At 37.2% G+C, this 57,671-nt stretch carries 44 protein-coding genes and 1 pseudogene; 21 read left to right on the forward strand and 24 right to left on the reverse strand.

Annotation, left to right across the window (positions count from 1 at the left end; all coding sequences use genetic code 11):
• Positions 1-1,093: 1,093 nt before the first annotated feature.
• Positions 1,094-1,249 carry a hypothetical protein gene (locus tag H6G28_RS27530; RefSeq protein WP_190675729.1) on the reverse strand — a complete coding sequence of 52 codons (156 nt, stop codon included), beginning with the start codon at positions 1,247-1,249 and terminating at the stop codon, positions 1,094-1,096.
• Positions 1,250-1,372: 123 nt separating this feature from the next.
• Positions 1,373-1,528, reverse strand: a complete 156-nt coding sequence (locus tag H6G28_RS27535; RefSeq protein WP_190675731.1) for a hypothetical protein — start codon at positions 1,526-1,528, stop codon at positions 1,373-1,375.
• Positions 1,529-2,268: 740 nt separating this feature from the next.
• On the opposite strand from H6G28_RS27535, the gene H6G28_RS27540 reads away from it, so the two are divergent.
• Positions 2,269-9,234, forward strand: a complete 6,966-nt coding sequence (locus H6G28_RS27540; protein ID WP_190675733.1) for a P-loop NTPase family protein — start codon at positions 2,269-2,271, stop codon at positions 9,232-9,234.
• Between the two features lie 227 nt (positions 9,235-9,461).
• Positions 9,462-9,860 carry a hypothetical protein gene (locus tag H6G28_RS27545; protein ID WP_190675736.1) on the forward strand — a complete coding sequence of 133 codons (399 nt, stop codon included), beginning with the start codon at positions 9,462-9,464 and terminating at the stop codon, positions 9,858-9,860.
• Positions 9,861-10,239: 379 nt separating this feature from the next.
• Here H6G28_RS27545 and H6G28_RS27550 read toward each other — a convergent pair whose 3' ends face one another.
• Together H6G28_RS27550 and H6G28_RS27555 are read right to left on the reverse strand one after the other, a co-directional pair.
• Complete coding sequence (locus H6G28_RS27550) at positions 10,240-11,217, reverse strand: hypothetical protein (protein WP_199332956.1); 978 nt, start codon at positions 11,215-11,217, stop codon at positions 10,240-10,242.
• Positions 11,218-11,296: 79 nt separating this feature from the next.
• Entirely contained in the window at positions 11,297-12,334 is a 1,038-nt protein-coding gene (locus H6G28_RS27555; protein ID WP_190675738.1) for a protelomerase family protein, read from the reverse strand.
• 395 nt (positions 12,335-12,729) lie between these two features.
• On the opposite strand from H6G28_RS27555, the gene H6G28_RS27560 reads away from it, so the two are divergent.
• From H6G28_RS27560 to H6G28_RS27570, 3 genes are read left to right on the forward strand one after another with little or no spacing between them, the layout of a single operon-like run.
• Positions 12,730-12,894 (forward strand): hypothetical protein, encoded by a 165-nt coding sequence (locus H6G28_RS27560; protein ID WP_190675740.1) that lies wholly within the window; start codon positions 12,730-12,732, stop codon positions 12,892-12,894.
• Between the two features lie 59 nt (positions 12,895-12,953).
• The gene (locus H6G28_RS27565; RefSeq protein ID WP_190675743.1) at positions 12,954-13,196 is read left to right on the forward strand and encodes a hypothetical protein; all 243 of its coding nucleotides are present in this window, start codon (positions 12,954-12,956) and stop codon (positions 13,194-13,196) included.
• Positions 13,197-13,245: 49 nt separating this feature from the next.
• Positions 13,246-13,467 (forward strand): hypothetical protein, encoded by a 222-nt coding sequence (locus H6G28_RS27570; RefSeq protein WP_190675745.1) that lies wholly within the window; start codon positions 13,246-13,248, stop codon positions 13,465-13,467.
• Positions 13,468-13,672: 205 nt separating this feature from the next.
• Here the strand turns inward: H6G28_RS27570 and H6G28_RS27575 are convergent, their stop codons facing one another.
• The 12 genes from H6G28_RS27575 to H6G28_RS27630 form a co-directional block, all read right to left on the reverse strand.
• A complete protein-coding gene (locus tag H6G28_RS27575) occupies positions 13,673-14,410 on the reverse strand; it encodes a hypothetical protein (protein ID WP_242054665.1) in 738 nt (245 codons plus the stop codon).
• A gap of 115 nt (positions 14,411-14,525) precedes the next feature.
• Positions 14,526-15,785 carry a DUF488 domain-containing protein gene (locus H6G28_RS27580; protein ID WP_190675746.1) on the reverse strand — a complete coding sequence of 420 codons (1,260 nt, stop codon included), beginning with the start codon at positions 15,783-15,785 and terminating at the stop codon, positions 14,526-14,528.
• Positions 15,786-16,031: 246 nt separating this feature from the next.
• Positions 16,032-16,208, reverse strand: a complete 177-nt coding sequence (locus H6G28_RS37035; RefSeq protein WP_242054666.1) for a GIY-YIG nuclease family protein — start codon at positions 16,206-16,208, stop codon at positions 16,032-16,034.
• Positions 16,205-16,438 carry a hypothetical protein gene (locus H6G28_RS27590; protein WP_190675748.1) on the reverse strand — a complete coding sequence of 78 codons (234 nt, stop codon included), beginning with the start codon at positions 16,436-16,438 and terminating at the stop codon, positions 16,205-16,207. Before H6G28_RS27590 ends, H6G28_RS37035 begins: the two co-directional genes overlap by 4 nt.
• Positions 16,439-16,559: 121 nt before the next feature.
• Positions 16,560-17,060 (reverse strand): GIY-YIG nuclease family protein, encoded by a 501-nt coding sequence (locus H6G28_RS27595; protein WP_242054667.1) that lies wholly within the window; start codon positions 17,058-17,060, stop codon positions 16,560-16,562.
• Between the two features lie 2 nt (positions 17,061-17,062).
• Positions 17,063-19,045 (reverse strand): IS1/IS1595 family N-terminal zinc-binding domain-containing protein, encoded by a 1,983-nt coding sequence (locus H6G28_RS27600; RefSeq protein ID WP_190675750.1) that lies wholly within the window; start codon positions 19,043-19,045, stop codon positions 17,063-17,065.
• A gap of 5 nt (positions 19,046-19,050) precedes the next feature.
• Positions 19,051-19,209, reverse strand: a complete 159-nt coding sequence (locus tag H6G28_RS27605) for a hypothetical protein (RefSeq protein WP_190675752.1) — start codon at positions 19,207-19,209, stop codon at positions 19,051-19,053.
• A 65-nt stretch (positions 19,210-19,274) separates the two neighbouring features.
• Entirely contained in the window at positions 19,275-19,934 is a 660-nt protein-coding gene (locus tag H6G28_RS27610) for a hypothetical protein (protein WP_190675753.1), read from the reverse strand.
• Positions 19,927-20,118: a hypothetical protein gene (locus tag H6G28_RS27615; RefSeq protein WP_190675755.1), complete on the reverse strand. Its 192-nt coding sequence runs from the start codon at positions 20,116-20,118 to the stop codon at positions 19,927-19,929. The genes H6G28_RS27610 and H6G28_RS27615 overlap by 8 nt, the downstream gene beginning before the upstream one ends.
• 65 nt (positions 20,119-20,183) lie before the next feature.
• Positions 20,184-20,378, reverse strand: coding sequence for a hypothetical protein (locus tag H6G28_RS27620; protein ID WP_190675757.1), 195 nt, complete (start codon positions 20,376-20,378; stop codon positions 20,184-20,186).
• An 81-nt stretch (positions 20,379-20,459) separates the two neighbouring features.
• Positions 20,460-21,113, reverse strand: a complete 654-nt coding sequence (locus tag H6G28_RS27625) for a hypothetical protein (RefSeq protein WP_190675759.1) — start codon at positions 21,111-21,113, stop codon at positions 20,460-20,462.
• Positions 21,114-21,116: 3 nt separating this feature from the next.
• Positions 21,117-21,482: a hypothetical protein gene (locus H6G28_RS27630; protein WP_190675761.1), complete on the reverse strand. Its 366-nt coding sequence runs from the start codon at positions 21,480-21,482 to the stop codon at positions 21,117-21,119.
• Positions 21,483-21,800: 318 nt separating this feature from the next.
• Between H6G28_RS27630 and H6G28_RS27635 the strand changes: the two genes are divergently transcribed.
• The 9 genes from H6G28_RS27635 to H6G28_RS27675 all read left to right on the forward strand — a co-directional run bounded on the left by H6G28_RS27635 (position 21,801) and on the right by H6G28_RS27675 (position 30,093).
• Positions 21,801-21,983: a ribbon-helix-helix domain-containing protein gene (locus tag H6G28_RS27635; RefSeq protein ID WP_190675763.1), complete on the forward strand. Its 183-nt coding sequence runs from the start codon at positions 21,801-21,803 to the stop codon at positions 21,981-21,983.
• Positions 21,980-22,192 carry a hypothetical protein gene (locus H6G28_RS27640; RefSeq protein ID WP_190675765.1) on the forward strand — a complete coding sequence of 71 codons (213 nt, stop codon included), beginning with the start codon at positions 21,980-21,982 and terminating at the stop codon, positions 22,190-22,192. The genes H6G28_RS27635 and H6G28_RS27640 overlap by 4 nt, the downstream gene beginning before the upstream one ends.
• 192 nt (positions 22,193-22,384) lie before the next feature.
• On the forward strand, positions 22,385-22,735 hold the full coding sequence (locus H6G28_RS27645) for a hypothetical protein (protein ID WP_190675766.1): 351 nt from the start codon (positions 22,385-22,387) through the stop codon (positions 22,733-22,735).
• Between the two features lie 241 nt (positions 22,736-22,976).
• Entirely contained in the window at positions 22,977-23,597 is a 621-nt protein-coding gene (locus H6G28_RS27650; protein WP_190675768.1) for a Uma2 family endonuclease, read from the forward strand.
• A 144-nt stretch (positions 23,598-23,741) separates the two neighbouring features.
• Positions 23,742-23,996 (forward strand): hypothetical protein, encoded by a 255-nt coding sequence (locus tag H6G28_RS27655; protein ID WP_190675770.1) that lies wholly within the window; start codon positions 23,742-23,744, stop codon positions 23,994-23,996.
• A gap of 33 nt (positions 23,997-24,029) precedes the next feature.
• Positions 24,030-24,200: a Vmc-like lipoprotein signal peptide domain-containing protein gene (locus H6G28_RS27660; RefSeq protein WP_190675772.1), complete on the forward strand. Its 171-nt coding sequence runs from the start codon at positions 24,030-24,032 to the stop codon at positions 24,198-24,200.
• Positions 24,201-24,555: 355 nt separating this feature from the next.
• On the forward strand, positions 24,556-24,909 hold the full coding sequence (locus H6G28_RS27665) for a hypothetical protein (protein ID WP_190675774.1): 354 nt from the start codon (positions 24,556-24,558) through the stop codon (positions 24,907-24,909).
• Between the two features lie 425 nt (positions 24,910-25,334).
• Positions 25,335-28,814 (forward strand): plasmid replication protein, CyRepA1 family, encoded by a 3,480-nt coding sequence (locus tag H6G28_RS27670; RefSeq protein WP_190675776.1) that lies wholly within the window; start codon positions 25,335-25,337, stop codon positions 28,812-28,814.
• Between the two features lie 538 nt (positions 28,815-29,352).
• Entirely contained in the window at positions 29,353-30,093 is a 741-nt protein-coding gene (locus H6G28_RS27675) for a hypothetical protein (RefSeq protein ID WP_190675778.1), read from the forward strand.
• 68 nt (positions 30,094-30,161) lie between these two features.
• Here the strand turns inward: H6G28_RS27675 and H6G28_RS27680 are convergent, their stop codons facing one another.
• From H6G28_RS27680 to H6G28_RS27690, 3 genes are all read right to left on the reverse strand, one after another.
• Positions 30,162-31,598, reverse strand: coding sequence for a phospholipase D-like domain-containing protein (locus H6G28_RS27680; protein WP_190675780.1), 1,437 nt, complete (start codon positions 31,596-31,598; stop codon positions 30,162-30,164).
• A gap of 17 nt (positions 31,599-31,615) precedes the next feature.
• A complete protein-coding gene (locus tag H6G28_RS27685; RefSeq protein WP_190675782.1) occupies positions 31,616-35,173 on the reverse strand; it encodes a serine/threonine-protein kinase in 3,558 nt (1,185 codons plus the stop codon).
• A 478-nt stretch (positions 35,174-35,651) separates the two neighbouring features.
• Positions 35,652-36,722, reverse strand: coding sequence for a tyrosine-type recombinase/integrase (locus H6G28_RS27690; RefSeq protein ID WP_190675784.1), 1,071 nt, complete (start codon positions 36,720-36,722; stop codon positions 35,652-35,654).
• Positions 36,723-37,239: 517 nt separating this feature from the next.
• Here H6G28_RS27690 and H6G28_RS27695 point away from each other — a divergent pair.
• A complete protein-coding gene (locus tag H6G28_RS27695; protein ID WP_190675786.1) occupies positions 37,240-37,818 on the forward strand; it encodes a hypothetical protein in 579 nt (192 codons plus the stop codon).
• A gap of 105 nt (positions 37,819-37,923) precedes the next feature.
• Here H6G28_RS27695 and H6G28_RS27700 read toward each other — a convergent pair whose 3' ends face one another.
• The 3 genes from H6G28_RS27700 to H6G28_RS27710 all read right to left on the reverse strand — a co-directional run bounded on the left by H6G28_RS27700 (position 37,924) and on the right by H6G28_RS27710 (position 41,946).
• Positions 37,924-38,757 (reverse strand): DNA/RNA non-specific endonuclease, encoded by an 834-nt coding sequence (locus tag H6G28_RS27700; RefSeq protein WP_190675788.1) that lies wholly within the window; start codon positions 38,755-38,757, stop codon positions 37,924-37,926.
• Between the two features lie 752 nt (positions 38,758-39,509).
• Positions 39,510-41,072: a glycoside hydrolase family protein gene (locus H6G28_RS27705; protein WP_190675790.1), complete on the reverse strand. Its 1,563-nt coding sequence runs from the start codon at positions 41,070-41,072 to the stop codon at positions 39,510-39,512.
• A gap of 328 nt (positions 41,073-41,400) precedes the next feature.
• Complete coding sequence (locus H6G28_RS27710) at positions 41,401-41,946, reverse strand: hypothetical protein (RefSeq protein ID WP_190675792.1); 546 nt, start codon at positions 41,944-41,946, stop codon at positions 41,401-41,403.
• Positions 41,947-42,366: 420 nt separating this feature from the next.
• Between H6G28_RS27710 and H6G28_RS27715 the strand changes: the two genes are divergently transcribed.
• A complete protein-coding gene (locus tag H6G28_RS27715) occupies positions 42,367-43,686 on the forward strand; it encodes an AAA-like domain-containing protein (protein WP_199332958.1) in 1,320 nt (439 codons plus the stop codon).
• Between the two features lie 580 nt (positions 43,687-44,266).
• On the forward strand, positions 44,267-46,573 hold the full coding sequence (locus H6G28_RS27720) for a TOMM precursor leader peptide-binding protein (protein ID WP_190675794.1): 2,307 nt from the start codon (positions 44,267-44,269) through the stop codon (positions 46,571-46,573).
• A gap of 25 nt (positions 46,574-46,598) precedes the next feature.
• Here H6G28_RS27720 and H6G28_RS27725 read toward each other — a convergent pair whose 3' ends face one another.
• A complete protein-coding gene (locus H6G28_RS27725; RefSeq protein ID WP_190675796.1) occupies positions 46,599-47,450 on the reverse strand; it encodes an SAM-dependent methyltransferase in 852 nt (283 codons plus the stop codon).
• A 624-nt stretch (positions 47,451-48,074) separates the two neighbouring features.
• On the opposite strand from H6G28_RS27725, the gene H6G28_RS27730 reads away from it, so the two are divergent.
• The 3 genes from H6G28_RS27730 to H6G28_RS27740 all read left to right on the forward strand — a co-directional run bounded on the left by H6G28_RS27730 (position 48,075) and on the right by H6G28_RS27740 (position 56,731).
• Positions 48,075-48,698 (forward strand): hypothetical protein, encoded by a 624-nt coding sequence (locus H6G28_RS27730; RefSeq protein WP_190675798.1) that lies wholly within the window; start codon positions 48,075-48,077, stop codon positions 48,696-48,698.
• Positions 48,699-48,952: 254 nt separating this feature from the next.
• Positions 48,953-50,383: a radical SAM/SPASM domain-containing protein gene (locus tag H6G28_RS27735; RefSeq protein WP_190675801.1), complete on the forward strand. Its 1,431-nt coding sequence runs from the start codon at positions 48,953-48,955 to the stop codon at positions 50,381-50,383.
• Between the two features lie 96 nt (positions 50,384-50,479).
• Complete coding sequence (locus tag H6G28_RS27740) at positions 50,480-56,731, forward strand: AAA family ATPase (RefSeq protein ID WP_190675803.1); 6,252 nt, start codon at positions 50,480-50,482, stop codon at positions 56,729-56,731.
• 341 nt (positions 56,732-57,072) lie between these two features.
• On the opposite strand, the pseudogene H6G28_RS27745 reads toward H6G28_RS27740, so the two are convergent.
• A pseudogene (locus tag H6G28_RS27745) lies at positions 57,073-57,243 on the reverse strand (IS66 family transposase); the annotation flags it as partial.
• 123 nt (positions 57,244-57,366) lie between these two features.
• Between H6G28_RS27745 and H6G28_RS27750 the strand changes: the two are divergent.
• Positions 57,367-57,594 carry a hypothetical protein gene (locus tag H6G28_RS27750; protein ID WP_190675805.1) on the forward strand — a complete coding sequence of 76 codons (228 nt, stop codon included), beginning with the start codon at positions 57,367-57,369 and terminating at the stop codon, positions 57,592-57,594.
• The last annotated feature ends 77 nt before the right edge of the window (positions 57,595-57,671 follow it).

Genomic DNA, 57,671 nt, shown 5'->3' on the forward strand with positions numbered 1-57,671 from the left:
CATTCCTTGTTCTCTAGAGAACAAGGAATGTTAGTAAGGACTATTTAAATCCTCTTGTATATGGATACCTTTGAGGAAGTTTTCATCTGCTTCATGTTATCTTATAACCTCTTGTATAGGGATAATGAAATTAGATCGGAAGTATGAGCGCACTTTAATGCCATGTATAACTGTCCTGTATAGGGATATAAATGTGCTTTCTGCTTATATGCACTGTTTAAACCATTTGTATAGGGATAATTAGTCTCATTGCCAGAGTATAATTGATCTGTAAATCAGTGTCAATCTTATTTTTTGACAAGAATATATTAATCAATAGTAGATTTATATGTTATAAACCGACTTGTATAGGGATAGTTAGGCTATAATAAAGGAAATCAAGGCTTTATGACTATATTAACCCCCTTGTATACAGACGTGGGACAGGTGGAGATGGGCTATTCTGTGTTCTCTGGGAACAAGGAATGTAAAAAAGGACTATATTAATGCTCTTGTATATGGATGCTGCTGGCTATTCTCTCGTGCCTCCCTACAACCTCTTGTATAGGGACATCTCTGCTTATACCCTGTTGTATACCTATGCTCTATCCCTCTTGTCTAGGTATATCCCCATATTTACCCTAATGTATAGGCATAGCTTCACCGTCTTGTACAGAGATATCTGCATTCCTACTCTCTTGTCTAGAGATTATTTGTATACTTTACCTATTGTATAGGGATATCTCTATTTATATCCTTTTGTATATCCATTCCTTATTCCTCTTGTTTAGGCATATCTGCATACTTACCCTAATGTATAGGCATGGCTTCACCTTTTTGTACAGTGATATCTGCATTCATACCCTCTTGTATTGGCATCTTGACAGGCGATCGCTACGACCGCCGCAGGCATCGCGTCCATTTTTCTTACCCTCTTGTATACCCATGCTGAGGTTAACGTTTAACATCTATGCACATTTCCATTAGTACAGTGATACCAATACAGGCGATCGCTAACGTTAACTTTACCCTCTTATTTACCCATAACAAAGGCTAACACTTATTATCTATATACAAGCTTGTACAGGCATAGAGTGATCACTAGTCTTTTAAGTTATGCCTCATTAGTTTCTGACGGCATAACTTTTTTTAGCGCAATTTCTATTTCTTGTATGTCTGTATTAATTGCTTCTAAACGCTTATGATTATTCCATTCTTGATATGCTTCTGTGACCATTTCATCAGTTGGTAGCCCTGTGCTACTTCCCACTCTACCTATGTGCTGATGGCACGTATACTCCGGGTTTTTGACTCTCTTCACAATCCCTTTCAACGATTCCTTCGGGTTGCGTTTAAAAATCGGTTCATTGGACTGCCACTTCGCATACTGATACTAATAAACATCACCATCTTTTTTATACTGCTTATACACTAGATATTCATGTATCCATGCCCCCGGTGGCGACATTGGTTGTCTGGCTACTTTCCGCCGTATTTCCTTCAGCTTTTGAAGCTTTTCGATGATTTGGTCTATGTGATCGCTACTCATGGCAACTGCTAAACTTATGCCTTATTAGTTTACATCGGCATAACTCTCACAGACACACACGCGCAGTGATTCCTGCCTTACCCTCTTGTATACCTATGTCAAGCCTACTGTCACTATTTTCTATAACAAACGTTTGATATAAATTGCTCACCTTAGTATTTTTAGGCGATCCCATTCATTCCTAACTGTTCTTACCCTCTTCAGATTTGCAACCATTGCTGTTGATATGGCTTGTAAATTCTTTGGGCTAATTGTAGGCGTAAAGCTACAGATTGCAAGCTTTAGACCCTTAACGACATTATTTTGTCACAACGACAAATAAAAAGTCACTGTACAGTACGCATGAAAATTTGTTGTTAAATGCGGAATTTAATTCTGTTTCGTTGTAGTTATTTAATTTACTTTTTATAATTGGGCTTCTATCCTAAGATATAAATTTTAAATTTTTACTTTATTACATAGACTTTATTAACTCGTCATGCAAATATATTTTTATCTTTAATAAGGCTGTTGTTGAAAGTGGTTACAAGTGAAGCAAATGCCTCAAAAAGAAACTTTGGATAGTAGAAAAAACATTTGGTTGAATCAGTATCCTCATCTTAATAAGGATTATAAATATCTCCAGACATGAGCTGCCCTGCCATATATGCCTTTATGGCTCGTATTATGCTACGTCGTTTAGTCGCGTAAAGATTTACTTTATAAACAGTTTCTTGAAAATCTGAGGAGAAGTTTTATTTATGTCACAGTCAAACCAAAATAATATGGAAGATAATATCGTTCCAGTAAATAACGAAGAGATTGTTCAATTTAATCAGGCCAGTAATAACATACTACTAACAGCATCAGCCGGATTAGCTTTGCAGGGGGTGCTTGTCAGTGCAAACGAAGAAGAAATTTTGCAACCAAGATTTAATCTGATCGCAGTCCAAGGAAATATATCTTTAACTCAGCCATTACATCAAAGTATTGACAAAACAGAAGAATTTCAATCACAATTTCAAGAAAATATTTTTAAGAAAGGTGTAGAAAAGTTTGGAACTAGTATTAAAGCATCAGCTGAAGGGAGTAGCTTATTCCAGGGACTCCTGAATGCTAGTGCTTCTTTTTCATTAGATAAAGAAGCAGAAAATCTTACTGAGAGAAAACAGAAAATTGAAAGTAGTTACTACTCTAAAGTTCAATATGTAGTTGTCCCCACTGCCGCTTTTACTCTTAATCCTAATCAGATTCGACTAGATAGTAATGCCTTAGAAGAATTAAAGAAAATAGATAAAATTTTACGTAATCCTGAATCTGAGTATATAGCAAGTCAGGCTTGTCAAACTTTTCTCAAAAATTATGGTTCTCATGCTTTATTAGGAATTGTTACATTTGGTAGTATTTCATTGATTTCTGCTTCCTCTAGGAATTTTTTATCTTCTGAAGAACAGAACATTCGAGATATGATTACTAGCAAAATCAATACTCACTTTCAACTAGGATTTACTGGAATAGGTGGCGGCGAACTGGAGACAAATCATAATCGTAGTGCTGACAGTCAATCCATCTATAAGCAGGAAAGTATAGAATCTGGAATTAAATTAGAGAAAATTCAAATAGGTGGTCTAAAGCTAGAACAATCGGCCGTTATTGATAGAGATTATAAGCGCATTATTGCCATTTGGGAAATTATTTGTCGTCACCACATAAATGAATTTCAAAATACACAAAAATTAACAGAAATTCTTCATAATGAATGGATAAGTATTAGTGGACTAAGAAGTAAATTTCGCTATTTTTTTGATGAAGTATCTAATATTAATAACAAAATTGATAATCTGCTAAATCAACAGATTCCCTTATGGATTCAACAGCGAAATCTTAGTTCAGAAAAATTAAATTATCTCGTCAGATTTAGAAAAGAAATCGAAACAAAAACAAATAGTAATCAATACTGGACGCAGGAGATATTATCAGCACAAATATTTCGGCAATACTTGTTTGATGTCAGATATAACAACTCAGATAGTATAGAAATTAAGGATTTAATGCGCCAAATTCTGACTTCAGAAGATACGTTAGCAATGTCTAGAGAAGATTATTCTCAACTTAAAGATATTTTTAGATGGCTAAATGAACAGTCAGAAAATATAGGCTATCCTTTTCAAGAAGATATTAATGATGTTAATGAGCTTCTTAATAAAATCTCTAATCTCATTAGACTGATTTTACAAGAAAATGCTCCCACGCGAGAAATTAGAAAAAAACAAGCGTCTCAGTATTTAGCTTTAGCCATCAATAGCCTAAGTTTAAAACTTAGAAAAAAAGATCCACTTAGCGAATTAAGTTTGTTAAGCTTACTATTTACTTTGGGTTATATACCTGATTTCAAGATATTTAATCAATTACTGGAGATTGAAGACTATCAAAAAATAGAAAAGTTATTAAAAGAAGATAAAGAGCATCCATTAGGGATAGAAGCAAAAAACTATAACACTGAGAAAAGAGAAGCCTATATAGTCTTAAGACTTTTGACTTCAGATATTTTGCAGTTAGAAAAAGAAAAGACAATAGACTTTATTGAACAAAGTGTACTACCAAATTTACAATCAGAATCTATCATAAATATTCTAAAGAGATATAACGTTGGCTTATCTTTTGAGTGTATAGATGCTGTAGGAGAATTGCAAAATATCATTAATTATATTTCAAATGATAGAAACGTAGAGAAAGGTTGGCAAGATTTTATTAAAATTAATGAAAACTTACCGCTAAAAACTATTATATCTTCAGATGAAAAACCTTCTGCTGAAGTTCAAGAAATTCTCGAAAGCTTGGGGTTAACAAAATATTATCCTGGGAAATTAGGTAGAGAAGAAGTTTACTCAATTACAGAATATTCATTAGAACAAAATACTCCTGTAACTACAGAGCAACTAGCAACGCACTTTTTAAGCAACCTTATATCGTTTAATTATGAAGGGCGCAAACTAAAAATTGCGTCAGCAAATAAATCAACGAATGAATCAGAGCAAACATTACTAGGAGTTCGCTTTGGGCGACGCAAGAAACAAGAGCAAGAAACATCTAACGTGTACCCACTTGATGTTGTGGCAGCTACATTTTTATGTTGTAATGCAATTATTCGACAGGATTTAGTTCAAAGACTCTGGGGTTGTAAATTGGCAATTCCCTTAGTTATTCAAGAAGATAAAAGTAAAGCACCAAAGTTCTTTCTTTGGGCAATACGTTCCCTAATAATGAAGTGGAAAACATTGCAAGGGGAAGAAATCAAGAGTGAAGAACGTGGAATATTTGATTACTGCATTGAAACAGTAAGTTTTATTCGATTCAATAATTCAGAATTTTCTAAATCATCCCTATTAAACTGGGTTATTAGTGAAAATGAACCAGACAAGTCTCATCCAATTTTTTTCCATAGAAATTCTGAAGGTTCTACAAATAATCGGCAACTAGCTGAAGGCATGATAGAAGTTGCTTGGTATTTACCTAAAGGTTCTAAAGAAGATATTTTTGAAGATATTCTTTCATTTACTAATCTTCGTGGTGATGCACGCAATTATCCTGTACAATTAGAACTAATTAAGCAAGTTTCATCAAAAATCGTCATTTTATCTTCAGCCAAAGAACTACTTGAAAAAGAAGCAAAAGTTGTTCAAGATTTTATCGCAGCTAAGAAGACAGTGATTATTCTATTAACTGATAAAATAATTACAAATGAGGATGAATTAAATATTGAGAATTTCCAAAATAGTTTTTCAAACTCTATTGACGAACAGCTTTTAATTTTAGATATTGAAAACAAAAATTCACCGGATATCAGAGATGAAATCAGAAAAGTTTTAAATTTAATTAAAATTGAAAATAACTCTAAAATGAGTCTTGGAAATCTTGCTCAGACAATGCAGCAATTAGGCATTAATGTTGATATAGATGAGCTAGAGGAAAATTGCCAGCAAGGCATTCGCAAAGCAGAAGAAATTTTGCATATTATCCGAAATCATGAGCAAGATAGACGAGATAAGCGCAAAGCTGAATTATTACCTTTGCAGGGCAAAGATTGGGCTGAATGGGCTGAAGCTGACAAGGAAATTCATCGACAAGAGAACATTGGGGAAGAAAAGGTAAATAAATACGCAGAAAAACAAGAACTACGCAAAATAAAAAGTCGGGAACGGCAATTTAGGCTCGTTAAAAATGGGCTTCCAAAAGTGATGAATTCTTTTATTAATGTACTTTTGAATGAGCCTCCCTCAGTTCTAGAGTATTTTGTAAGGTCATTAAAGCTGGGACTAGATGAACTTTCTAGAGAAGAACTGCCTGGTTTATATGATGAGTATGGCAAACGTATGAAAGAAATTCAGGAAGCCAAAACTCCAGAAGAAAAAGCAGTTATTAACCGAGACCTAGAAAAGCTGGATCAAAGAATTTTAGCCCAATCTTTTGGTTTAGAGCATTTACTGCGAGAGATGGGGCAAATTTATTCGGCAGTAAATGAATGTCTAGCGCGTGAAAAAGAGAAACGAGAATTATCCGAGTCAGATATACAAATACTATCAACTTTGTTACAACGTTTGCCACAAGTTGCAGCAAATTTACTCTTGAGCGGGTATCCAATTGAAATCATGGATGGAGATGTTAGCTCCGTTCCATTTGTTTGGGTTGAGGCGGTTCTAGAAGAATTAAATCAAATACTGAAGGAACGAGAAAAACAAGATAACTTGCGAGTTTTTGTGCTGTCAGCAATGGGAATCCAAAGCTCTGGTAAATCTACTTTGTTGAATACCATGTTTGGACTACAATTTGCGGTGAGTGCTGGCCGCTGTACAAAAGGAGTTTACCTGCAACCAGTGAAATTAGAGCAGAAATTACGCGAAAAGCTTAACGTTGATTATATTTTTGTGGTAGATACAGAAGGTTTGAAATCTCCTGAACTTTCCTCTGGTTCAACTCGTAAACATGACAATGAGCTTTCTACATTTGTCATTGGATTGAGTAATCTCGCATTAATTAAGCTACCAGGAGAAAATAATACTTATTTACAGGAAATGTTACCTATTTCTGTTCATGCTTTTTTAAGAATGGAAGAGGTAAATTTACATCCTAAGACTAAAATTGTTCATCGTAATGTTGATAAATCATCACAAGAAAAATTAAATACTCAAAGTCGTATTCTCAACGAAAATCTTGACAAATATACAAGGATAGCCTGTGAGTTTCAGGGTAAAAAAGTTCAAACATTTAAAGAATTGATTGATTTTAATCTTACTGAAGATGTAGAATACTTACCTTCTTTATACGAAGGTGATGATTCCAGAAATGCAGTAATTCCTAATTATAGTAAAGAGGTTAATGGATTAAAAAGGAAAATATTATATGGAGTAGATTTAAGTAGCAAATTATCAATAAATAGCTTTTATAAGCATTTGCAGAATCTTTGGGAAGCGGTGAAAAAAGACGATTTCGTGTATGAATTTAAAAATACAATTGAGACTCAAGCAAGAGGAGAGTTAGATAAATTTTGGAGTCAAAGAGATCGTGAATTTCGTAGCCAAGTGACAGAATTTATCTTAAATTCACATACTAGAATAATGAATTGTGGTGATGAGGATGAATTATTTAAAGTTGTTGAAGATTTAAAGGGTAATTTATCAGATAAAATCGATAAAATCTTCTTGGAACAAGAGGAAAGCCTTAAACATTTTTTCAAAAAATCAAAGGGAATGTACGAAGACTCTATGCAGCAATGGGAACAAAACACATTTGCTAGACTTAGAGATTTAAGTGATAAATTAAAAAGACAAAATAATCAACAAATTGAAAACTATCATAACAGTAAACAAGCTGAACTTACTGTTGATAGAGAAGTTCTGAATTACGAAAAGAGAATTACTGAAAGTATACGTTTATTCGTACAGATAGAAAAAGAAAAAATCGACCAGAGACAAGTTCTTTCTTTGTCAGAAGAGAAGCTACAAGAATTATTTGAATCTCAATGGTTGATTTGGATGAATGATCTAAGAAATCACTACAGAAATCCTCTCAAAGCAGCGAATGTAGAAAGGGATGCTCAAGAAGCTTTAAGGCAATCATATTCAGATAGATGGAGTTCTATTAGTGAGAAAATACTCAAAGGTCAAGAACTAAGAAATTATGATTTCAAAGATTTTTCTGTTAAGGAAAATCATTATCAATGGGACTTGCTTCAAGCTGCAAAAAATTCTGCAATAGGGTTAACGAAGGGTTCAATACCAAAAGACAAAGAGCAGGAAGTTTTAAGAGAGATTGAAAAACTGAAACATCATTTATTTGAGGATGTAAAGAATATTCTTCAAGAAAAAGAAGATAATTTACAACCATATAATGAAAGTTATATCGGAGAGATACTGAGACACATCGAAAGTAGAATAGATGAAAAATATGAAGAAATTTTTAAAAATATTTCTTTCCGGCTGACTCAAAATTTAGAAATTGATTTAGTCATAGCAATATGTGGTCATGCAATTAAACGTTTAGAAAGATTAGATCAGAAATGTAGGGAAAAGCAGAATCCAATTATTAAGCTAGAAAAAAATAAAGATTATTACTTTCAGCTTTTTAAGGTTAATTTTGACAAGCAAAATTTAGCCAGCACGATTGTTTCTGTACTGTGTGAGATTATCATACAAGGAATTAGTGAAAAAATAGAAGAAGGATTGGCATCTGAAATCGGTAATAAGATGTACAGTGTAACTCATGTCAAAATCATCAATAATAAAAAATCTTTAATAGCAAGCATTTTAATTTCTTTGGCTGAGAAGGGAGATATATACTCTTATTATACCTATATTCACGACCCTGAGCGAAGCATAAAAGACTGGTTATCTACTTATTTTGAGGAATTTAATGCTAGAGACAAAGGGGTTAAAGGTGTAATAGAAGACAAAATCAAACAATTAATGGAGATGGCTAAACATTTTATCGAATCGACAAATCAATATATTGAAAGCAGAGATGAAAATTCGCTTTCTATTACTGATTGGATAAATAAATTTAGTGAATTAACAAAAGAGCATCTGATTATCAAGAATATTGACAGGATTGAAATTTTAGCTTCTAATTTTGATGGTGATTTCGATTTTCAATATCTTCAAGATGAACTTATCCAAGAATTAGAGAATAATAAATCACGATTATCTAATGAATTAGGTAGATTTTATAATTCGGTAGCAAATGAATATACGACCTTAAAAAATAAGGTTGTAGACGAAATAATTGCGTCACGAATTGGTTGTTTACAAAGTTGTCCATTCTGTGGGGAAATATGTATTAGTGGTATGGATGGTCATGATGGAAGTCATGAAACTCATTATCATCGGCCACAAGGTTTAACTGGCTACCGTCCTGTTTCTGGAGAACCTAAACTAGTTACAGAAAATTGCCAACAACTTGTGTATGGTGATTCTAAATTTGCAAATAGTGATACGAATTGGGAATACAAACCCTACAAAGATTATCGGCAAGTAAATAATTACTATGCTTCTTGGAAAATTGTTGGTGATGCCACGCTAGAATCTGGAAGTTACTGGAAATGGTTTATGATAACTTATGCTGATGAGCTTGCACTATTATACGAGGCAAAAAAACCAGATTTTCCAACTTCTTGGAATTCATTAACTAAGGAAAAAGTAATCGATGAGTTGCGTAAGCTAATCGAGAACTAATTGGCATTGATCACACGCACCACATTTAAGCGCAACTTGTTATGAGTGAGAAGCTTCCAATGCAAATATTTCATAGCAAATAGCTGAATTTTTCATGAATTGTTGCTATACTCCGTAATCCAAGTTTCAGACTTTAATGAGTAAGTTATATATATCTGTCTGAAATTCCGAATTGATGTGAATAATTGAATTCTCTATTTTTTAAATTTTTTAGGAGAAATACTCTTATGGGATACTTAACTGTGATTAGTGAAACTGGTTTCCCTCATTCTGCGTGCCTATTTGAGTATTGGGGAGAAAGACATTGGCGTGGATTCAAGCCTAAAGCTCACAAAACACCTTTTTGGGCTGGATATGTAGATACATCTGACAGGAGTAGTTTTATTAAAAACTCAGTTAAATTTGAAATTATTGATGAAATTTTAGAGCGAGTTAGACAAGACATAGAAACTAAATATAATAAGCAATTTTATCAAGCTGCACTGGGCCCTGATTGCATCAATTTATCAGTAGATGCCGCTAGTTTGTGTGGCTTAAAGACTCCACCTCCACCAAATGTTAGTCCAGATAATCTGGTGATAAATCTAGCTCGGCTGAATTCAAATCTTGTAATCAAGGATTACTAATTATTGTGATTTTACCCCCGTATAACCAAATTTTGAACCCTAACGCGACCAGAAGTGCCACTTAAAGGAAAAGCTTGCCGAACCCATAACCTAACTAGCTTTACAGTAAATATACACTCTCCAAAAACTTAAAAAGTGTAGTAAAGCCTTACGCAGTAAGGATGCAAGCTAATTTGGTCACGAACCAAAAATGGCGATCACTACTCATGGCTACTGCAAAAGTTATGCAATATTAGTTTATTACGGCATAACTTTCAACGACACACAGGCGCGGTGATCTCTCACATTTTGCTCTACCCTTTTATACATCTATGTTCAGATTTGTCATTTACATAACTATACAATTCCTTTAGTATAGTTATCGTGGAGCAGACGATCGCTACACCATATTTAACCCATCAGGTACAAGCTCGACTAAATTTATAGCCTGATCAATTTTTATCCCTGGCTTACGATTATCGTATGGGTTTAATTCATGCTTGGCGTTGTGGTCATCTAATCGAGTTTGGTAATTCTCCAAAATTTTCTTGATGGTCGCTGGCTTGCTACCTGTGAGTGTTTGTATTGCAGTTTGGTTAATATGCCATTTCTGATTTCTTTCAGTGCAGTTATTGTTATGAACTTCTAAGGCATAGATAGCGCGGCGTGTAAGTTCATCAGCCCTACCAGGATGGGTTTTGTATTTTTCGCTCATCAGTTCTGCGGTAAGCACTGAGCTTAAGTCTTCATCAGCTAACTTGACTTTACCCGTTACAGTCTTGGCATAAACTTGGCAAGCTTTTCTGACAAACTCAGCCAGTGACATACCAGAGTAGGCGATCGCGTCTTCTACAACTTTTTGGGTATCCGCATCTAATTCCAACTGTGCAATATTCATAGTTTCTAATGAGGGTACTGTAGTTGTAGCTTCTGGTTGTAAAGTAGTCTGCTCTGTCGGCTCTGGTTGTGTTGCTTGTTCTGTCTGTTCTGTCTGTTCTGGTTGCTCAAAACTGGCTTTATAAGCAACTCTTGCTTCATCTCCGATAATATCCCAGCGATCGCGGTTGCTAGTGGCATACCACAGAGCTAAATGTTCCCAGTGAGGAGCTTTACCGCGTGGCTTAGTGTGGTAATATCCTGGCTTTGGCTTACTTGAGTTAGGAAACTTTTCGTTAATTGCTTTTGCAAAGGCTGTTCTAGGTCTTTTCAGGCTGTTATCACTGGTTATAGCTGTTCTAATTGGTTCCCAGTATTTGAGTGTTATTTCTCTAATAGCTTGTTCATCCTTGACACCTTTTAACTGGTTCGCGGCAATGCTACCTAGCCTAGATGCCCAAACCTCATTACTTTCTCTTTCTAATTTTTCAATCTCACTCATAATAGATGTGTGATTAAACTCACCATATCCCTATACTAAGCCTCTTGTAATATAACGTCAAGACGTTTAGTATAGGGATTTAGCAAATTTTGGTGAGGCTTCCAGGCTTAATTTCATAACGCTTGTAACTGTTGATTGTGGTTTCATCTCGGTCAATTAAAATTCGTTCTGCGTAGTCGATAAAGTCATAAGAATCAATGCCAGCATTAACTACACAAGCTCTAAAATAAGCGGCTCTAAATTTGTGATATGTACGCTCATCTTCTGGAAAAATATCAAATTCTTTACAATGTTGATTAAGTGTTTTTGAAAAACGTCTGTTTACCCGTTCCGGGTCTTCATCTTTTGGAAATCGTTTACCTTTTTTATCAAGCCAGTCCAGAGCATGACATACTAAATCAGAATTAATTAATGTGGGTATTTCAAATACTACTTCTTTAATCGGTAAAGCTTTCTCACCTATTTTTACACGTCTAGATTTACCTTTTAATTGTCCTTTAAAAGCTACTGTATAATCATTAATTTTTTCAAAACTGGCTGATAAATGAACTTCGCCCATACGACGACCAGTAGCCAAAGCAATAGAACAACTCACATCCATCCAATTAGCATCATTACCATTTTTGATGTCAGTTAGTACAGTATGAGCAAATTTGAGAGAGTTATTTAAATCAATTTCTATCCGGTTTTCTGGCTGTCTACGCTCGGTTACTTTTTCTCTATACTGTTCTGATTGGGAAGCTTTATAAGGTGCAAAATGCTCTGACAATGCTCGACCAAAATTAGTAATTATCGTATTTACTGCACTATGTAAAGCTTCATCTTTTATAGAAGTTTTGATTGAATTTTTAAGTGCTTTTTTAATTGCTGTAATTTGTCTGAGACAAGTACCATAAGTTTTTAATGCCTCTGGCTTTTCATCTGGATATGTGACTTTCAATAATCTAATTTCTTCAGTTGCTAACTTTTTCCATCCAGGTATCTTACCTACACCATTTTTACGCTCTGTTTGTTTGCGGTAGGGTGCTAAAGCTTCAAACTTTGGCATTAGATAACTTACGCGCTCATCCACAAAGCTGTTTTCTAGCTCATTCTGTGTCTTCAATTCCCTGCTCATACCAATTCCTTACTTATTAATATTTCCATATTAAAGTAAACAAGGACTATACACAAGGGTTTATATATAGATAAATCACCTAAAAGCTGGATTATTACACTAGCTATCCCTATACAAAGTATCTTATTAGTTTTTCTAAATCCTTTAGTATAACGATGCAATTATTCATGGTAAGGCAGTGTGAGGATTTCTCCAACAAGGCATTAATGGTTACACCTGCTCTAATTGCTCTTTTCTAGTACAGCTTATTATCAATAACTAGTTCTAAATAATATAACTAGTCATATAAGCTATTTCAATAATACTAGTTATTGATTTATTTAACTGGTTCTTTTAAAATAGAACTAGTTAAGCAAAACGGGATTTTACCTGCCTTACATAAAAAGGATATCTGTATGCTAGTTCTACTTATTCCTAAAAACCAAGCTCACACTAAATCTAATAGCTACTTCGACGGTGAATTTGATGCTGCTATTGGCTTACCTCCTCAAAGCTACTCAGGTGACTACTGGCAAGGCTATTTAAACAAAGTTACCGAAACAGGTAACACAGCTTTCTAATTTTACAAAGGGAGGCTGAAACCTCCCTAATCTCCTGAGTAATCAAAAAAATTCCATATATGCTGAATTCATCACAACAAAAACTTTTTTCTTTACTAATTTATTACCCTAATCTTCAACATCTAGCTCAACTTCCTCCAGAAATTTGCGAAGTGCTTTGTGAGTTAGCATTGGCATTACGTACAGGAGGCTTTGATGCAATTCAAGCATCAGTAAAGCTTAAAAAACTGGCAGAAATGACTCATGAAGAAATCTTGTATGCTTTTGAAGTTTACCGTCAAAAACAAATAGACAAAAATTAAGTAATTCGGCAGAGTTAAACAAATTTAAGATTATCAATGTAGGTTAGATATGCTACGTAAGTTAGAAGAACTATCTAATTCTGAACTCATCCAACTATTTGAATCAGCTACAATATTCGATGATGAAGGTGATTTAATGGATGAACTTGAAAATTTTACTAAAGAAAGATTTGGAAAATGTTTTACTATACAAGTTGATGTCTCTGTTCATGATATTTACCGAGAATTAGCTAGAAGATTTGTCAACCACTTGAAAAGTAATAATTTGTAACTGAGATTTTCAAAATACTTATATCAGTTCTAAATTAGAATTATTTAATTTAGAACTGTTTACTATTAATAATTAAAATAATCAAAGTCTAAAAAATTTGTTTAACTGTGGATAAAACCGAAATTAAAATATTTTTTGATTTATATTTATGTGATTTTCTCTTAACAATCCAGTTCATTTAAAAATTATTTTTGATTAATGAATATTACCAACTAATAACATCATTAATTAATTTACCCTTGTGCCGCTTATTATGATACTGTCCTAAACTATATTTATTATTGTGATCGCTGACTAAAGTTTGATGACGATTAATCCAATCAGCTATAACTTGGCCATTGGCTCCTGATAACTCTCTTAAAGTTACATTTCCGATATACCATCTCTCATCATTACTAGATGCTACATTATCGTTGTAGTTAGCGATCGCCTGAAAAACTCTCTTGAGTTTTTCCTCCACTGCTGGCCTAGCTTTCATCTTGCGTAATTCTTCACTGGGTACACTTTGCCAGTCCTTCTCTTCTTCTTTAGGTTGTGGTGGCTGTGATTTGGTTATACCTTGGGTTGTTAATGGGAACTGACCATCTTCCAATTTTTTTAACAGTACTGTTACTAAATTTTCCAGATGTTCTACTCTCGCAACTAATTGATTAGGTTGTGACTCAACTAGTTCTTTTGCTTCTGTTTGTGGCATTGCCTGTCTCTGCTGTAATTGTTGTTCTAACTGACTAATTCTGTTCTGCGCTTCTAACAAATTGCGCTGTAAGTTAATAACTTCTTCCCCAGACATGACTAATTTGCTTACTGCTTCTTGTTGAGTACGCATCGACCAAAGTTTTTGTAATTCTTTGAGTTTTTCTAAATCTGATTCATAAGCTTTAATGCTAACAAGTTTTTCTTTTTGCATTTCCATTAATGGTACTGGTTTGGTGACGTAACTCATATTTGACTTTCTCCTAGTTCTACATTAAAAGAACTAGTTTCTCAAGTCAATAACCAGTTATGATATCACCCGAAACCAGTAATTAACTCTATAACTAGTTTTCTTAAGGCACTTGCTAAGAAACTAGACTCATCTGTTTAACTGTTGAAGTTTCCAGGTACTCTGGTTTGAGTTTGAAGAAGCAAATACACCATCTCGCGCTTTGCACTCGTTCAATGCCATGCGGCTGCTTGTTGTCGAAGCTGATGCAATCTCCTTCCTCAAGCCAGTATGACTCTAGGAGCCGCACATTCTGACAACCAGAAATAAAAAATCGCGCTCGACCCATCACGTTTATCTGTGCTGCCCCCGAAGCGTAAGCTGGAGAGTCACGGTGTACCTTAATTTGCGTCCCGGCTGGGTAAAACAAAACTAGTGCTTGATGAAAATTCGGCAACAATTTCTCTCCTAATTCCTCAATAACAAACGAACCAGGATACAACCCAGGTTCGATTAACTTAACCTCAGCCTTGTTTCCCGACTTCGCACTAGTAAGACTAACGAACCGCCGCAGATGCAACTCCAAACGACCATCAGCGTATTTTGAAACAGACGGAAACATCTGATTTTTAATCCACTTGCACCAATCCTGAATCTGGGCTAACTCTTGCCCCTCCAGTTTCCCAAGGCTCGTAATCAAATTGGGAGATTCGGATTTAGCTGTTACAAACTCCTGATTTTCTTTAACTTTAGCGATCGCCGTAGTATTGACCAATGACGGTACAAGACGTTGCCGATAAAACTCATGCTGCAAAGAAGACAGAACACTTAAAACTCCTAATTCTGACCATTCGCCTAAATCTTCACCGTGCAGAGATACCCGATAATATCCACAAGGGGTGCGATCGCACTGCACCGGATAACCCGACGAATGACATTTTTCAATCAGCGACAACACCAGGGGCGAATATATCGCAGAGTGGTTGATTGTTGCACCTTGTATAAAGTTGAGTTGTGGTGTTGAAGAAATTTCAACTTCCCCGCCCCATAGCTGGGGCAAGTGCTTTTGTAATACTTCCTCTGCAACAAGATGCCGATGGCAGAAATCGCTACTCTTTTCAAAACAGCACAGCGTCATATCTTGTGGATTAGACTGCTGTTTGTTTACCCACAACTGGATCAACTGTTGCCGAGAATCCAAAATTTTTCTGAACTCCCTCTTATATTCTGACTGCGCGGCGATATCTTTGGCTGAAGATTTCCACCAACGTAACAATTCAGAAGTTGGAGCGAATAGGGGTAAGTGCTTACCTTTCCAATTGGGGGGAGGATTCAGCGAAATAGAAACAGCTTCTCCCTTAATTTGACCTGCATAATACGAGGTGAATATAGGCATATTAAAAGTTCCATAAAGCTATTATTTGCTGATACAAGCTAGTGAAAAATGAACTAAAACGCAATTGGTTAAGCGAAATTTGTACAGAAAAATTAAGTACAAAAGCGTAGTAGCTCACATATTAATTTCAGGTGTTGATAGAAACTTTTTTGAATGCAATAATCTTGCATGATTTTTCTGCTTTTTCAGCTTTCTTTCTAGCTGTCGAGCTTCTTGTAAAGTCTCTGTTGCCCAGACTCGTACAACTTAAAAAAATATTCCTCTATCCCTGGCAGCACGGGTAAAAGCTGCGGCTGTCCCTTGTTTATGCTGTTTTAGACGTTTATTCAGATTAGCGCAAGAACCAAGATAATATCTAGCCGAATGTTTTTTTGTACCTAAAGGTGCGGATAGTTTCAGTAGATAGCAGCAAGGCTGTTTCATGCTCCGTTACTTTCTGTGCTTTGAGATTGAGCAGATTTAAAGTTTTCAATGGCCTCTTGAATTTCACCCAATGAATTAATTACATCCAACAAATTAAAATCGTTGGAAATGGTAAATTCTTCAGTGGCTTCTATATCTGTATATTCCTGCCTAGCTTGCAACATTCTTAGGATTATTTCTATGGCTCTAAGAATTATCTGAATTTCCTCTATGCTTAAACTTTGAGTCATCTTTACAACTCCATTGATTTTCTACTAATGTCCGAATATTTATTGCTAACACAAATAAATTCTTGAAGAAATTGAAGCGATTTTTCTTCAAATTTTTAACAATTAATAAAATCTGGTTAACTTACTCAGTTTTTAATTGTTCTTGTGATTGTGTCACTGGTTGACTAGTCAATCTTCCTGTTATTATTCCTAGACTCAACAATCCTAAGAGACATAACAGAATTAATTGAACTGGCAGTTCATCAAAAGTGAAAACATGAATGTCATATTTGGCAATTGCATATCTTACCATTGCCATTTGCAAAGGGTTAAAGTCAAACCATTCGCGGCTTTTGACTAAGCCTTTAACCTGACAATGTTTAAACTGATTGTGCAATTGTGTCTCGACTTCTGCCATGTCTTGAACGTAAACAGTAGTGAGAATTTTAATGTTGCATGGTGGCTGATTGGCGTGAAAATTTTCTAATCTTAGTTGAGGATTTCGAGATAAACCAATTTTGCAACGACGCAGGTAGAAACCAGGGATTAAACCGTGATAACCTTCTGCCTCCATTAAATAAATGTATCCTGGCTCATGATCATTTCTAGGCTGATATCCATTGCTAAAGTAGGAAGATTCCATACCTATGCCTCCAGCCAGTTTTTACCACAGTCACGACATGAATAACGCTGTTTACTCCCAGATCGACCGTTCTTCTTAATGTTCTGGCTTTGGCATTGGGGGCAAGTTGTAGGTGTATCAATTAAAGGATTCTGCCTAAGCCTTGCTATTTGAACTTTTGACTCTTGATAAGCAGTTAAATCAATGTCAATAGTATCGAAGTAGGGTAACTGGTAAAACACTGGTGAACGGTCAGCCACTACCATAGCTACTCTAAATTCTCTGGCTGTATCGCAAATAGTTTCATTTTGTTCTTCAATCTCTAATTCAAGCTGTTCCAGTGTGGCTAGAGCTTTTTCTACTGTTGATTTTGAGTAAAACCTTTCACCATATTGAGTCAGAAATGTTCTGATACTTACAGGGTCAATATAAACGTTGGTCAGCATTTTTTGGTCATCAATTGTCAGTCCTTTCGTACTGGCAACCATCCCAGATTGACCCATAATAATGACACCCATATTAATGTGACCGCCATCTTTGAGGACTTGCTTAAACTGTTTACCGCCATCACTTCCAACGGTATCAATAGCATTATCAAACTCGTCACAAACCCAGATGTAGCCCACAGAATCCTTATACTGTAAATTGGTAGTAGACTTGCGAAAGTTGTATTCATCAGCCAAGCCCTTAAACCCTTTACTGGCACTTTGCCAACTTAGACAGAAGTCTAAATCATTGGAGTTTTTGACGCTAATTCCTGCCAATGGATTACAAAAACCAAACTCTGTAAATTCCAGTTTTTTACCATTGGGAGTGTTGCCGTTTAAGAAGCCACGCTTTAGTAGATGTGACATTAAAACTAAGACTGTGGGAGTTTTACCCGCGCCTGGCTCCCCGACAATTCGCCACCTAATCGGCTGAGAGAGTAGATAGTTTATAAAATCTTGCTGACTACGGTACAGACTACCTTTATCAGCTTTTCTTACTGGCCTATCCTTGCGGAACTTCACTACAAGGCAATCAGTGAAAGCCAGCTTCTTAGCAGACTCAATGCTGTAAATACCTAAATTTCTGGTTATTTCTGATGAGCAATCTTTGATTAATTTGGCGAGGGCATGGGGTGAAATTGACCGACTATAACAGTAGCCAGCTGTTATTACTCCGTCAGTCTCCTCTATGCCCGTAACTAAAAGAGGTATTTGTTTTTGAAACCATAGCCAAGAGGCGATCGCGTTTGCTATCCGTCCGTTGGCATCAAAACCAAACTCACCATAAACGGGTTCCAGTATATCCCCTTGCAGTTCCCGTTGCAGTTGGGCTATGCGCTCGTTGAGTAGTTCAATTTGCTCTAGATAGTTTTGACGTTCAGAAGCGATCGCCTTGCTGACTTCATCTAAGTTTTGGTTGTAACCACTGGCTAAACTTTTGATAATTTCAGCTTTGGAGGTATGACCATGAGCTACCTTCTCACCCCAATTTTGCAGCCGTCTAAACAACTGCATTGCTTCAGAGGTAATAGAATCATGCTCAAAGTAAATTTTCTCTAACTCGGTTTGTTTAGCCAGTTGAAAGCGTTTGTTAGCTTCTATATCAACCTGAGATTGAAAATTAGCTTCCCATTGCTCAATCTCAGTTTCTAAATACTCAATTTGTTGTTTATCTTTCTGGGATTGGGTAAAAATTTGAGTCAGTTTAGCTTGATATTCTTCTAATCTAGAATTTAAGTGAGCAACCATTACACTACTTTCAATCTTGGCATGACCTAACGAATTGATAGTTTTTCTGGCTTCTTTTAGCTCATCTTTTAAACCTTCTAATTGATGCACTAGTATATTTAATTGAGCTTTGGAATCTTCATATTTATTGATTACACTGTGAAGGTTATCGCTGGCACTTTTGGCAACTTTAGCAGCCTTTCTCAGCTCTTTTTGTAGCTTGGCATCAGCAACTAAGTAAGTGACAAAACCACCACAAATCGCACCTAAGCCGAAATACAGCGAAATCATTTTGCTTACTCCTCAGTTTTTTTAAAGTAGTAAATTAAACTACTTTCAATCCCCAAAAATGTATCGATATCATTTGGGTATCCATAGCGCAAAACATATAATTTACCTAACTCTGTTGCCCAATTTTCTGAATCACTATCTACCTCATAATGAATTTGATTCATTGAAAATTTTAATTAATCAACCTCATCTGGCAACAAATTCTCAAGATATCTGTTAGTAGTTTTTTTCATTTTTTCACCTCTAGATAATCGCCTAATTGAGCTTTAAAACTAGATAATTTACCTTCAGTTTCAACAGTTTTTAATCTTGATTCCTCAGCTTTGATTTCTGCCTGTTTTAGTTTTTGACTGAGTTCATCTTTGCTATGAACTGCGATGTTATTTTCTGTAACTGTACGAACCTTAGACACATCTAAAGTCACAGATTTTTGGTCAGTGACCTCTTTTTGATTAAGATAATCAAGGTAATTACCCTTAACTTTCTCAAGCTCTGTAGCTGCCTGGATGCCAGCACCAAAAGCTTTAGCGTGTTTACCCACTACGGTAAACTTCTCGCGTGTGAGGTCGAATGCTGCCCCGGTGAGTTTTAACGCTCGTGTCGCGCCCTCGTAAATTTTCATCCCCTTATCTAATTGGGCTTCTGTGGCTTGGGGTAGACTCTCAGGAGGATTAAGCGGGTCAGCGATGTGATAGTTGCTTGGGTGAAATGCTGGAATCATCGCTGGGAGCATTTCAGGGGTAACAGTCAGTAAACCAGGGATGCGGCTATCTATGGTCACAGCAACGGTATTCGGGCTAGTAGTGGTTGCACCCGTTGTGCTTTTGCCTCTAGCAAGTTTTTCAGCTACGGCTTGAGCAGCTGCTTTAGTGGTGTCGATTTTAGCCATTGTTCAAGAACTTTCTCGCGTTAATTAGTGATTGATAGCGAATTTCTAGTTGGCGAAATGCTTTGTCTATGTCGCTAAATTCCTGCGCTAATTGCTCATCTAGGTCGTATTTTTCTAATACTTCGTTGAGTTCACCCTCATCAGTTTTAGCGTTTTCAATTTGGCGATTTAAGTCATCATTCATGGTTAAGATTGAGGTGTATCTGATGCTCAAGCTCTCAATTTTTTTGAGAGCTTAAACCCTGATATCTATTCGTTAAAACCTTCGAGTCTGGATACATCTAAGTCAGTAGTCGAGTATTGGAGCGTATTGAAAAATTGACAAACATCTCCAATAGTCACATCACAGTCAAAGCGCAAAATTTTAAACTGTGGGTGTTGTCGAATTTGAGTGAGTAGTTGCTGTGACTGTGCAATCAGTTCTGGCAGTGGTTGAGTATTCATGTTGCACTCAATAAATAAACTTAAAAATTTTCTCTAGTAGTCCGTTCAAAAGGTCAAAGGGCAACAGTAAGACATTGGTCGTCATACAATAAGGTTCTTTCCCAGTTCGTTGATAATCTCATCAATTTCTTGGTGTAAGTTGGTTTCATCTGGTGTGACTTCTACAGGTTGTTTACGCAAGCTGGTTAAATCTCTAATCGCTCCCAGATACTCTTGTTTTTGATACTGCCAGTTTTGGTTGATGGCTTCTGTTAACTCGCTTTGGCGAATAGCCAAGTTATTAATGATCAACTGATTTTTAACTTGAGAGATCGCATCTACAGCCGCTATCTCCTCACTGGCTTGTTTGGCTAACTGCTCAACTAAAGATAAGCCAGTATTGGGTATTGGGGATTGGCTAGGATTGGTTATCTGTTGCTGTGGGGGACGGGGTACATATAAGGTGTTTTGTGGCTTTTCTGTGGCTGTTTGTGATGCTTGCAGTGTATGCGTTTCAGGGCTTTCTAAATTTTCGCTATGTGCTGGCAACTGTGGCTGTATGGAAGTTTTGATTTTCTTTGCAACTGCCTCAAAATCTAGCATTGGTAAGGCTTTCACTGTGTCGAAGTCATCCGGGCGAATGTCTATCAATGCCAGTCTTAGGTCTTGTTCATTGGTTCCTAATTGGTTAACAGCATCTTGAATGCTAATTGTGTTTTGTACTGGTGTGGGCTTTGATTTAGCTGTGCGTGGCATGATTTACGCTCCCTTTTTTAATTGGATTTGCTGGAATGCCTGTTGATAGCGATAGCGACTAAAATCGTGCTGATTTTTCAAGATGTACCCTTTTACCCGTTCAGAACGTCTAAGCTGTGCCATAAGCCGCCCTACACGACTTAAAACCCAGGCTTGGTAAGGGCTTAGGGGCGATTCTCTGTCAATAGTTCCGTCATAGGCTTTGGGGTAAGCATTACGAAATGACTCAATACGCCAGAATGCTATGTTTTCCCAAGTGCAAAGGGTGGAACGAGCTACACCCAACAAATTGGCCAAATGTGTTTTGGTCGCTGGAAATTCAATGAATAAATCTAAATCGGTGGAATGCTTACAGCGTCTAGGTTTCATGGGTCATACAGCAATAAACATGAATTAATAGTTAATTAGCTAATCATCGATAAATTAAGCAGCACAATATAGCGTCAAATCGCTAAACCCCTTGCAGTACTTTTCTTTGGGGTACTAGTCGGACACTAATTAGTAGCTGGTTGCTGATCGATTGCTGATAAATTCATGTTAGCATCTATTTAGCAGCTTTAAATATTCTATATGGAATATTTTTGGAAGATAGCATAGAAAAGTATCCAAAAGGCTTCTACTAAGCTGCTTTACAGAAGCTAAAGAGTAAAATTGAGGTATGATGTGACTCAAAATATATATAAGTCTGTGAGTAAAAAATTTTCAGTAACCGTACCGGATTATGTGTTTGAAGATTTAGAGTTATTAGCCCAAATCCAAGGCAGGCCAACAGCTACATTGGCTGCATTTCTACTTGAAGTAGCAATGAGACAAGCAAGAGAACGTGGTGAACTGCCCCCAAAAGAACAGACCCAAGAAAAAACAGCATGACAGAAACACCGCAACAAAGAGTCAGCAGCCTGGAATTACTTACAGGTACAATCGGCACTAGCCAAGTAGCGATCGCTCAAATTCTCACCGTCCAGGCAGAACACACCCAAATATTGAATGCTCATACAGCAGATTTAGCAGAACTAAAAAATGATGTTCGTGAAATCTTGCGGATACTGCGAGATCGCAATGGTGGCAGTGGGTTATGAGGTTCGACCGTTCATGTAGGGTGAACAGTAATAGCTACCACATCCTCTAATACCACCTAATGTAACTAAATGTTACTCACCATCTTTCTTACTTGTCGTAGCCAGGGAAGGGAAAAACATGAAAGATGTTTTACTCAGCTTTATTAAAGACTATGTAGCTAAACCTGAATCCAGTCAGAGCAAAGAAACAGCATGACCAACACACCAGAACAACCAAGCCGCCTAGACCGTATCGAATCCACGCTAGAGCGTATTGCAAATCAACAGGCAACTACTAATGTGATTTTGGCAGAATTAGCCCAACGACAAAACAACACCCAAGAACAGCTAGATAGTTTACTCAGTACAGCACAGAATATTTTTACTAGAGATGCAATTCTCAATGATGTGTTACTTGAATTACGAGAAAATACAGAAGTACTACAAAGAAATTTTGAACAACATCAACTAAATTTTGATGAGAATCAGCGCACTAATAACGCGGCGTTAAACCAGCTTGGGGCAATTTTATTACAGCTAACCAGAATTGACCCACAGAATTAGGCTCGACCGCACATCTATGGTGAACAGTAATGGCTACCGCATCCTCTACTACCACCTAATGTAACTAAATATCAAGACAGGCGATCGCGCTTGATGATTAAGGCAACAACATTGATACCGATTCGTAAATTTATCCCAATTTTCACTGCGATCGCTGATCGCCAAAATGATTGAAGCGGGAAGATGAAACAGGAGAACGAAAAGACGGTATGAGCAAAACGACTACTAAAGGCAATAAATTATGATTCAAGCCTTACGTAAACTAGTAACCTTTGAAGATTTTGCAGCGTGGCGACCTGAAGGCACAAGATATGAATTACATGACGGCGTGATTGTTGAAATGGCACAACCAACGGGCGACCATGAAGATGTTGTAGGTTTTTTAGCACTAGAAATATCTGCTGATATCAAGCGTTTAAATTTACCTTATTACATCCCAAAAACTGTATTAGTCAAACCACCTGAAGGTGAATCAGCTTATTCACCAGACATATTAATCATCAATCGACAAAATTTGGTGAATGAGCCTTTATGGAAAAAGGAATCGACTGTATCTCAGTTTGCATCTATTCCATTAGTTGTTGAAGTTGTTAGCAGTAATTGGCGAGATGATTACTACAAAAAATTAGCTGATTATGAAGCTATAGGTATTCCTGAATATTGGATTATAGATTATGCCGCTATAGGCGCTAGAAAGTTTATCGGCAATCCTAAACTGCCTACTATATCCATTTATCAATTAATCGATGGTGAGTACCAAGTTGCTCAATTTAGAGGCAGTGATCGCATCGAATCTCTAACTTTTCCCGAATTGGCTCTGACGGCTGAACAGATTTTTCAATCTGCCAGCCCACTAACATAGGTTCGACTGCACACAAGAGTGTGAACAGTAATTGCTCCTACTACCCTTGCTCCCAGCTTATGTAACTAATTTTTACGCATTCCATTTCTTACTTTTTCTTGATTCGGTAAACATTTGTCAACTCACGCGATCGCAATTCTTAATATGGAAAATTTACAGGATAACACTACCGAGCAGCAATCAAACCTTAGCTTAGAGTCCTTGGGTATTGCTGACTCTTTTAAGACTCTTTTAGGAAATTTTCATTGGCGCACAGATTACATCAAATTCTGTGAGGTTTTAGGGTACACCCCCGACCAATGGGCAGAGGACAAATATCGGCGGTTTCAGGAATTAGTGGATTCTTTGAATCAATTTGACTCACAGACAGTCGCTAAGATGCTGGAGGCTGGTAAGTAAAAATGCTTAAAATCTTCAGCAAGCTGACCAAAAATGGAAATCCTAAATCTTGGTGCGATCGCAACGGTGGCAGTGGCTTGTAATGATGAAAAATATACAATCCAACTTCATCAGCCAAAAACTACTCGGTTATACGCCGATTCCATTGCCAAGAGTGAAGAATCGGAGAAAACAAGCGACGACGTATCAAAAATTTTTCTTTGACAGAGATATGAAGAGTGATAACCTATTTACATCGGTTTTTCACCAAGCTGATACCAACCTATATCAAAAGGAGGATGAGCTAGGCAAACAGTAATATTCAGGCAATCAAATTTAAGGGGGCCGTTAGACAAAAAGATAGGCGAAACGACTTTGCGAGGGTCAGGAAACCTAATCTTGATGACTAATAAAGGCTTACGAATCTAGAGGACTTTACTGGACTCCACCATGCTCCACCATGACTCCACCCTTGAGGCAATGTTACCACAAGGGGCGGTCAACTATGCCCTTTTTTTTGTGTTCTCAAAAAAAAGTGCATCAAATTGTTACAAAATTCCCTAAATGTGGTCATTTACCAATGCTAAATTTCACAAATCCAACTATCTTCATAAGTAAATTTAAAGATAGTTCTTTGACTTATAAAAATAAGTTAATACTCACTTCCATTAACCCCAGAAGCAACAGGCCAGAAGAACACGAAGATACAGAGTTGCAAAGGGAAAAGAACTTGCAGAAAATTCTTTGCTACTCTCTGGCCCCTTTAAGTCATGCTTGGCATCAGAAGTCTATTAGAACTACCCAAAGTCAAGTATGGGGATTCGTACAACAAGTTTTAGGAATTAATAACACAGCAAAACCGCCGTCATCTGTGAATATATCTGACGGTCAGTTGCATTTTGAAAATCAAAATAGCAAAGAGGAAATCGGTTAGCTACCCATCAGCAGACATCATCTGCTCAAAAAGTAGCAAACCGCATATTATAGCAATTTGAGTGTAACAATGTCTGCATAGTGTGGGCAAATTAGCATAGTTAAAACCTCATTGGTTTTAGCAAGAGCTAGTGTCGCCCGAAATCCGGGTAATGGGAGTCATACCATTTCACGAAAAATCTGCTCCAGATGCAAACTCTGAAAGCTTTGCTGCATCTTGGTTTTTGAATTGCGAACTTGTACTGAGCGCAGCCGAAGTATTGCGAATTGCAAATTGGTATCAGACCCAACACCCGATAAAACTGGGTAGCTCCGATGAACGCAAACATTATCGGAGTATACGAAAGTGCTACAAGAGAAAACAATTGAAATTAATGGTAACGAGTGCTTAGAAGTTAGAGCGATCGCAACAAAGGGGGCCAAACTATGACCTCCTTAGAGCAGTTCGACATTAGAAATTTTATAGATCGGCTGACCCCCAAAAAAGGTAAGCACCGTTATGTGTGTCCGGTGTGCGAAGGCAGCTTGACAATTGACCCAAAAAGCGGCAAATATCACTGTTGGGGGCAGGAATGCGCGAATTCTGATATCAGAGAAGCTATTCGCCCTTGGGCAGAAGTAATAGGTGAAACTGTCCTACACCCTCCTTATATCAATAAAAAACTTAAGCGTGTAGAACAAACGCCAAAATTACCAGCTGCTGCACCAATACCAAAAGGTGAGATCGCACTCTCCACGTTACCGCATCCAGTTAGCCCACCGAAGAGAGTGGCCAGAGGTAGAAATTTTGAAATCATCTACCCATATTCTCCTAATCAGTGGGTGCTGAGAATTGAAAAGTCAGACGGCAGTAAAATAACAATTCCTCACCACCGCACTGCTGATGGTGAAATAGCAAAAGGCAAGGGAGAGCAAGCTTGGCATCCTTACCGCATTGATGAAATACGCTCCTTTGGCGCAGGCAAATGGGTATTAGGGAATGAGGGTGAGAAGTGCGTTGACATTACTCGTTCGGTTCTTAAAAGAGTGAGTTTCACTTTCCAGGGTGGTAGCTGGTCTGATGAATTGCTGTTGGTGGGGCTGCAAGAAATTAAAGATTGTGGCGTTGTTGGTGTTGTGTATTTCCCCGACAATGACGAACCGGGGCGGAAAAAGGCTCAAAAGTTGGCAATTGCAGCAGCTAAGATTCAGCTTCCTTTTATTGTAATTGACCCATTAAGATTATGGCCGCAGTGTCCTCCTGGTGGTGACATTGCTGATTGGGTTGCAGCAAAAGTAATACCAAACAATGAGTTACTTCAAGCACTCAATACTGAAATAGCACTTTGCAAGGATGCCATAGTAGTTACAAATGAAGTTGCTCCAGAAACAGAAGATTTTTGGCAAAAAGACCCGAAAGCCCAATATGAAATTCAACGTCAGCATATTGCTAAGTTTAACTTGACGCGGACTGCCCAAATCAGCATTGAAAATGGGTTTCTCCCTTCAATTCAACTTCAAAGTATACCACCGGGAATCATTGGTATAAAAGGTGATTGGGGTATAGGTAAGAGCTTTTTGCTAAGTGCTTGGTGTCGGCAGTGGCCACATAAAATTATTCAAGTCGCTCATTTAAATGCCTTACTTTCTAACACTGCTCCTAAGTTTGATTGCTTCCATCATCACGAATTAAAAGATTTACAATTAGGTGTAACATCTGCTCCTAGATTAGCTATTACAGATATCTCTTTAGCTGCCATGTTTGACCCCCCTCGATGGACTAAAGACGAACCATTTATCTTAATTCTGGATGAAATAGAGCAGGTTTTGAGGTCAATCCAAACTAATAGTAACCTCAAAGGTACACTAAGAGTAAAAGCCCGAATAAAACTAGAATGGCTGATAAGAAATGCTGTTTATGTCATTGGTAGCGACCGTGATTTATGTGATGAAACTTTAAACTACATTGAACAAGTACGCGGTGATAATCATCCGGCTTTTATTATTTACCACAAAGGAAAAAAAGGAATTAACCGTCAACCAATAATATTTAACTGTAACAAATATAAAGATGAGGTGCTAACCAAATTAATTGATGCTGCCAAAGCTGGTCATAACATCATCATACCTTGTGAGAATAAAACAGATTTATTAGCCATTGAGCAGCAATTATTAGAAGGAGGAATACCCGATAAATCTATGTTTTTCGCTCATGGGGATAACAGTAATGAGCCAGGAATTAAAGAATTAATTCAAAAAGCTGATGAAATTTATCCAGATTATCAAATACTAGGTTACACGATGACAATGGGAACAGCATTAAGTTTTGAGATGTCCCACTTTGAAAAATGTTATGCTTTCTTCTCTGGTGATGTTTTAAGTGCTTCAGATCAAGCGCAAATGCTTTTTCGTTATCGTCTTGAATGTGAAATCACAGTTTGGATAAATCCCAAATGTAGAAGATTAGAAATTAACCAGGATATTTTACTTTCAGATTTATTGAAAAATGTGCAAGATACTGATAAATTAATTGCATCAATTGACCAAATAGGCCCCTTAATAGAACAGGGAATTTTACCGACTGCTAAAGGTGACATTAGCCCTGACGATCTGCCCTGGATTCAACACAAGCTAGGCATTATTGCTCGTGCGAATGCCAGTAAAGCAAATCCCTCCTCTACGCTACATGATTTATTGGTTGATGCTGGTTTTACCTTGAAAATTGAGTCAAACGACCATGACCAACCAATGACTACTGATGAGGGCAACTTTTATCTAGAACAGAAAAAACAAATTAAATCAGCCCAAGATCGGGCGATCGCACAGTCCCAAATGATGAGCGAGGCAGAATTTATGAAAGCCATGATTAACAGTGGCAACCTCAACCGCGCAGAACGTAACCGACTGGAAAAAACACGGCTGCACCGGGACACTGGGCTGGAGATTACAGAGGATATTGTCAAATTGCAACGCACTAAGAACCTGACTCGCGGTGCAAAAATGCTCAAAATCTTGCTTGGTGACGAGCAGACAGCTGTAGCTTACGACCTCACAGATCGCCAATATAACCCAGATATCGGCGACCAGAGTTTTTATGCAGCAAAGCGGCAATTACTTCATGAGTTAGGTATTCCTGAAATCATCGAGAAACTGGTTCAAGGATGGAGGTACACCAATAATTCTTCGGAAGTTGTGGCAGTGGCAGACCTAGCACGAGAGCATAGATACAGTATTAAACGTTTACTAGGATTTACAGTTTCGTTAGAGAAAAGCGAGAATGGAGCGTTTAAAGTCAGCAATAGTGCAATACTTGGGTCAATTCTAGATACCCTATGTATTGAGCGCGAAAGTACAAAAACTCGCAAAAAAGGTCATGTTTATCAGCTAAATCGCCAGCATTGGGAAATGCTACAAGCAATCATGGCTCACATAGACAAGCTGGCCCCAACGCCAACTTTGGCAGGAGTCATAGAAAAAGCACAAGCAGCAGCTGTTCAAAACAGTGATTTACATCAAGAACATCTGACACAACCCTCAACAGCACCAACTCCAGAAGTTCTCTCAACTGTGTCACCATCAGCATTTGATAGCGTTCCACACCCTCATAGTATTTCTTATATATATAAAAATCACTTGGGTATGGAACACCCAATAAAGCCTGACAATCATGAGTCGCTTCATCATAACGAAATACAGACAGGCAATCAATCAAAGCTGTGGACTGGGTTAAAGCTGAAATTACAGCAAGGTCTAGAAGATGCAGGGGAATTTTATCAACAGCTAGTTGACAAAATCGGGGAGAGTGTCGGCGTGGCTGAGGGTGAGCCGTTTTGGAATGGATACTTGGGGCAGTGGCAGGTGGCTGTTAATTTTGTAAATGGGTGTAAATCTGTGATGTGCGATTGGTTAGTTACTGCCGCAGGCTAAAAATGCAGTTAAGTCATGAACTGCCATTGCTTATCTTGTGAAGGGAGACAATTACAAATGAACTGAATCGTCTTGAGTTAAATTTCAAATTCTAATTAGAATACGAAATTAACCACGAGCTAATTACAACTAAATTGTCTTGAGGTATTTAGGTTGATTAAGAACTGCTACTGCCGTTTGATTTGAGCAGTCACCTTGATATAACTTAGACGCACTCTTTTTAAAGAGCAGCGTTGCAGATGGTAAGCCACATTAAAATGAATACTTGAGATAGTAAAAATTAATGCTGGTAATAGATGCAAAACTGTTATTTATGATTGCTTGATAGTGACTATTTGACTTTAAAATTCAGAAAATTATTACTGTATTTTTTAAAAAGTTTAGCAAATATTTCTTAGCAAGTATAAGTAAACAATATTTTAAAAAATTATTCATAGAAATAATGAATGTTATTTAAACTTTGGATCAAATATAGAAATGATAGTTTATCTGAAAAATTGATAAAATAAAAATAAGAATTTTACCACCCAAAAATATAATGTTTCATCTCAATTATCGCGCTCAGATATTTTCAGAGATTGAAGCTTTGTACAACATTCTAAAAGCTACTAATTTCTCTTCATATTATGCGGATCTTTCTACTAATCACTTAGTAGATTGGGCGAATAAACAGTTAAGCCGTGCTACTCGTCTAGTAGGTTTAGTGGTTCGGCATGGATTGAGTGATGATGCAGTTACAGCCAATATTAAAAAAACAGTGCAGCTATTAAATCAAATTTCCTGCCAGCTTAGTTACTATCTACCTACTCTTGCTCAGAAAGCAGACGAATTAAACCAAGCTGCCATGAAGTTACTTAAATATGGTGATAGCGTACAGCTTGAACTATTTGATGTTGGTCAATTTGTCAGTGAGGATAGTACCCCAGTTTTACCAAATATTGTAGCTTGGTTCAAACGGAATGCTGCTCAATGGGTGCATGAAGCAGTGGATAAATATCATCGTCAGAGTTCAGTTAATTATCAGCAACTTGAACTGAATTTGTCTGTGTCTCTAAAGTCTGAAGAAATAATACAAGTAGCAATTTCTGATAAGTTACTAGTTTCTCTTGAAACATTAACCCTTCGTGTAGCTCGAAAAGTTTGCCGCGATTTGCACCTTCCTCAAAAGATAGGGGGTAAAGACTGCTCTTTGAAGGAACTTAAAACGGCGATTCGAGCAAAGATTCAAAACCAGTTTGAGGAAGTAGAATCAGTTTTTAGGCAGCTTGCTCTGGCTTGATTTAAGTCCCAATATGATAAATAAATCCTCCGCCGCCACCGATCGTTTGGCTCATCATTTAAAACAATCTAAGATAACAGCGAAAGTCCACTTTGAAATAGACTATCAATAGTTTCTTTGTCTCTGAGAATAACACCTAATTCATCCCTATAGGTTAGGCTGGGGTCAGCTCTAAATGATAAAAAGTTAAAGCTTGTCACTATGCCAAACTTATCATCACATACAATAATTTTACGGTGAGTATTTTTTACTTTATCAAACTTAAAATTTTTATATTTGCTTGCTAAATCTTCTAATTGTTTAATAGCAAATGGATCATTTTGCTGACCCCAGCCACTTTTTTGTTTAATTCCGTATAAAATATATACTTGACATTCTCTAACTAATGTATCTTCTAATTTCGCTAGAAAATTAATATCAACCACATTACTGCGTATCCAAGGAGAGATTATCATTATTCGATTTTTAGCTTCTTTTAAAGCTTTGAACAGATAGTTACGATGCTCTGAAGTGTGAATTATCTCTGAAATCTTGCTTTGAGTTTTTATCTCCTTAAGTTGTTTACTCAGGGTTTCCCTTTGCTCATTAATTGAGTGAATTTGATTATCTGTAAATGAATCGGTTTCATTAAGAGCATTAATTTTTATAGTGAGTCGTTCTACGGCTTGAATATCATCTTTAAAAACACCTTTAATTACTTCATTATTTGAATTTTCTATTTCTGCTTTCTCTTCATTATTAGTTATATCAAAGCGCAGTATATCATTAAGTACTTTTTGACCTTGAGCATATAGTTGTTCTATAGTTTTTCTGTAGTCTACCTGAATAGAATCTCTTGAAAAAGTTTCATATCCTACTTCAGTATCATCTGGATGATTTTTATAAAAAACTAAAATGACTTCATGCCATTGTGTATAAATTTTTTCAATATTATTGACTTGTATTAGTTCAACTCGATTTTGCCTACTTAATGTCCCTAAAGCTTTTTCAATTTCTTCATAGTAATTAATAACATCCTCTACTTTACCTTTCCTGGGTTTAGGAATTTCTGCCTTTAATAAGTAGGCATCATTATTGCCTACTTTTTTGAATTGAAAGTAATCATATAGCTTTCCATTTAAAGCATCTATATAAAATGTTTCTGTCTCAGAAACAGTATCCAATACTGTCTGTCTTTCAAGAGCATCTAGTGCTATTTCCGTCGCTCTGAAATTTTCTTCTTTTGTTACAAGATTTTTTGAGATTAACCCCGATAACACTTTCTCTACAAAATGGTCATCTACACCTAAAAAATTAGATATTTGATTTTGGTTTACTAACCCGTTTGTAATACATTTAATAACAAACTCTTCTTGAAGCTCTAAATTTCTATTAGATAAATAAGTCAAATCAAGTATAACTACATAAAAAGGATACCCAATTTTTTTGTAATCAATCACTACAGCTTCAGGAAGTGAGTGATATTTTCTGATTTTATTTTGAAAATCGATAGTTAAATCAGACATTGTTGTAGGTAGATATATTAAATTATAAATTGACTAGATGCTAATCTTTCACAAGCTTTTGGGTTACTATCAATATATTCAATTAGTGGTTTGAAAGGATTAGGAAGCCTGCTTGGAGTTCTACCTTCATAAGCCATCACATCATTGCCTACTATAATTAGTAGCTGTTTAGCGCGAGATAAAGCTACATTCAAGCGTCTGTCATCGGAAGTAAATCCTAGTTGCTTTCGTTGATTACTTCTTACTAAATCGTAAATAATGATGTCACATTCTCTTCCTTGAAAGGCATCAACTGTGTGCATGGCTATATGAATATTTTTCCACAAACTTTTATTTTGAGGTGCAACTGTTGCCTCTAGTGTACTTATTTGTGAAGCATAGCCCGCTATGACACCAACTTCTTTATACAAATTGCTAGACTGACAATTCTGCTGAATCTTATCCAAAATAGCCTTGATGAGATTGGCATTATAACTATTGCTGTAACTATTTCCACTTTTTCTTTCTTTTGATTTTTCGATGCTGACATCGCTTGTTGATATCCAGTAGACGCTTTTATTAAATTGGCTTAACTGGTGCTGTTTGGTATTTGGCTCAACAAGCTCACTTTTAACCTGCCTGTCATAAAATAATGTACTAACTAGATTCCCGATATCCGGGTGCATCCTGTACTGATGGTTGAGTGTTATTTTCTTTGTCTTTGGTAATTCTTCATATAGATATTCAAAAAGGCTTATCTCCAGTGCGCGTTTTTCAATATCTTTTTCACTTAGTACCCGGTTTTGTAAATCTCTATCAATGATTGGTGGTAACTGTTTATGGTCGCCGACCAATATTATTTTCTTGCCCCTTGCCATTGGTACAAAAGTTTCTGGAGCAGTAGAACGACCAGCCTCGTCAACAATCACCCAATCAAACTTCAAATCTTTGAGATTAGCAATACCTAAGCAGGTAGCACCAACTACGTTGACACCATCTAAAAATATTGATACTAAATCTATTTGTTTTCGTTTTAGCCTTTCATTCCATTCTTCTTTTAACTTTCTTAAGTTAAAAAAGTTTTTGTAGTGTTCATTATTATCGCCTAGAACAGCCTGCAACCGCCTATACTCTTCATCTATCCAATAAGATAGTAACTTTTTCTCTGGATATTCTATACCAAACTTTTCTACATAATCTTTAATTCTTCCTAATATTTTTTCTTCTAATAACAGCTTTTCATATATAAACTCGCAAGCTAGATCAGCAGCCTGTTGCGAAGAGGTATTTAGGGGAGAGATAACTAACTCGGAATTAAAGCCTTTTATTGCTTCGTTAATCTGTTCTGTTAGATGCTTGACTTGCTCAAGTAGAGTTTTCAAAGATTCAATATCTGCAATTTTCTTTACACCCAAAAGTAGTTCTAGATGCTGGTTTTCATATTCTTGCCAATGAGCAAATGATTTTGTTCTGATTGATTCCTGCCAGTTAATAATTGCTTTTTCTATTTCAAATTGTCTAGCTTCATCTTCAATCTTTTCTTCTCTACCAATCCTCAAAACTCTAACATCTATAGAATCAAGCTTGAGAGTAGAGAGCCTAGTTAATACATTATCTACAGCAATATTAGATTGAGAAGAAATCAAAATTTTATCATTTGGGTATCTACGTAATATTTGTAATACTATTTCTGTAATTACCGAAGTTTTCCCCGTTCCTGGAGGGCCTTGGATTAAAAATATATCCTCAGTAGCTAAGGCTTTACATACAGATTGCTGTTGTGAAATATCAAGTTGTTCATTAAAAAATTGATTGATAAGTAGGGGTTCTACAGGTAGCGAGTTACCAGGGTCAGATATAACTTTGCATAAAGTAGTATTTTCCGAATCACCATACCTAATTGCCCTCAGAGCCTTTCTTCTACGCCCTATTTCAGATTCCTGCGCTTTAAAATCAGTTTCTATTCTCCCTTTTTCTAATAGGGATTCAAATATATCAGGGTTACAAAAATCCCCAATGCTGATATGTAATGTTACAACCATTTCTCCATTTTTGGATTTATCTCCATCGATTATGTCTCCTACAGAAAACTGACTTTCACGATACGGAGGTGATTGTCTTTTGACTGAAATAGTTACAGGTAATGGTGGTGATGTAATTTGTTCAAATTCATCTAAAGATATAGGATTGCTTAAATTGACAATTAATCGTTGATTATCTCTATCATATTCAACTTTGGAATAAGCAAAACTCTGCTTTCTTTCACTAATTATCTTCTCTTCTATTTCAATAACACTTTGCCATCGGCTAAATGTATTATCTACTCCTTTGTTACTTTCAACTTCATTTTTGACTTCTTGTTCTTTCTGTAAAATTTGGTTTACTAAATCACTTAAGTCATTTTTTCTTCTTGGAGTACCTTCTACTTCGACAATTGGAGCAACTTTTACCAATACACCATTTTCAAATAGTCTTTCTGACTGTTGAGGATTAACAAAATTATTCTCTTTGTATAAAACAATTTCGTTAGGGGTGTCTAGATTTATAAACCCCCAATAGGTATAAGCTTGTGATTCTACACCAATTTCAACCGTTAATTTATTTTGTTGTTCTTGTTTACGGCTTTTGATAATGGAAATTAAATCGGAATTATTTTTTAGTCTAGATTCTATATGCCTTTTTACTTTTAAAGACAGCCCATCATATTTGTTTGAATTGGATATCTCATCCTTTAATTTCCGAGTCACACTGAATAAAATAGTTAACTTGTCAGATATATCATCTTTTATTCTAGTAAGAGCTACCCTAATTTCATCAATCTTGGGTCTGTTATCCCGAATTACATCTGTTGCTTTTATTAAAACCTCTATCAGTGAGTCTCTTAGGTTACTATTAATATTCAAATTTGCTACGGCAGAATTATAAAGTATTTCTTTATTCTGCTCTTCTCTAAAATCAATTTTAGCTTCATTGGTAGATAATAAATATAAAAATGTCATAGCTAAAGAATATATATCAGAATCCCTATATACACCCTTTAGTTGGATCTGTTCAGGTGCAGCAAATAGCGGTGTATGATAGCTTCTAATAGTATTAGTCAGAATAGTAGTTGTAATAATAGAGATACCAAAATCTAAAATTTTTGCTAATGGTTGTTCATTATTTTCTACAACCATAATATTATCTGGCTTAATATCCCTGTGGATTACATCTTTAGCATGAGCATGGCTTACAGCATCAAGAATTTGTAAGAATAAATCTATTTTTGTTTTTATATCAACTCCATTGTCAAAATAGTTATTAATATTTTCTCCTTCTAAATACTCCAAAACTAAATAAACAATATTATGCGACGTTTCATAGCCATCTTCAATAAATTTAACTATACTTGGATGATTTAAACGCTTTAGAGTTTGAGTTTCTCTTTCTAAAAGTTTTAGAGCATTCTTATCAGCAGTAGAAATTGTCTTGATTGCATACCGTTCATTTGTTTTTAGCTTTTTGGCTAGATATACAATTCCACTACCTCCCTCACCCAGTAGAGCTTTTATATCGTATTTACCACCAACTACTTCATTAAGTATTCCAGAACTCATATAAGGCCTTTCGATAATTCAATATTATTGGATGGTAGATTATTAAAAATAACTGACACCCCAACAAAAAACACTCTCAACAGTGTAATGAATGAAAACATCTGTTGATAGTTCTTTGTGAGTCAGACAAAAATCTACTGACTGGTTGATAGGATTGTATGCTTATTTACTTATATCACACTTACAAAAAACGTCACCAAACTTGGTAAATCCCTAACTTACCTCTAATAAGGGATTTGTGTTTAAAGTATAACTTTTAATTAGTATTATTTTTGACCCCGATCGCAACTTCCTAAATTAAACCTACACTCATATCAAAGTGCGGTGTTGCACAGGTTGGCGAAGCCCAGCCATACCTTGGAAGCAAAATAACTAAACTATGAGCATTAATCCTGAAGAAAATGACTTACACCCTCTCCCTTGCTCCTCTGCTCCTGGATCGGTCTAAACTGCAAATTAGGTGCTAAAAAGCTTACTTTCAACGACGGTAGTGTCTGAGATTCAGAGAACTCGCTTCATCTTCACCTGCGTGTAGGTAGTTATCAAGCGTAATTTTGCCACTGGAATGTCCTAGTGTTTTTGTAATGACATGAATCGGGGTATGTTTGGCGGCGTGGGTAGCATGAGAATGGCGTAGCCAGTGGGGGGAGGGAATGCGTGATAACCCAGCGCCCTGGGCAATGGATTTAATAATTCGGCGGATATGACGCTCACCTACTGGCTTATTGGTTTTTTGACTAATAAATACAGGTTCAGTTTTATCCTTGGGGCGCTGTCGGTTGGCGAGTAAATATTGATACAGTTCGGTGGGAAGTAGTACGTCGCGTTCCTTATCCCCTTTCCCGACTACCTTGATATAAGGTAATCCCGACTGGTTAAGGTAAACACTACTCCATGTGAGTGTTGCCACTTCCCCAACCCGAAATCCACCACAATAAAAAAGTTCAAATACTAATTGATTGCGTTGAGCCAGAATTTTCTTGTGTTGTGTTTTCGCTTGACTGACTGCAAGTAGTGCCGCATCGCTCATCATCTCGATTTCAGTTTCACTCAGCGTCCGCTCCTTAATTTTTTTACGTTCGGTAGGAACTTTCAGGAGCATTGCACTGTTGGTTCGCAAATATCCAACATCACATCCATAGCGCAAAAAACTTTTGAGTGAAGCCAGCCGCCGCCTAACGCTGGCACGGGCAATTTGTCCAAGATTTTCTTGCTTTAGCAAAAAAGCTTTATATCCATCTACATCTTCTTTAGTAACAGTGTGCAAATTTAAATCGTCAAGGTCGGGGTAATCAGTACCCAATTTGTACTGCACAAAGTGCATGACATCGTTGCGATAAGCCCGCTCAGTTTGCACAGATTCACGAGAACCCAACCAACTAGAAAACAACTCGCTCGTGTTAGAAGCACTGGTGATTTTTGGCGGAACCGTAGCCCGTACAACAGCATCAACCGTCGCCTGAATAAAAGCTAACTGCTCCGGTGACAATTGCGCTATGGCATCGCTCAGTTGGGTATGCCCTACTGTCTCGACTTGTGCCAAGTCCATCACCACTCACCTCAATAAATTTACACACAGCACGAGCGCACAAATAAATGTCCGATAAATGTCCGATAAGTTCTGTTCCCGGACATCTTACTCACCATTCTACATCTTTGTTTGACGCGGATTCGCCCTACCCCAAGGGATACGTCAAGACAGAGGATTGTTAAGTTATGTTGCAATGCTTTTCGCTACTGGCAATGCTATCCCGGATTTCTGAAAGAAAAGGTGTAATCAAAGTTACGAGCGTGATCTGGACTGCTTGCTTCTACAGATGATAACTGGTTTGTATCTCCCACTAGTAGTCTGCCAAGAGAACTTTGTGTGGTGGCTGGCTTCGGGGCAGGGAGCAGGGAGCGGAGGGGAAAGATTCTCCCCCTTGCGCCCTGCCCCCTGCACAAGAGCTAGTTCTACACGGCAATTTTGTGTTGGTGAACTACTAACAGCACTCTGGCTTGCTCAAGATTAGCTCGTTCTAAAGTGGTAAACTTTGTCTATACCAAGGTATGTACTGTGTGTAGAAATGGCAAGAGCTGAACGCGAATCAATTAACTTCAAACTCCCCAAAGTATTAGCAAATGCACTTCGCCTAGCAGCAAGAGAACGGAAAACCACCGCCACAGATTTGGTTATCCAAGGGCTACACCATATTTTAGGAGACGTACCGGGTACAGAAGAAAGTGTAGAAATTCGCTTGTATCAACTGGAAGAAGAGTTTTTTCGTTTCCAGGAAAGTGTGAGGGAAAGTAGCAACGACCAGCAAGAAAAAAGATTAACTAATCTCGAAGGTAAACTCGAAGAACTAGCTCACAAACTTTCACGATTTGAAGGGGCATTGATACAGATGCACAATAGTATCAATACATCAAGGTCACGTAACAAATCAGGCGGCTACACCTATCAGACGAGTGCGCCAGTCAAGCTTCAACCCCACAATGCAGAAGACTTAGCAAAGCGGTTTGGTACTACAGCATCTACCATCGAAGAAAAACGTGCAACATCAAGCCAAAAAGATTTTGAGAGGTGGACACAAGACCGCGACTTTACCAAACGTTCTTGGCGGTTTAATGAGAAAGACAAGCTGTATTACCCAGTTGATTAAGTATTAAATGAGTGAAGTACAAACCCTGCCATTCGAGCGAGCGCCCAAATCATATCTCATATCCTGGAGACAATGACTGTGTATGATGCAGTCCACTAGATTGCTTTACTTGTTACTGTTATCTACTTTGCCTTCAATTACTTCCTGAATATTTGGAGAAACATTAGACAGAAAATCGTAGCCAGTGAGTTGTTCTATTTGATCAACACTGACTTTATAAGCCCTCCAGTCATTATTTAATTCTGGCTCATTGGGAATATTGACTGCAATGACACGAGTATTAGCAGTAATACCATTAATTCCAGAACCAGGATGATCTAGTACGACAACAATCTTCCAAGTTGATTGAGGAATAACCACCTTACCTTTGAGTGGTTGATCTCGACTACCACTAGGCCCTGCAATGATGTAAAGCTCCTGACCTTGACTGACGAGTTCTCGACAATAGTCTTCTAAATTGCCCCATGTATTTCTATTATTATCAGGGGTCTGAGGCATCATATTTGTCATCAGGAACGTAGCCGCATTATCCTCTGTTGTTTTAGTGCGGTCTGCTGAAGGTGCGATGTGACCACGGTCATAACCAGAGCCAGAATACATAGAAGGAGTTACCCGTAACCAACCATTCGGCAATGTTTGATCCGGACGGAAGTTATCTTGGCGTTCGGCGTTTCCTAGCCATGAAGAATTAAGCTGCCAAGCGACCCAGTTGGCTGTTCCCTTACTGTTATTGTAAGAGAGGGCATACTGATACTTGACCATTAAGTAGTTGTCAGGTGTAAGACTCGTTGGCGTTGCACTGCTAGGATTTCCCAAAAGCAAATGCACACTTATTGATGGGGAAAGTTCGGTTGATGGTGGTAGTTGAGATTGAACTGGTGAACACCCAATTAACAGCCCCAGTAAAGCAGCTACGCTCCAAAAACGAGGATTTACCATAGATTTCTGAGATTTTAATGTCTGATTTATTTCACTTCAGCATTTATGATTGTATTTTCAGGTTTTAACTCAGTTAAGTTTCAAGTTGTAAAGTAAGCGAACGCTCGAATGGCAGGGTACACCGGCAACACTTAGAGATGCGATTCTAAGAGCATTTGGACTTTCGTTGAATCAAAGTCATAAAATTTCACATTATCTGTGCATTGACTATTTACTGCAACCTGTATGCCAACGATGGGTTGTTCAAGTTTTATCTTAGGCGTGAATCCACAACCGACACCAACCTCCAGTTATGAGCCAGATGTACACTATTTCTACACGGTTGTATAGAAATAGTGTAGAAACTATCTTGTCTGGCAAATTCTGAGTATAGAAAAAAATATAGAAACAGTATAGAAAGTCAACAGTTCGCTCATCTAGAGTAGAAGTTGGCATCGAGCCGAAATATCTGCAAAAACGGAAATAGCGGCTGAAAAACCTTGCTAATTCTAAGTTTCAAAGATTTTGGTAGTTAGAGAAATTGCCGCTTCAAATGGTCGCCTAATATGTGGCATCAAGACTACATAATTGTTTCTTATTTTGTATAGGAGCGCGATCGCAGTCGGTTGATGCAATAACCTGTGCGTTCATTAGAACAAAAGCAAAATTACTGTGTTAAGCGGATTAAACGGGCAAAGCTTTTAGAGTTGATGGGCGGTATCATCTACCCATCAACTCTAACAGGGTTACTCAATTCGCCAACGGTATCAAGCTTATGGTTGCGGTGGGCAAGTACCTAAATTCCAATCAACATAGAAATCTCTCGGATCGGTCTCACGAAGCCAATTGACAAATCGTTGATAATCGCCAATATTATATATTCCGACACACCCTGCGGTTCCGGGAGAATTTTCTCGCCGATTCCAGTCAATGTGGATTTCGATCGCACTTCTTCGTGTAGAATTTGGCTCCTTATAGGTTAGGGGAGTGGAAACAGGGCCTACTCCTTTATCAGGAAACAAGTATTTTCCAGAGTAATCATCCTTATTATCTTTTCCTCCTGCCCATTTAATGTCCTCGATGTACCATTTTCCTTCGGGTAAAGGTTCACCTGATAGGGGAATGCTTTCAGGGGCAGTTTTAAAATTCTGGCGATTATACTGCCCAGAACATACATTTAGAGAATCTATCAGTTCGCTGTCTTTGTAGTATTCCATTTTCAGAATGAAACACCCGTACTCATCTTTTCGATTTGTCTTGGTCAATTTGAGGTAGTTTTTGTTAGAAGTTCTAAGAGAGTTACTAGGAAGTGGTCTGATGACAATTGAGGAATCTTGTCCCCAAAGTTTTGCCCAGGTTTTTGTCCCAACTTTGCCATCGGCTTCTTCTTCTCCAAAAACTTTAGCCTGGAAAGCTTTTACGGCTTTATCGGTATTAGAACCAAAGTTTCCATCAATTTCTCCTTGGTAATAACCTAAATCTCTTAAGCGGGTTTGTAGATTCTCAATATCCTTTTTAAGGGAGTCTGGAGTTGAGTCTTCGTCCCCCATCCCAATAATTAACAGAGGATTTTGCAAAGCAGGAGGATTTTCAACCTTGGTTATCGAGTCTGATTGTCTCTTTTGAATGAGAATTCGCTCGCCAGGAGGAACAGCGTTATCGGGAGCAAGAAGAAAATTTTGGGCGTTGGGATATTGACGCAAGACAGTAATCAAATCCTCTTTTTTAGGGCTTGCTAAAGTTAAAATTTCTACGATTTTGTTGTCTTTATTACGAGCGACGATAATAGTTGCATCGCTTAAATTTTCTCGATACGCTTGTAACCAAGTAACTTCATTTTGCGGTGAAGGTTCTGCTTTCTCCAGTGGAGTTCCGCTACCAACAGTTTTTTCAAATAAAGCCTTTTCATCTTTGCGTCGATTAGTCAATCCTTCGAGGACTTGCTTAACACCATCTATAGTCCCTTTATTCCAGACTAAAAATTGATCTGCTGCCTCAGAATAATTTCCTGCGTTAAGTTTTTTAAGTAACGTACTGGTTTGAAATCCGCCTGGGCCTATGTTGTAACAAAGAGAAACTAAAGCATCAAATTGGTTTTGATTCAGCGTGACTGTAACGTTTTTACTAACTACTGCGGCAAATTCATCACACTCTAACTTCATGAAAGCTTCTGCTTCTGCTTCTGAAACAACATCTCCCAATTGGACTTCTTGCCCATTAGGATAACGAATCGTTCCATAGCCAATGGTAGGCTTGCCTACAGGATCTAAATAAGCATTGGCTCTGAAGTCTTCCCACTTTTTGATGAGATCGAGACAATTTTGAGAAATATCCATTTTGAAACTCCTTAAGTTAGCTTATTAACAATCAAATATGTCTAAGAGGATATTTGAAAAGTCTTCTTGTGAGTAGCAAAATATTCTAAATCTTCCTAAATACCCCTTCAAAAGGAAGAATTTGAGATAATTTCTCCCCTTTTGAAGAGAGCTAGAGGGGAGCAATAAGTGCCTAAAATCACAATAAATCTAGTTTTCCAACAACTTCTAATACCAATGTATTGTGAAGCTGTATAAAACTTTAGAAAGCTGGAATACTTACTAGGTAAATGTTTTAGCTTTTTCATTCTATGCAACTTCATACAAAATTGGTATAAGGTTCTCTTTCTTAAATTAAGCCGTAGGTAGGTGGCTCTCCAAATTTCACGCTAGAGCAGTTATCAACACGGTAATTATTTGATTTAGGCTCGTTTTCATCCTCAATAATTTTTCCTATTGCCCCACCAATTGAGATTAAACGGCCTACTACTCCTTGAGTGCCACCAAAAATAAGCTTCACAATTGTTTCCCAGTCCAGTCTGGACTTAGGCTTTTTGTAAAGTATCCATTTGTATTTACCTGGCTCTTCACCGGAAAAAATGCCACTACCTATTTTCTCGTCAGTTTTAACAAAGTTTTCACTGATGAAAACTTCTACAGGTTGGTCTGTCAGCTTTTCAATATAAACGCGATTTTCAGTTGTTCTAAATTCTCGATCATCATAAAAAGTTACTCCTGAGCCGACTGACCCAAATATTTTTGCTGATGTTGCTTGACCGTTATACTTACCATTTTGGCCAGTTCTACCATTAAGGCTGCCTGGATCTGAATCAGTCAGTTCTAACTTGAAAACTTCTTGCTCATATAATTCGATTTTGCTTGGCTTTATACTCATATTTTTGTCCTCAAAAAGATGTAAATACAGGCTAGTTTGAGAGGTGGACTTGAATCAGATACCAAGAAATTTGCTAATTGTGTCCGCAGCTATTGGGGGATAGAAAATTCATTACATTGGTTATTGGATATAGCTATAAACACATGCACAGTATATTTATCTCTTGAGCAAATTCCATTAATTACAAATCCTTGTACTCCTTTAGATACACAATATTTATTGCCATTCTTTTATGGTTTTTGAACTGCATATATCGGATAACTTTCTTACCGTCTTGCATATTTTTACTTCCCTGTGCTTGGAACTCGATATATTCATCAAATCCCACCGTATACTGACTTATCGCCTGAGAATTACTGACTTGTGACTGACTTTTATGGTGTTACTGGTACAATCCATACAGTTGTCATAAGATTCTCTATGCCCAGATCACTTAGAGTTCAAAAAAATTGTCTTGAGAAAGCCAAACTTGCACTTATACGTAACGGCTTTCCCAGCCAACGCTCTTTAGCTGAAGATGCAGGATTCGCTCTAGCGACAGTCAGCAACTTTCTGACTGGTAAGCCTGTTGACTATGTGACTTTTGAAGAACTCTGTCGTAAATTGGCACTCGACTGGAGAGAAATTGCAAATCTGGATTTTGAAGTTTCATCCCAAACTACAGATAAAAATCCTAAAATTTCTGAGTTGAGCGATGCAAACCAGGATACCTCGCCCCGCTATCCCAATGGCTCAGTTCCTCTGGGTTCCCCTTTTTACCTAGAACGCGCTCCTCTTGAAGAGCAGGTTAATCAAGAAATAAGAAAACCTGGAGCCTTAGTGCGGATTAAGGCACCCAGAGAGATGGGCAAAACTTCTCTGTTAATGAGAATTCTTGACTCTGCTAAACGCCAGGGCTACCGCACTGTCAGCTTGAACCTGGAGCAGGTTGACCAAGTTATCTTGAGTGATTTGAATCAATTTTTGCGTTGGCTGTGTGCCAACATTGCACGTCAGCTTCAGTTAGAAGCGAAGCTAGATGAATATTGGGATGAGGATCTGGGTAGCAAAATTAGCTGCACTTCCTACGTCGAAGAGTATCTACTAAAATCAATAGGGACTCCCCTCGTTTTGGCGTTAGATGAGGTAAATCAAATTTTTGAGCATCCTCAAGTAGCAAAGGATTTTTTACCCTTGTTGCGATCATGGTACGAAGAAGCCAAAAGATTGCCGATTTGGCAAAAGCTCCGCTTGATTGTGGTTCACTCGACGGAAATTTACGTTCCCCTCCAACTTAACCAATCCCCTTTTAATGTAGGGCTGCCAATTCAGTTAAATGCTTTTAGTAAAGAGGAGGTGCAGCAGTTAGCTCAACGCTACGAACTTGACTGGTCAGATGGTGATGAAGCTAGGCAACTGATGGATCTGATCGGAGGACATCCCTCACTAGTACACACTGCTATCTATCATCTTAGTCAAAGGGAGATAACTCTGGAGCAACTGCTGGAAACTGCCCCAACTGCCACCGGAATTTATTCTCATCACCTGCAACGCCATTTGGTAATACTGCAAGAACGGCCGGAATTAGCCAGATCCCTTAATTGTGTTATATGTACCAATGAGCCAGTAGAATTAGAGGCTATCGTGGCTTACAAGTTAAGCAGTATGGGGCTGATTAAACAGTCAGGAAATAAAGTAATATCAAGCTGTGAGTTGTATCGGCAGTTTTACGTGACAACTTTCGCGTTTTCCCTAACTTAACCTGAGCAAGAGGCTTTGGATGTTATTAAAAACAACATTAAAAAACTATTTCCTTCTCTACAAAATTTACGCATAGCCGTAGCCCGATGTAGGTATTACATACAACAATTTTTCGAGCAATGTACATAATGAGTAGATAATATCTATTTCCTGCTATAAGTTTATTTACAAGCTTTTATGCAGTTTTATATTAAATTGGTATAAGCCTTCTTTTGTTACTACGAGGAGAGAAAAATATAGCCCCAACTTTGAATGCTAAACAAAATAAAGAATTAAGCGATTGCATATCTCTTTTAGCATCTAAATTCCCTTGTTGAAAATAAACGTAGAAATAGGGGTTTGGGATTGTTTTCTGCTGAAGTTAACAAAAAAGGGATAAGTATGATTAGCGATCGCTATTTGAAAAAATTTCTGGTTTACTGTTACTAGGATGTCAACTATAGGAATCCGGTTTAATGCTTGAAATTGTTTGTGTACACAGACAAGAGGTAAAAAGCAAGACCCAAAAAGATTACAGAAAATGAAGGTATACTAAGTTTTTTTAAAAAATTAAATAGGAGTTCTATAAAGAATAATAAATATGCTAGATAAAACACATTTCAATCCCTGTTATTCTATTGCAACTATAGAACCCGAACAAGTATTTTTGTTATCAGAGAGGGAGAAAATTTGGTTAAACGATCGCCTTTCTTGTAGTTTAGCTGCTTTAATCGATAGCAATCTCAGTATTGATGAAATTATTGACACCATTCAACAGTCGCTACTGCAAGATCCAAAATCTTTTGAGGAAGCAGCTACCTTTTTCCAAGAAGTTCTCAATGTAAGTATTAAAGCCCAATATGCTTTGTACCAAATGGAACAAAAGGGTTATCTTGTCAAACCAGATAACTCTTTGCCCTCGCATTTAAAGATTTTTTGTCATCATCTCAATATCACTCCCACCTTAGCCTATCAACGATTGCGCTCAACTAAAGTAGCAGTAAAAGCATTAGGTTCAGTTGCTGCTGGGGACTTCATTGCTATGCTTGAATCTCTCCAAATTCAAGTAGCAGACATTGGTGATTTGACAGTAGTTTTAACTGATGACTATCTCAATCCTGAGCTAGATAAGCTCAATCAACAAGCCCTAAAGTCCCAATCTTCCTGGATGTTAGTTAAACCATTGGGAACAATAGTCTGGCTTGGCCCTTTATTAGATCCTAAAAAAACTGGATGTTGGGAATGTTTAGCCAAGCGTTTGCGAGATAATAGACCAATTGAAGGGTTTATTCAGAGACAGAAGCCCATTTATCCAGCTTTAACACCTCCTTTAGGATTTTTGACATCTACTGTACAAACTGCATTAGGAATGGCAGCCACCGAGGTGTTTAAATGGATTGTGCAAGGGGAAAATAAACAATTAGAAAACAATCTAATCACTTACGATGCGATCGCGCTGCAAACTCAAAATCATGGCTGGGTGAAACGTCCTCAATGTTCTAGCTGTGGAGAGATGGTAAATGGGTTAAGCAACAACCCCCTACCTCTTGTTTTAGAACACCGCCAGAAAACCTTTACCGCAGATGGAGGACACCGTATTTGTTCGCCACAAGAAACTCTCAGGAAATATCAACATCATATTAGCCCCATTACTGGCGTAGTGCGAGAACTGAATAAAATTCCTGGGGATGGATTAACTCATAACTACATTGCCAAACATCATTTTCACAGTATTTTTGACGATTTCAACGGCTTACGGCAAAATTTGGGAGGTAGAAGTGCAGGGAAAGGTAGGACTGACTCTCAAGCTAGAGCTAGTGGTTTTTGCGAAGCGATCGAGCGTTATTCTGGAGTGTTTCAAGGGGAGGAAATTAGAGAAAAAGCCAGTTACCAACAAATGGGGGATAAAGCGATTCATCCCAATGCTTGCATGAACTTTAGTCAACAGCAATATCAAAATAGAGAGCAGTGGAATGTTGAATGTCAAGGCTGGTTTCAAAAGGTTCCAGAACCGTTTGATGAACAAAGAGAAATTGACTGGACTCCTGTTTGGTCTTTAACCCATCAGGAATTTAAGTATCTACCAACGGCTTACTCTTATTATGGCTATCAACCGGACTATAAACCCGACTGTTGGGCTGATTCCAATGGGTGTGCCGCAGGTAATACTATCGAAGAAGCTATTCTGCAAGGGTTTATGGAGTTAGTAGAGCGTGATGCTGTCGCCTTATGGTGGTATAACTTCCTGCAAAAGCCGCAAGTAGATTTAGATAGTTTCGACGAGCCTTATTTTCAAAGCCTGAAGCAATATTATCAAACTATTAATCGGGAACTTTGGGTTTTAGATATTACCAGCGATCTGAATATTCCAGTTTTTGCTGCTGTTACTCGAAGAAGCGATCGCGAAGTAGAAGATATTGTTTTGGGTTATGGCGCTCATTTCGATGCCAAAATTGCTATTAGTCGAGCCTTAACTGAAGTTAACCAAATTTTACCCAACGTTTTATTAACGCAAGCCGATGGCAATACCCAATATCCTCCATCAGCCGATCCCTTGGCTATTGACTGGTGGACAACTGCGACTTTGACAAATCAATCTTATCTAATTCCTGATGATCGAGTTGCCGCTAAAGTCGCTGTAGATTATCCTCAAATCGCCAGTGACAATCTTTTAGAAGATATTAAGCTGTGTCAACAAATCGTTGAGAAAAACGGTATGGAAATGCTGGTTTTAGATCAAACTCGTCCTGACATTGGACTAAGGGTAGCTAAGGTAATTGTGCCGGGGATGAGGCACTGGTGGAGTCGGTTAGGTGCAGGGAGATTGTATGAGGTTCCGGTCAAAATGGGTTGGTTGAAAGAAACCTTAACAGAGGCAGAACTTAATCCTTTCCCGATGTGGATGTAAAAATTAAAACTACACTTATCCCATCTCAGAAATTCATACGTCTGGCAGAAACGAGATAGTGATTAAAAACACTTGAGGTTTTACTCGATACAGGGTAAGGCCAACGACCATAGTTTGCTTCTGCTTCTCCTAAAACTACAATCTTTGGTTGCCTTGGTTGCCATCCATATTGCAAAATGAATTGCTCAGGATTGGAAACACCAAAAAGCCAAGGACATCCCAGATTTCTGAGCTTAGAGAGAAATTGTTGTGCATAGGGAGAGTTTAGAAGCTCTGCTTCCACGAAATCCATTCCAAGCCAGCTACCTGGACAGGCAAGACTTTGTAGTGTTTCAAGCACACTCGCCACAGTCGTGGGTTTTAGGTAAAACATTAGTCCCTCGAACAGAAATGCTGCGGGTTTATATCGGTCAAAGCCAACGTCGGTAAGAGCAGTTTCCCAATCCTGTTCCAAGTCTGTTACTACGACCTTTCGTATACACTTTGCTCTAGCATTTAAATTTAGAAGGATAGGCTCTTTGTATTGAAATATTTCTTGACGATCTACTTCAAATAGTTGAACGCCATCCATCCAGGGCAAGCGAAAAGCACGAGCATCCATTCCGGCTGCTACTATAACAACCTGTTTGAGAGATAATTCCTGGACAGCCATCAGCAAAGCATCATCAAAAAAACGAGTCCGAATAGAAATACCAGGATGTGGATCATTCGCTGACAAACCAGGAGAAAATACTCTCAAATCTGAGAACAGTGCAAACCCTCTGTCACCGGCAAAAAACCGAGCGTATCTATCTACAAATAGCCGTTGTCGATACTCAGTTTCATAGGCTCGTGCTGCTGCGATATATAGAGATGTAAGCCCCACAGAACTCAACATAAAATAATTGACAAAATTAGTTCATCATGGTAATTTTATGTCAATAATAGGCAATTTGCTATTTATTGCTCATTATTCTAACTATTGTTAAAAGTAATAAATGTTGGCTCTTCTAGACTAGCTATAACAAATTAATACTTGATACTAGGTTAAATCCTTACATAGTATGGGATTCAAGATTAATAAAATAAATTTCTATTAAATCTTTAATTTCATTTTGGAAAAACCTTTTTATATCAATTGTTTTAGCCGTTTTTTAGAGTTAATTTATCAACCCAAGTCTGGAAGAGCCTAAATGTTTTACTCTCTCTAATTAATAGTTAAAAGCTTAATTCTTCCATAATTGCCTGATTATTTATTAACACTCTCTTAAGAAATTGCAAGGTTTCCTTACATTCATACTGGAGAATAGCCTTAAACAGATTTTAAAAAACATTTCTGTTTCTTTATATCGATTTTGAATGTGATCGCTTTTCTTTAACACTCTTTTTATGCTAGAGTGTCAAATTTGAAAATACACCCAGTTAAATAGCGTCACTGGTTATAGTTGTCCCATGAGATGAGTGATTTGAGGATTTTTCATCACTTCAACATTTAGTAAATTTATGAAAATAGGAGATTGAAATGGAATCCCAAGATTGGAGAGAATCTGAAGATTTTTTCAAGCGTTTTTTATTACAGGGTAAGATAATTTCTCAACTAATTACATTTTGGTGGCGATATGATGAGAACCCAGGAACAAAAGAAATTGATCAAAAGAAAATAGAGACAGCAAAACTTCTAAAGAAACTTTTCTTTCCAGGATTTCCTGACGCTTCACCAGGTCGTATATCTTTCGCATCTCCATCTTTAATTGAGCTATTTAAAGCAGACCCCAGATCACATATTAATGAAGAAAATCCGGAAGAATATGTTGATATTCTAATAACTATCTTTGGCAGAGATCGTATTTGTAACGAAAAAACATACCTTTCTCCTATATTCAATTCTACTGAACTGGGATTAGAAAACGGAAATAATCTTGCACGTTACGAATTTAAAATTGATACTAGCGGTACAAAATTTGGCAAACTTACTGACCCTGAAATAGTTATAGAAGAGGAAAATTCCCTTTTGAAATATATATATATTATTCCAATTCCTGACCGCCCTGGAACAAGCGATAATTTCAATAATATTTATCAACAATGGATTTCAAATGAAAATGATCTATATCCTTCTAACCAACTGATACCCTTTACCACTTAAATAGAGGTATTAGAAACTTATAGCCCTAAGCTAGGAAAATTATGATTTAGCGTTATCATAGGGTTTCTTAAGCAACTTAGATACACTTAAATCTTTTCCAGCAAAAGAAACAGCTTTAAAAACATACCTCACCAGGTTGGGAATTGCTATAAGTTAAATATTGATAGACCCACAGCTAGGAACTGCTTGTGGGTTTTTATATAGATATTTGCACTGAAAAATGTAGAGATAGATAATATCAATAAGTAAGAATTATGATTATTAAAGATCCCCAAAAAATGCTACCAAGTCAAATTAAAGTCGAAGGCGAAATGCGGGACATGATACTGGAAATTCCTCCTCATAATATTCCCTTACATCCCAAAAGTATAGAAAAACTTTTTGCAGCCATTAAATTTGGAGAGCAAGCGGTAGCTTTCAGACCTTTCATCCCCATTGCATCTGACTTAGGTTTATGTCCAACCTATCCTACATTAGCCTACTTGTATCCTCAAAAGTTAAATCATAACGAAGATATTGAGAAGCAATTATTACAGAAATCTGGCAAGATAACGCAGAATACCCTTAATGCTTTAAATCAATTTACCCTAATTTCCCAAATTGATATTGAGGAGCAGCTACATTACTTTGGCGATTTTTATGGAATAGCGGCAAAGCCATCCTATATCAGAGTTGTCGTGAGCAATACCTGTAATCTCAAATGCGTCATGTGTCCTTATCACAGCACTTCGCTGAAATTAACTCACACAACAGACTTCTTTAAGAGCAACAAAACAATGTCTTGGGAAATGATGGAGCGTCTCGCCAAAGATTGTGGAGAAGCAAAAATCATGATTATTCTTGGGAACATCGAAGAACCAATGCTACACCCCAACCTTGTCAAATTTGTCGAATATTGTCGGCAGCAAGGGGTTCCTGGAGTTCATCTGACTACCAATGGTCAACTCCTCGATGAAAATCGAGCTAGGTCGTTATTGAAAGCAGGCTTAACCAGTATCGATATTAGCATGGATGCCGCAGATCCAGATACCTATCTCAAGATTCGGGGTGCTGATCTCAATCGAGTTGAAACAAATGTTTTCAATTTTTTGAAGCTGCGGGATGAGTTAGCTATTCCCTGTTATGTAAGAACATCTTTTGTGAGAAATCAGAATATTACACTGGATGAAGAAGAAAGATTCCGAGAACGTTGGCTTGCAAAAGCTGATGGCGTATTTATCAATAATGTAGCCCAATATAAAGAAACTAATACACGCCTTGGTAAAACTAACCAGACTGTACAAGCTTCACTAAAACACTATCTTAAAAAAGCTCAGGGACGTTGGCCATGCGTGTTTCCCTTTACTGAAATGGCTGTTTTGCCTGATGGCAGAATTTATTATTGTGTTGAAACTTTATTTAGATTGGGCTTTGATCAGAATCTTGAAAGTTTAGGAGATTATAATCAACAAACATTACAAGAGATTTGGCATGGGGAGCTATTCAAGCAGCTTCGACGAGATTTGCTCCTTAACCAGTTAGAAAATAGATCAGCCTGTAAAAGTTGTGAACTATGGATGGCACAGGTTTTATCTAGAGAGTCTAAAAATGGGTTTGAGGTTATGACAAGCACCGTAACCGAGATTTATCACTCTGGTTTTAGGCAACAGAGAACCGAAAACGGGGAACAGAAATATTCAAATTAAGTGCAATATCTAAGATCAAGCTGTAACTTCATGACTCCGAGAAATGCTATACCATACAATCAGAAAGAAAGAGACTGGTGAGTTAGGAGTCTTAGTATGAGAGCGATAGCAGAATATCACATTAGTCAGAAGATATATGAAAGTGATAATTCGCTAGTCTATCGGGCTAATCTCAAGCGAGATAATCAACCAATTATTCTTAAAATTCTTAAAGAGAATTACCCAACTCCCTCAGAATTGACTCGATATAAACAGGAATATGAAATCATACGACATCTGAACGTAGATAATATTATCAAAGCCTACGATTTACAGCGATATGACAATAGCCTAGTTATGTTTTTAGAGGATTTTGGCGGGAAATCCCTAAAACTGTTAATGTCGGAACGCAGGTTTAGTATAGAAGAAATTTTCATCATTGCTATTAAGACCTCTGAAAGTTTAGCTGCTATTCATGCAGCGAATATTATCCATAAAGATATTAATCCCTCCAATATTGTCTATAATCCAGAAACTAAACAACTGAAGATTATTGATTTTGGTATTTCTACCCGTTTATTTCAAGAAAACCAAACCCTTTGTAATTTAAATCAACTAGAAGGTACTTTAGCCTACATTGCACCAGAACAAACTGGCAGAATGAATCGAGGAATAGATTATCGTAGTGACTTTTATTCCCTTGGTGCAACCTTCTATGAACTCCTAACGTATCAACTCCCCTTTGCAACCACTGACCCAGTAGAGCTGGTTCATTGCCATCTTGCACAACAAGTAGACCCCCCTCATACACTCATTCCTACTATTCCGTTGACGGTATCAAAGATCGTCATGAAGTTGTTAGCTAAAACCCCAGAGGAACGATACCAAAGTGCTTGGGGGCTAAAAGCTGATTTAGAAACTTGTTTTAAACAGTGGCAGACTCAAGGACAAATTTTACCTTTTCCGCTAGGACAGCAAGATATTTCGGATAAGTTTCACATTCCCAAAAAACTCTACGGACGGGAACAAGAAGTTTCTCAAGTATTGGACACCTTTGAGCGAGTGAGCCAAGGTACCACTGAGATGATATTGGTTGCTGGCTATTCAGGGATTGGGAAATCTGCTTTAGTTCAAGAAATTCACAAACCAATTGTAAGGCAACGAGGTTATTTTATAACTGGAAAATTTGACCAATTCAAGCGCGATATTCCCTATGCTGCTATTAGCACAGCTTTCCAGGACTTAATCCGTCAACTTCTGAGTGAATCTGACGCAGACATTAAAAATTGGAAAGCAAAAATTTTAGAAGTCTTAGAACCTAATGGGCAGGTCATAATTGACCTAATCCCTGAACTAGAAAAAATTATTGGTAAACAGCCGTCTGTTGAAAAACTTGGAGCTAATGAAGCTCAAAATCGATTTAACTTATCTTTTCAAAAATTTATTAGCGTTTTCAGTCAGCAAGAACATCCTTTAGTCATTTTCCTTGATGATTTACAGTGGGCAGATTTGCCTTCACTGAAGTTAATTGAACAGTTAATTACCGATTTTGATAGCAAACATTTATTAATTATAGGAGCTTATAGAAATAATGAAGTCAACCCAACTCATGCTTTAATGCTGACGTTAGCATTAGTTAAAAAAGCAGGTATTAGGGTTAATGAAGTATTTCTAAATCCATTGAGACTAGAGCAAATAAATCAATTACTTGCTGATACACTGCTTTGTTCTACAGAGACTTCAGCGCCGCTAGCAGAATTACTAACAAACAGAACTCAAGGGAATCCCTTTTTCTTAACTCAACTACTAAAATCTCTGTACGATGAAAACCTTATATCATTTAATTATACTAAACGCTCATGGTGTTGGAATATTGAGCAGATTCTAAGGACAGGCATTACTGATAATGTCATAGATTTGATGGTTAGTAAAATTAATAAACTTAGTGAGAACACTCGGAATGCTTTAAAGTTGGCAGCCTGTATTGGTAATAGATTTAACCTAGAAATTCTCTCCAGCATTAGAGACAAATCTAAAACTTCCATAGCTCAAGATATTCAATCAGCTCTTCAGGAAGGGTTAATTGTCCCACTGAGTTATGATTACAAAATTCCCTTGCTTTGGGAACATGAAGAAATTTCAAGTGATTCTTCAGCCGTCTCTTCTAATTTTATTCCTAGTTTTCCTTCAGTTATTCCCTACAAATTTTTACATGACCGAATTCAGCAAGCAGCTTATACTCTAATTGCAGAAGAAGAAAAGAAACTCATTCATCTGCAAGTGGGAAGACTTCTGCTAAAGAATATGAGAAAAGATAAAAATGAGGAAAATATTTTTGATATTGTCAATCAACTTAATGAAGCAGCATCTCTAATCACTGACCAATTAGAAAAAGACGAACTAGCTCAATTAAATCTTTACGTAGGTAAAAAAGCTAAGGCCTCAGCTGCTTACGAACCAGCATTGAAATATTTAGAGACTGGATTAAAACTTTTAACAAAAAATAGTTGGGAAAAGCAGTATGAATTGACTATAGAGCTTTATTTAGAAACACTTGAAGTGCTTTACTTAAATACAAAATTTGAAGAAGTAGAAGAGCTTTCCATATTTATTCTGCAACACACGCAGGAAATTCTGGATAAAGTAAAAGTGTATCAAGTAAATATACTAGTATACAATTCTAAATCCCAAGAGCAACAAGCAATAGATACTGCTCTTAAAGCTTTAGCAGAACTAGGTATAGAAATATCTCAAGACCCTAGCGAAATAAAAGAGAGAATTAAGCAAGAACAAATATTTTTAGATAGATTTTTGAAAGAAGTACCAGTTCAAAGTTTAGCGAATCTCTCTCCTATGACTGATCCATATAAATTAAGTGCTGTACCATTATTGCAACAAATTATAGCCTCTACAATAATCACTAATTTTCTCTTGCATATTGAAGTTGTCTTAATTCAACTTAACCTTTGTCTAAAATATGGTAATCCTCCTCAATCACCCTGTCCTTATATATTTTATGGAACGTTTCTCTGCAAGGGAATAGACAATATTGGTTTAATGAGAGATATTCATTTAGGTAATGAATTTGGAGAATTGTCTATTAGTTTACTATCTGAATCTCAACTTCCTGAACTAGAGACTCTAGTTATTCATATCTACTATGCGTTTATATATCAATGGAAGAACTACCTCAGAAATAAGATTGCATTAGAACGGTTAATCAAGGCTTTTCAAAGGGGATTAGAGACTGGGGATTATCAATATGCTTGTTTTGCATCTGCAAGTTTTTGTCTTATTAAATTATTTGGGGGGTATCACTTAGAAGAAGTTTCTCAGGAGCTTGCAAAATATACTAAGCTAATGAAGAAATTAAAACAAGAATATAGTTACTCTTCTGTAATTATATATGAAAAAACCACGATTAATTTAATTGAAGGATATGAAAACAACTTTTGCTTGGTAATTGGTCGTAATCAAAAAGAAGAAGAGGAATGTATAAAAACGGCTAACACTTGGCTTTTATGTTGGTTATGTATTGCTAAAATAATTACACATTATATCTTTAAAGAAAACGATTTAGCTATTGGTAATGTATTAAAAATTGAAAATTATGTTGAATATCTTAGTTCTCACTTAAATTTATCACAATATAATTTTTTCTCTTCTCTATCACTGCTTGCTAGTTATTATATTCTAGATGTATACACACAAAATAAGTTTTTAAAGCTAGTAGATAAGAACCAGGAAAATATGAAAATCTGGTCTAGCTACTGCCCAGAAAATTTTCAGCACAAATATAATTTAGTAGAAGCGGAGAAAGCTAGAGTATTAGGACAAAATTGGCAAGCAGAAGAATTGTATGAAAAAGCAATTCAAGGTGCTAAAAAACATGAATTTATCCACGAAGAAGCTATAGCTTACGAACGTGCAGCAGAATTTTATCTTGCTTTAGGTAGAGAAGAAATAGGAAAACTATACTTAAGAAATGCCCATCATTGTTATAGTCGCTGGGGTGCAAAAGCCAAAGTTCAAGCTTTAGAATCAGAATATCCTCAGTTTCTAGTAGGTATAACCAACCGAAAAGAAGTCTTAAGCATGACGACAACTGAATCTACTGGTGCTACAAATCCTCAAGTACTCGATCTGATAACAGTTACCAAAGCCTCTCAAGTATTAGCTGGTGAAATTGAACTAGACAAACTACTGGCTAAGTTAATGAAAACTGTAATTGAAAATGGAGGCGCTCAAAAAGGCTTTCTGCTCCTTGAAAAAGATAATAAATGGGTGATCGAAGCTGAAGGGACAGTAGATTCCGATGATGTTAATACACTACAATCCATTTCAGTAGACTTCGTAGATGATTTAACTCACCTCCCCCTCTTGTCATCTGCGATTATCAACTATGTTGCTCGCACGCAGGAAAGCGTAATTTTAAATGATGCTGCCCATGAGGGACAATTTGTTCGTGATCCGTATATTGTCGCCACTCAACCTAAATCTGTTCTTTGCACACCCTTACTTAATCAAGGTAAGCTTAACGGCATCTTATATCTGGAAAATAATTTAACTACTGGTGCTTTTACACCTGATCGCCTAGAAGTTTTAAAACTCTTGTCTTCTCAAGCCGCAATTTCTCTTCAAAATGCTCAACTTTATGTTGCACTATATGAGAACGAGAAAAGATTAGCCCAATTTTTAGAAGCTATGCCCATAGGTGTCTTTGCACTTAATGCTAAGGGCGAACCCTACTATGCAAATCAGGCTGCCCAGCTCATCCTTGGCAAGGGAATTGTAACTGGAGCCACAACTGATCGATTGACCGAAACTTATCAGGCTTATTTAGCAGGGACAGACCAATTATACCCAACTCAACAACAACCCATTGTACGAGCTTTAAATGGCGAAAGTACGACTACGGATGATATAGAAATTCACCAAGTTGATAAAACAATTCCTTTAGAAGTATCAGCTACTCCTGTTTACGATGAGAAGGGACAAATTATCTATGCGATCGCTACCTTTCAGGATATCACCGAACGCAAACAAGCCGAAGCTGATCGGGTTGAGTTTACCCAAGAACTAGCCCTCAAAAATCTTGCTCTAGAACGAGCGAAAGATGAACTAGAAGGGTATAGCCGGACTCTAGAACAAAAAGTCTCAGAACGCACACAAGAACTGTCACAAACATTAGATATTCTCAAAGCCACCCAAGCAGAACTACTATTTGAAAACGAGTTACTTAGAAGTACCGAACAAGCCAGCACTTTTGACTATCAAGTAGGAGGAAGCTTGCCAATGGATGCTTCCACTTATGTAGTGCGTTCCGCAGATCGTTACCTCTACAAAGCTTTGAAGCGCGGAGAGTTTTGCTACGTTCTCAATCCCCGGCAAATGGGAAAGTCCAGTCTCATGGTACGCATGATTCACTCCCTCCAGCGCGAGGGAGTTTGTTGTGCGCCGATTGATATGACCCGCATTGGCAGCGAAAATATTACCCCAGATCAATGGTATAAGGGATTAGCTTCTGAGTTAGGGCGACGTTTGGGTTTACGAAGCAAAGTTAACCTAAAAGCTTGGTGGAAAGAGCGAGATGATATTTCTCCAGTTCAGAGGTTGAGTGAATTTATTGAAGAAGTCCTGCTAGTAGAAGTCGGGATAGAAAATAACATTCCCTCAAAACAACTGGTCATTTTTATCGATGAAATTGATAGTGTTTTAAGTTTGAATTTCGCAGTTAATGACTTTTTTGCGCTGATTCGCTACTGCTACAATCAGCGCAGTCTCAATCCACAGTATCAGCGTTTGACTTTTGCTTTTTTTGGAGTTGCTACCCCCTCAGATTTAATTAGTAATATCCAAACAACCCCCTTTAACATTGGTCAGTTTATTCAACTGGAAGGTTTTAAAGAACATGAAGCCCAACCGTTGCTACAAGGATTGGCAGAAAAAGTGAGCAATCCACAAACCGTGCTTAAAGAAATCTTAGCCTGGACAAACGGGCAGCCTTTTCTTACCCAAAAACTCTGTAAGCTCATCCGCAATACTTCATCTCCTATTCCCAATGGCGGTGAAGTCTCCTGGATTGAGAATTTAGTGCGGACGAATATAATAGATAATTGGGAATCCCAGGATGAGCCAGAACATTTGAGAACCATCCGCGATCGTCTTCTCAAGAGTAACAAGTCTGTTCAACTACTAGAAGTTTTTCGACAAGTTTTGCACCAAGGAGAAGTTATCGCCGTTGGCAGCCCAGAAGAAAAGCAATTGCTCTTGTCAGGTTTAGTAGTCAAACAACAGGGAATTTTGAGAGTCCAAAACCGTATTTATAAATTGATCTTTGACAGCAGTTGGGTTGATCTGCATATTTAGGAAGGAGTTTGTTGACATACTCCTTAGCCTAAATCTTCAGCTAAAGAAGGGGCGTGAGTAGCAACGGATACTGTTGGCGAATTCCCCAAGCAGCTAAACCAAGTAGTTCAGTAATGAAACTTAGTTACAAGTCAGAAATAAGTCAGTAAATCTCACGTTTGAACTCAGTTAGCAGTAGAGTTTGATGAATATATAGGGTTCAAACAGGCTGAACTTCTGAAAATAAGGATTATGAGTGTAAAGATAGCAATCCAATATGTAGCTGATCTTTGTGATCGCTATTTTTTTAGAAAGATTGCTATTTTGGCAAGTAGTCTAAGACTTCACGTAAGGATTCAGGTTTAATATTGTGGAAGTAAAGAAGGGCGAGACGGAGAATTATTAGAATCAGCAATTAGAACTTGTGCAAAAAAATCAATGACAGACTTACCTTGACGGCAATAAGTCTGTACTACCCTCAACAAATTAGCAGTGTGCTGAAACCGATCCATCGAACGGGAACCACCACTAACTGTGATACTCCCCCTCAAGTGTTCCCTTTGTCAATACTCTGCTACCTTAATCCTTACAAATAATTAAGTAAATAATCGTTACACATTTAAAGAAGATAGCGGCTTTTTCCCTTGGTGATAACTATGCTTCAACGACCTAAGTCTGCATGGATAAAATTTGCATTCATCACTATTATTCTTTGTTACTGTGCATTAGAAAAGCAACAACTATTACCTAAACAACCAAATAAATTAGACAATCACAAAATTACATTAACAGAAACTCAGGCTTCTTGCAAAACAAAAATAATTAATGATAAATGCCTTCAACAAGAATTTCCAAAACGTGTGTCAAATTTAGGAGTTCGTTGACCAGAGATATAGAGACATTTTTCGACAATTACTCAATTTTTTTCGGTTATTGCGGTAGTTTTATGGTAAATATTAAA

This window comes from Nostoc sp. FACHB-190 (assembly GCF_014696905.1).
Lineage (GTDB): Bacteria > Cyanobacteriota > Cyanobacteriia > Cyanobacteriales > Nostocaceae > Nostoc_B.

Coding starts and splice junctions, on each gene's coding strand:
- H6G28_RS27615 (WP_190675755.1), bottom strand. CDS start 20,118: ATGAATGATGACTTAAATCGCCAAATTGAAAACGCTAAAACTGATGAG.
- H6G28_RS27670 (WP_190675776.1), top strand. CDS start 25,335: ATGACCTCCTTAGAGCAGTTCGACATTAGAAATTTTATAGATCGGCTG.
- H6G28_RS27590 (WP_190675748.1), bottom strand. CDS start 16,438: ATGACTCAAAGTTTAAGCATAGAGGAAATTCAGATAATTCTTAGAGCC.
- H6G28_RS27610 (WP_190675753.1), bottom strand. CDS start 19,934: ATGGCTAAAATCGACACCACTAAAGCAGCTGCTCAAGCCGTAGCTGAA.
- H6G28_RS27695 (WP_190675786.1), top strand. CDS start 37,240: ATGGCAAGAGCTGAACGCGAATCAATTAACTTCAAACTCCCCAAAGTA.
- H6G28_RS27640 (WP_190675765.1), top strand. CDS start 21,980: ATGACAGAAACACCGCAACAAAGAGTCAGCAGCCTGGAATTACTTACA.
- H6G28_RS27630 (WP_190675761.1), bottom strand. CDS start 21,482: ATGAAACCTAGACGCTGTAAGCATTCCACCGATTTAGATTTATTCATT.
- H6G28_RS27740 (WP_190675803.1), top strand. CDS start 50,480: ATGAGAGCGATAGCAGAATATCACATTAGTCAGAAGATATATGAAAGT.
- H6G28_RS27715 (WP_199332958.1), top strand. CDS start 42,367: ATGCCCAGATCACTTAGAGTTCAAAAAAATTGTCTTGAGAAAGCCAAA.
- H6G28_RS27725 (WP_190675796.1), bottom strand. CDS start 47,450: ATGTTGAGTTCTGTGGGGCTTACATCTCTATATATCGCAGCAGCACGA.
- H6G28_RS27535 (WP_190675731.1), bottom strand. CDS start 1,528: ATGAGTAGCGATCACATAGACCAAATCATCGAAAAGCTTCAAAAGCTG.
- H6G28_RS27570 (WP_190675745.1), top strand. CDS start 13,246: ATGCTACGTAAGTTAGAAGAACTATCTAATTCTGAACTCATCCAACTA.
- H6G28_RS27650 (WP_190675768.1), top strand. CDS start 22,977: ATGATTCAAGCCTTACGTAAACTAGTAACCTTTGAAGATTTTGCAGCG.
- H6G28_RS27560 (WP_190675740.1), top strand. CDS start 12,730: ATGCTAGTTCTACTTATTCCTAAAAACCAAGCTCACACTAAATCTAAT.
- H6G28_RS27685 (WP_190675782.1), bottom strand. CDS start 35,173: ATGAGTTCTGGAATACTTAATGAAGTAGTTGGTGGTAAATACGATATA.
- H6G28_RS27580 (WP_190675746.1), bottom strand. CDS start 15,785: ATGCCTATATTCACCTCGTATTATGCAGGTCAAATTAAGGGAGAAGCT.
- H6G28_RS27675 (WP_190675778.1), top strand. CDS start 29,353: ATGTTTCATCTCAATTATCGCGCTCAGATATTTTCAGAGATTGAAGCT.
- H6G28_RS27595 (WP_242054667.1), bottom strand. CDS start 17,060: ATGGAATCTTCCTACTTTAGCAATGGATATCAGCCTAGAAATGATCAT.
- H6G28_RS27545 (WP_190675736.1), top strand. CDS start 9,462: ATGGGATACTTAACTGTGATTAGTGAAACTGGTTTCCCTCATTCTGCG.
- H6G28_RS27645 (WP_190675766.1), top strand. CDS start 22,385: ATGACCAACACACCAGAACAACCAAGCCGCCTAGACCGTATCGAATCC.
- H6G28_RS27665 (WP_190675774.1), top strand. CDS start 24,556: ATGCTAAATTTCACAAATCCAACTATCTTCATAAGTAAATTTAAAGAT.
- H6G28_RS27600 (WP_190675750.1), bottom strand. CDS start 19,045: ATGATTTCGCTGTATTTCGGCTTAGGTGCGATTTGTGGTGGTTTTGTC.
- H6G28_RS27735 (WP_190675801.1), top strand. CDS start 48,953: ATGATTATTAAAGATCCCCAAAAAATGCTACCAAGTCAAATTAAAGTC.
- H6G28_RS27555 (WP_190675738.1), bottom strand. CDS start 12,334: ATGAGCAGGGAATTGAAGACACAGAATGAGCTAGAAAACAGCTTTGTG.
- H6G28_RS27655 (WP_190675770.1), top strand. CDS start 23,742: ATGGAAAATTTACAGGATAACACTACCGAGCAGCAATCAAACCTTAGC.
- H6G28_RS27720 (WP_190675794.1), top strand. CDS start 44,267: ATGCTAGATAAAACACATTTCAATCCCTGTTATTCTATTGCAACTATA.
- H6G28_RS27750 (WP_190675805.1), top strand. CDS start 57,367: ATGCTTCAACGACCTAAGTCTGCATGGATAAAATTTGCATTCATCACT.
- H6G28_RS27620 (WP_190675757.1), bottom strand. CDS start 20,378: ATGAATACTCAACCACTGCCAGAACTGATTGCACAGTCACAGCAACTA.
- H6G28_RS27680 (WP_190675780.1), bottom strand. CDS start 31,598: ATGTCTGATTTAACTATCGATTTTCAAAATAAAATCAGAAAATATCAC.
- H6G28_RS27730 (WP_190675798.1), top strand. CDS start 48,075: ATGGAATCCCAAGATTGGAGAGAATCTGAAGATTTTTTCAAGCGTTTT.
- H6G28_RS27700 (WP_190675788.1), bottom strand. CDS start 38,757: ATGGTAAATCCTCGTTTTTGGAGCGTAGCTGCTTTACTGGGGCTGTTA.
- H6G28_RS27575 (WP_242054665.1), bottom strand. CDS start 14,410: ATGAGTTACGTCACCAAACCAGTACCATTAATGGAAATGCAAAAAGAA.
- H6G28_RS27710 (WP_190675792.1), bottom strand. CDS start 41,946: ATGAGTATAAAGCCAAGCAAAATCGAATTATATGAGCAAGAAGTTTTC.
- H6G28_RS37035 (WP_242054666.1), bottom strand. CDS start 16,208: ATGAAACAGCCTTGCTGCTATCTACTGAAACTATCCGCACCTTTAGGT.
- H6G28_RS27565 (WP_190675743.1), top strand. CDS start 12,954: ATGCTGAATTCATCACAACAAAAACTTTTTTCTTTACTAATTTATTAC.
- H6G28_RS27705 (WP_190675790.1), bottom strand. CDS start 41,072: ATGGATATTTCTCAAAATTGTCTCGATCTCATCAAAAAGTGGGAAGAC.
- H6G28_RS27540 (WP_190675733.1), top strand. CDS start 2,269: ATGTCACAGTCAAACCAAAATAATATGGAAGATAATATCGTTCCAGTA.
- H6G28_RS27550 (WP_199332956.1), bottom strand. CDS start 11,217: ATGAGTGAGATTGAAAAATTAGAAAGAGAAAGTAATGAGGTTTGGGCA.
- H6G28_RS27690 (WP_190675784.1), bottom strand. CDS start 36,722: ATGGACTTGGCACAAGTCGAGACAGTAGGGCATACCCAACTGAGCGAT.
- H6G28_RS27625 (WP_190675759.1), bottom strand. CDS start 21,113: ATGCCACGCACAGCTAAATCAAAGCCCACACCAGTACAAAACACAATT.
- H6G28_RS27660 (WP_190675772.1), top strand. CDS start 24,030: ATGGAAATCCTAAATCTTGGTGCGATCGCAACGGTGGCAGTGGCTTGT.
- H6G28_RS27605 (WP_190675752.1), bottom strand. CDS start 19,209: ATGAATCAAATTCATTATGAGGTAGATAGTGATTCAGAAAATTGGGCA.